General features: G+C 59.8%; 33 protein-coding genes and 1 pseudogene (1 of these 34 running past the window's edge). 23 read left to right on the plus strand and 11 right to left on the minus strand.

Annotation, left to right across the window (positions count from 1 at the left end):
* The 3 genes in view from IPP88_17605 to IPP88_17615 are tightly spaced (each overlapping or abutting the next) and all read left to right on the plus strand, a layout consistent with a single transcriptional unit that may run on beyond the window.
* On the plus strand, nt 1–643 hold the 3' portion of the coding sequence (locus tag IPP88_17605) for a TIGR04222 domain-containing membrane protein (protein MBL0124460.1). It extends 221 nt beyond the left edge of the window; the window shows 643 of its 864 coding nt (coding positions 222–864); its start codon lies beyond the left edge, outside the window; it ends in the stop codon at nt 641–643.
* Nucleotides 636–1,550, plus strand: a complete 915-nt coding sequence (locus IPP88_17610; protein MBL0124461.1) for a DUF692 domain-containing protein — start codon at nt 636–638, stop codon at nt 1,548–1,550. The genes IPP88_17605 and IPP88_17610 overlap by 8 nt, the downstream gene beginning before the upstream one ends.
* A complete protein-coding gene (locus IPP88_17615; protein MBL0124462.1) occupies nt 1,547–1,810 on the plus strand; it encodes a hypothetical protein in 264 nt (87 codons plus the stop codon). Before IPP88_17610 ends, IPP88_17615 begins: the two co-directional genes overlap by 4 nt.
* A gap of 70 nt (nt 1,811–1,880) precedes the next feature.
* Here IPP88_17615 and IPP88_17620 read toward each other — a convergent pair whose 3' ends face one another.
* From IPP88_17620 to IPP88_17645, 6 genes are all read right to left on the minus strand, one after another.
* A complete protein-coding gene (locus IPP88_17620) occupies nt 1,881–3,311 on the minus strand; it encodes an efflux transporter outer membrane subunit (GenBank protein ID MBL0124463.1) in 1,431 nt (476 codons plus the stop codon).
* On the minus strand, nt 3,311–6,442 hold the full coding sequence (locus tag IPP88_17625; protein ID MBL0124464.1) for a multidrug efflux RND transporter permease subunit: 3,132 nt from the start codon (nt 6,440–6,442) through the stop codon (nt 3,311–3,313). The genes IPP88_17620 and IPP88_17625 overlap by 1 nt, the downstream gene beginning before the upstream one ends.
* Before the next feature lie 30 nt (nt 6,443–6,472).
* Entirely contained in the window at nt 6,473–7,414 is a 942-nt protein-coding gene (locus tag IPP88_17630; GenBank protein MBL0124465.1) for a hypothetical protein, read from the minus strand.
* A gap of 135 nt (nt 7,415–7,549) precedes the next feature.
* Nucleotides 7,550–10,681 (minus strand): MdtB/MuxB family multidrug efflux RND transporter permease subunit, encoded by a 3,132-nt coding sequence (locus tag IPP88_17635; GenBank protein MBL0124466.1) that lies wholly within the window; start codon nt 10,679–10,681, stop codon nt 7,550–7,552.
* Between the two features lie 8 nt (nt 10,682–10,689).
* Nucleotides 10,690–12,123 carry an MdtA/MuxA family multidrug efflux RND transporter periplasmic adaptor subunit gene (locus tag IPP88_17640; protein ID MBL0124467.1) on the minus strand — a complete coding sequence of 478 codons (1,434 nt, stop codon included), beginning with the start codon at nt 12,121–12,123 and terminating at the stop codon, nt 10,690–10,692.
* A gap of 657 nt (nt 12,124–12,780) precedes the next feature.
* Nucleotides 12,781–13,548, minus strand: coding sequence for an alpha/beta hydrolase (locus tag IPP88_17645; protein MBL0124468.1), 768 nt, complete (start codon nt 13,546–13,548; stop codon nt 12,781–12,783).
* 211 nt (nt 13,549–13,759) lie between these two features.
* On the opposite strand from IPP88_17645, the gene IPP88_17650 reads away from it, so the two are divergent.
* The 10 genes and pseudogenes from IPP88_17650 to IPP88_17695 all read left to right on the plus strand — a co-directional run bounded on the left by IPP88_17650 (nt 13,760) and on the right by IPP88_17695 (nt 25,080).
* Nucleotides 13,760–14,584 (plus strand): FadR family transcriptional regulator, encoded by an 825-nt coding sequence (locus IPP88_17650; GenBank protein MBL0124469.1) that lies wholly within the window; start codon nt 13,760–13,762, stop codon nt 14,582–14,584.
* Nucleotides 14,585–14,649: 65 nt separating this feature from the next.
* Complete coding sequence (locus IPP88_17655) at nt 14,650–16,056, plus strand: FAD-binding protein (protein MBL0124470.1); 1,407 nt, start codon at nt 14,650–14,652, stop codon at nt 16,054–16,056.
* Nucleotides 16,057–16,118: 62 nt separating this feature from the next.
* The gene (locus IPP88_17660) at nt 16,119–17,288 is read left to right on the plus strand and encodes a TonB-dependent receptor plug domain-containing protein (protein MBL0124471.1); all 1,170 of its coding nucleotides are present in this window, start codon (nt 16,119–16,121) and stop codon (nt 17,286–17,288) included.
* Nucleotides 17,183–18,382: a TonB-dependent receptor gene (locus tag IPP88_17665; protein ID MBL0124472.1), complete on the plus strand. Its 1,200-nt coding sequence runs from the start codon at nt 17,183–17,185 to the stop codon at nt 18,380–18,382. The genes IPP88_17660 and IPP88_17665 overlap by 106 nt, the downstream gene beginning before the upstream one ends.
* Before the next feature lie 7 nt (nt 18,383–18,389).
* A complete protein-coding gene (locus IPP88_17670; GenBank protein MBL0124473.1) occupies nt 18,390–19,436 on the plus strand; it encodes an alpha/beta fold hydrolase in 1,047 nt (348 codons plus the stop codon).
* Nucleotides 19,433–20,368, plus strand: coding sequence for an alpha/beta hydrolase (locus IPP88_17675; GenBank protein MBL0124474.1), 936 nt, complete (start codon nt 19,433–19,435; stop codon nt 20,366–20,368). The genes IPP88_17670 and IPP88_17675 overlap by 4 nt, the downstream gene beginning before the upstream one ends.
* Nucleotides 20,365–21,318, plus strand: a pseudogene (locus IPP88_17680) (alpha/beta hydrolase). Before IPP88_17675 ends, IPP88_17680 begins: the two are co-directional and overlap by 4 nt.
* Nucleotides 21,319–21,387: 69 nt before the next feature.
* Nucleotides 21,388–22,251 carry an esterase family protein gene (locus IPP88_17685; GenBank protein ID MBL0124475.1) on the plus strand — a complete coding sequence of 288 codons (864 nt, stop codon included), beginning with the start codon at nt 21,388–21,390 and terminating at the stop codon, nt 22,249–22,251.
* Between the two features lie 75 nt (nt 22,252–22,326).
* On the plus strand, nt 22,327–23,667 hold the full coding sequence (locus IPP88_17690; GenBank protein ID MBL0124476.1) for an MFS transporter: 1,341 nt from the start codon (nt 22,327–22,329) through the stop codon (nt 23,665–23,667).
* Nucleotides 23,668–23,673: 6 nt separating this feature from the next.
* Nucleotides 23,674–25,080 (plus strand): mannitol dehydrogenase family protein, encoded by a 1,407-nt coding sequence (locus tag IPP88_17695; GenBank protein ID MBL0124477.1) that lies wholly within the window; start codon nt 23,674–23,676, stop codon nt 25,078–25,080.
* Here the strand turns inward: IPP88_17695 and IPP88_17700 are convergent.
* The 5 genes from IPP88_17700 to IPP88_17720 form a co-directional block, all read right to left on the minus strand.
* Nucleotides 25,009–25,557 (minus strand): hypothetical protein, encoded by a 549-nt coding sequence (locus IPP88_17700; GenBank protein MBL0124478.1) that lies wholly within the window; start codon nt 25,555–25,557, stop codon nt 25,009–25,011. The two genes, IPP88_17695 and IPP88_17700, sit on opposite strands and share 72 nt — an antisense overlap.
* Before the next feature lie 430 nt (nt 25,558–25,987).
* The gene (locus tag IPP88_17705; GenBank protein MBL0124479.1) at nt 25,988–26,746 is read right to left on the minus strand and encodes a hypothetical protein; all 759 of its coding nucleotides are present in this window, start codon (nt 26,744–26,746) and stop codon (nt 25,988–25,990) included.
* Nucleotides 26,747–26,973: 227 nt separating this feature from the next.
* On the minus strand, nt 26,974–28,377 hold the full coding sequence (locus tag IPP88_17710; GenBank protein MBL0124480.1) for an efflux transporter outer membrane subunit: 1,404 nt from the start codon (nt 28,375–28,377) through the stop codon (nt 26,974–26,976).
* A gap of 13 nt (nt 28,378–28,390) precedes the next feature.
* A complete protein-coding gene (locus IPP88_17715; protein MBL0124481.1) occupies nt 28,391–31,642 on the minus strand; it encodes a multidrug efflux RND transporter permease subunit in 3,252 nt (1,083 codons plus the stop codon).
* A gap of 16 nt (nt 31,643–31,658) precedes the next feature.
* Complete coding sequence (locus tag IPP88_17720; GenBank protein ID MBL0124482.1) at nt 31,659–32,933, minus strand: efflux RND transporter periplasmic adaptor subunit; 1,275 nt, start codon at nt 32,931–32,933, stop codon at nt 31,659–31,661.
* A gap of 291 nt (nt 32,934–33,224) precedes the next feature.
* Between IPP88_17720 and IPP88_17725 the strand changes: the two genes are divergently transcribed.
* The 10 genes from IPP88_17725 to IPP88_17770 form a co-directional block, all read left to right on the plus strand.
* Nucleotides 33,225–33,878 (plus strand): TetR family transcriptional regulator, encoded by a 654-nt coding sequence (locus IPP88_17725; protein MBL0124483.1) that lies wholly within the window; start codon nt 33,225–33,227, stop codon nt 33,876–33,878.
* Nucleotides 33,879–34,517: 639 nt separating this feature from the next.
* Nucleotides 34,518–37,985: an outer membrane lipoprotein-sorting protein gene (locus tag IPP88_17730; protein ID MBL0124484.1), complete on the plus strand. Its 3,468-nt coding sequence runs from the start codon at nt 34,518–34,520 to the stop codon at nt 37,983–37,985.
* Nucleotides 37,924–39,135 (plus strand): hypothetical protein, encoded by a 1,212-nt coding sequence (locus IPP88_17735; GenBank protein MBL0124485.1) that lies wholly within the window; start codon nt 37,924–37,926, stop codon nt 39,133–39,135. Before IPP88_17730 ends, IPP88_17735 begins: the two co-directional genes overlap by 62 nt.
* Nucleotides 39,123–40,151, plus strand: coding sequence for an alpha/beta fold hydrolase (locus IPP88_17740; protein ID MBL0124486.1), 1,029 nt, complete (start codon nt 39,123–39,125; stop codon nt 40,149–40,151). The genes IPP88_17735 and IPP88_17740 overlap by 13 nt, the downstream gene beginning before the upstream one ends.
* A gap of 84 nt (nt 40,152–40,235) precedes the next feature.
* Nucleotides 40,236–40,793 carry a sigma-70 family RNA polymerase sigma factor gene (locus IPP88_17745; GenBank protein ID MBL0124487.1) on the plus strand — a complete coding sequence of 186 codons (558 nt, stop codon included), beginning with the start codon at nt 40,236–40,238 and terminating at the stop codon, nt 40,791–40,793.
* A 59-nt stretch (nt 40,794–40,852) separates the two neighbouring features.
* Nucleotides 40,853–41,575: a serine/threonine protein kinase gene (locus IPP88_17750; protein MBL0124488.1), complete on the plus strand. Its 723-nt coding sequence runs from the start codon at nt 40,853–40,855 to the stop codon at nt 41,573–41,575.
* Nucleotides 41,512–43,044: a protein kinase gene (locus IPP88_17755; GenBank protein ID MBL0124489.1), complete on the plus strand. Its 1,533-nt coding sequence runs from the start codon at nt 41,512–41,514 to the stop codon at nt 43,042–43,044. Before IPP88_17750 ends, IPP88_17755 begins: the two co-directional genes overlap by 64 nt.
* 22 nt (nt 43,045–43,066) lie before the next feature.
* Nucleotides 43,067–43,291, plus strand: coding sequence for a hypothetical protein (locus tag IPP88_17760; protein MBL0124490.1), 225 nt, complete (start codon nt 43,067–43,069; stop codon nt 43,289–43,291).
* 19 nt (nt 43,292–43,310) lie between these two features.
* A complete protein-coding gene (locus IPP88_17765) occupies nt 43,311–43,784 on the plus strand; it encodes a hypothetical protein (protein MBL0124491.1) in 474 nt (157 codons plus the stop codon).
* A 69-nt stretch (nt 43,785–43,853) separates the two neighbouring features.
* A partial coding sequence (locus tag IPP88_17770) for a TetR family transcriptional regulator (protein ID MBL0124492.1) occupies nt 43,854–44,055 on the plus strand: 202 nt, incomplete at its 3' end.

Consider the following 44,055-nt stretch of genomic DNA (forward strand, 5'->3'; position numbering starts at 1 on the left):
CACAGCCGTGGGCGAAACGTTGACCACCAAAGATGGCAATGCTGTTGGCGTCGTACAGCGTCCGATCGAGAAAGCGATCCTGCAACGCTACCGGACGCCGGGCGAAGGCCACGACATCTTCAAGGATTCCGCCGCGAAGAGTGCCTGCGCAAGTTACGACAGGGTTCTCAAGAACCAGCGCATGATCGCTGATGGCGGCACCTATGCGAAGCGGTTTGTCCCCGTCGCAGTCGCGCTTGGCGTGCTGATCACGGTCACATGGACCAAAGTCACCATCGCATTTTCACAGGGCCGCCATAACGTCGGCTTCCTGATCGCGCTCACAATCCTGTTCACCATCATCGCCATGGTCGTGTGGTTCCGGCGCCGCACGGCGCTCGGTGACGCGATGCTCACGGACCTGCGTTCACTGTTCGCCCGCCTGAAAGGCCGCGCAAAGTCCATGCGCGCCGGCGGTCAGACCAACGAAGCCGCGCTGCTGGCGGCGGTGTTCGGTTTATCCGCCTTGCCCGCAGCAAATTTTCCGTTCATGGAAAAACTCTACCCCGCCAAATCGAGCGACGGCAGCGGCTGCAGTTCTTCGTCGTGCAGCAGCGGTAGCAGCTGCGGCGGTGGTTGTGGTGGTGGAGGCTGCGGTGGGTAAAACAGGAAACGCCGTCCAATGCGCAGACCGCGTCGGCATCGGCTGGCGTGGCGAATTGGCGGCGGGAATCTTTACTAATATCGACCGCATTGATCTGCTGGAAATCATCGCCGATGATCATTTTCGTGCCACACCGCGCGAACTGCGTGCTTTGCGTACGCTTGCCACGCAAACGCCCATCACGCTGCATGGCGTATCGATGGGTCTCGCGGGCAGCGAACCGACGGAAACACGGCGAATGGAAAGCATGGCGCGCCTCGTCGATGCCCTGCAACCTGAATCATGGTCGGAACACCTCGCCTTCGTGCGCGGTGGCGGCATCGAGATCGGCCACTTGGCGGCACCGCCTCGCACCGAACAAAACGTGCAAGCCGCCATTGCCAACATCGAACGCGCCACACAAATTGTCGGTTCCGCTCCGCACATGGAGAACATCGCCACGCTGATCGATCCCCCCGCGAGCACAATGGATGAAGCAACGTGGGTGTCGGCCATTATTGCCGGCAGTCGCGCGGGGTTGTTGCTGGACCTGCATAACCTCTATGCCAATGCGCTGAATTTCGGAATGGACCCGGCAGAATTGTTGCTGCGATTTCCGCTGCAGCAAGTGCGGGCGGTGCATCTGAGCGGTGGCAAATGGATCCCGGAACCGGCAATGGACAATGTTGCCGGGGAGCGTGGAAAGACGCGAATGCGATTGCTTGACGATCACGTCCACGATGTGCCGGATGCCGTGTTTGAGCTACTCGCACGGCTGGCCCAGCATGCGCCGCGGCAACTCGATGTCATTATCGAACGTGACGGCGAGTATCCGGACTTTACCTGCCTGCTCACGCAACTGGATGCCGCACGTGATGCCCTGCGGCGTGGCCGGCAACAATCCATGGCCATGCGGAAGGCCGCATGAGTTCGGCTGCGATCGAAGCGTATCTCGCGAAGCTCTATACGGACAGCGCCGCGCGCGAAGCCTTTCTGGTGAATCCCGAGAGTGCTGCCCGCGATGCCGGTCTCAGTGCTGCTGACGCAGAATCGCTACGCACAATCGATAAAGCGGGTCTGCGGATGGCTGCGGCGAGCTACGCACATAAGCGCGCGCAGCATCGGCGTCCGAAGAAGAAGCTGCACGAATATTTTTGGTCGTGGTGGAAACGCCGATCAGCGCGATAACAAACTCAAGCACTGGCGCGGCTTTCGCAGCATTTTCGTCTTGAAATGCCCGCCAAATGGCGATCTACGTCTATTTCCCCTGCGTCAGCTCCGCCACACTCCAACCGCCACCCAGCGCCCGGATCAACCCCACTGCGGCGGCCAATCTCCGCCCCAGCAGGCTTACCGCGGTACGCTCGTTGGACAATAGCGACGCCTGCACGGTGACAACGTTCAGGTAGCTCACGGTCCCGGCCTTGTACTGGTTGAGGGTAAGGGCCACCGATTCGCGGGCGGCGCGCACGGCATCGTCCTGCACAATGGATTCCTGTTCGAGGATACGAAGTGCCGACAGGTTGTCCTCGACTTCCTGGAATCCCTCCAGCACCGTCTCGCGATAGTTGGCGACGGCTTGATCCCAGGATGCGACGGCCTGGTCGACCGCGGACGAGCGCTTGCCGAAATCAAGTAAGGTCAGCGCAAGCTGCGGACCCAGCGACCAGAAGCGATTCGGCGCACTGATCCAGTCGGCGAGTGTCGGACTGGCATAGCCACCCGATGCGGACAACGATAACGCGGGGAACCACGCCGATTTCGCCACGCCGATCTGCGCGTTGGCGGCCATGACACGCCGCTCCGCACCGGCGATATCGGGACGACGTTCAAGCAGGGTTGAGGGCATGCCAGCCGGCATCACCGGCATCTTCAGCGTGAATTGCTCGCGCGGTAACGAGAACCCGCCCGGCGCTTTGCCGATCAATACGGCGATGGAATGTTCAAGCTGCGCGCGCTGAACACCGAGATCGATGGCTTGCGCGATGGTGCTTTTCAATTGCGCCTCGGCCTGGATCACATCGGACTTTGCCGCCACGCCGACGTTGTAGCGGTTCTTCGTCAGCTCCAGCGATCTTTCGTAGGCGGCGACGGTATCGTCAAACAACTGTTTTTGCTGATCACTCACGCGCAACTGGAAATAGCTGATCGCCAGCTCGGATTGCAGCGAGAGGCGCACCGCTTCCAAATCCGCCGCGCTCGCCTCCGCCGATGCATTACCCGATTCCAGCTGGCGGCGGATGCGGCCCCAAACATCGAGTTCCCACGCGACATTGGCGGTCAGGCTGTGATTGGTCGCGGTACTGCTATTGCCACCCGACCGCGCGGACGCGGCACTGCTGCGCGTGGAACTGGCGCCAGCCGAAATCGTCGGGAAGAATCCCGTGCGGGCCGACTGTGCAAAAGCGGTTGCCTGCCGGTATCTGGCTTCGGCGGCTTTCAGGTTCTGATTGGAAACATCGACCTGTTCGGCCAATGTGTTCAGCTGGTTGTCGGCAAATACCTGCCACCACTTGCCGCGTATCAGTTCGTCTTTCGGCTCAGCCTGTTTCCAGTCGCCCTGTTCCTTGTAGGCGGTCGGCACGTCCATCGCAGGACGCTGGTAATCGGGGCCGATGGCGCAGGCGCTCATGATTGCCGATGCAACGATTATTGTCATCACGCTTCGCTTGTTGCACTTCAACTTCATCAAGCCTCCAAAGTAATCGCGTCAGTTTGCCCCGCGCCCTTGCGTCGAAATTTGCGCTGGCACCAGAAACTGAAACGATCAAGATACAGGTACACCACCGGCGTCGTGTAAAGCGTCAGCAACTGGCTCAGGATCAATCCGCCGAGTATCGAAATGCCCAGCGGTTTCCTCAGCTCCGCGCCATCGCCGAAACCAATCGCCAGCGGCACGGCGCCCAGCAACGCAGCCATGGTCGTCATCATGATGGGCCGGAACCTGAGCATGCAGGCTTCAAAGATCGCATCGCGCGCGGACAGGCCGCGCTTGCGCTCTGCATCGATGGCGAAGTCAATCATCAAAATGGCATTCTTCTTGACGATACCGATCAACAGGATGATGCCGATGAGTGCAATGATCGACAGCTCAGTGCCGGTCGCCCACAACGCCAGCAGCGCGCCCACGCCCGCTGACGGCAACGTGGAAATGATGGTAAGCGGATGAATGTAACTTTCGTAAAGCATGCCCAGTACCACGTAAACCGTGAGCAGCGCCGCAAGGATCAGCCACGGCTGATTCTCAAGGCCTTGCTGGAATATCTTCGCGGTTCCCTGATTGGTGCCGGTAATCGTGTTCGGTACGCCGATGCGCGCCATCGTGTCGCGGATTTTCTGGATCGCGGTCGATAGCGCCACGCCATCGGTCAGATTGAACGACAGCGTGGTAGCGGCGAATTGTCCCTGATGATTGATCGACAGCGCCGCCGTGGTCGGCTCGTAGCGGGCGAACGCCGATAGCGGCACCTGCCCACGCGTGGAAGACAGCACGTAAATGCCGTTGAGCGCTTCGGGACTTTGCCAGTACTGGGGTGCGGCCTCCATCACAACCCGGTACTGGTTGCTGGCGGAATAAATGGTTGAGACCTGCGCCTGGCCGAAAGCAAGGTAGAGCGCGCTGTCGATGTTTGCCGTGGTCACACCCATGCGCGACGCCGTCGCGCGGTCAATGACCAGACTCATTTGCAAGCCCTTCACCTGCTGATCGGTGTTTACGTCGGTCATCTCAGTCGCATCCATCAGTGCGTTCTGCAGCAGCGGCGCCCATTTGCGCAATTCATTCACGTCGTCGCCCTGCAAGGTGAATTGATAGGACGCGTTCGACGACCGGCCGCCGGCACGAAAATCCTGCGCCGGGACGAGGAACAGATTCGCCCCGGCAACCTTGGCCAGTTTCAGGCGCAGCCGCGCGGCGATTTGTTCGGCCGATGCGCTGCGCTCTTTCAGCGGCTTCAGCGACATGAACATGCGCCCGCTGTTACGCTGCCCGCCGCCGGTGAATGCCGCCACATTAACCACGTCGGGATCAGTCAGGACGATATCGACAAACTCAACCACTTTGCTGCGCATGGCCTGGAACGAAATACTCTGGTCGGCCTGGATGTTGCCAAATATGCGGCCAGTATCCTGCTGCGGCAGGAAGCCTTTCGGCAAGGCAACATACAAATAAATATTGAGCCCGACCGCAGCGACCAGCGTCAGGAATACGAGGAAAGGAAACCGCAGCGCCCACCGCAGGCTCTTCTCGTAGCCGAGATGAATTCGCGCGCCTGCCGCGGTCACCAGATTCGTGCCCCAGCGCGTGAATCTACCCGGCGGCCGGGCAACATTCGGCGCGGGCGGATTGCGCAGCAATCTCGCACACATCATCGGAGTAGTAGTCAGCGATACCACCAGCGATACCAGGATCGCGATCGACAGTGTGACCGCAAACTCTCGGAAATAGCGGCCGATGATGCCGCCCATCAACAGGATCGGGATGAAAACCGCGATCAACGACAGGCTCATCGACACCACCGTGAAGCTCACTTCGCGCGCGCCTCTTAACGCTGCCTCGAATGGTGGCACACCTTTTTCCAGATGCCGCGAGACGTTTTCCAACACCACGATGGCATCGTCGACAACGAACCCGGTAGCGATGGTGAGCGCCATCAGCGACAGGTTATCGAGGCTGTAGCCGACCAGATACATGAATGAAAACGTGCCGATCAACGACACCGGTACCGCCACGGCGGGAATCAGCGCCGCGCGCCAATTGCGAAGGAACAGAAACACCACCATGATCACCAGCGCCACCGCGATCAGCATGGTGCGCTCGGCTTCGCGCAAACTGGCGCGGATGGTGGTGGTGCGCTCCATTACCAGGTTCATGTCGATGGAGGCAGGGATCGATGCCTGCAGCGTCGGCACCAGCGCCAGCACCCGATCGACCGTCTCGATGATGTTTGCATTGGGTTGCGCGGTGACGACTACGACGACCGACGGCTTGCCATTGGCAAAACCGGCGTTGCGCAGGTCCTGCACCGAATCGACGACCTCGGCAACATCACCGAGTCGCACGGGCGCATTATTGCGGTAGGCGACAATGATGGGCAAATAGTCGGCGGCTTTCTTTGCCTGGTCGTTGGCATATATCTGCCAGCTTTTCTCACCGTCCTCGACAATGCCTTTGGGCCGGTTGACGTTATTGGCCTGGATGGCGGCGCGCACTTCGTTGAAGCCGATTCCGTATTTGTTGAGCGTGGTCGGATTCAATTCCACGCGCACCGCGGGCGACGAACTACCGCCGACCGATACCTGACCTACACCACTCACCTGCGCGATCTTCTGCGCGACAATGGTGTTGGCGATGTCATAGACCTGCCCCGGTGAATAGGCATCCGAGGTCAACGCAAAAATCATCGCCGGGGCGTCGGCGGGATTCACTTTGCGATAGGTCGGATTGTTGGGCAGGCTGGTCGGAAGTTCGGTACGCGCCGCCTGAATCGCCGCCTGCACATCGCGCGCCGCACCATCGATGCTGCGGTTCAATTCGAACTGCATCACGATGTTGGTGCTACCCAGCGATGAATTCGACGTGATCTCCGTGATACCCGCGATGCGGCCCATCGCACGCTCCAGCGGCGTCGCCACCGTCGCGGCCATCACCTCCGGGCTGGCACCCGGAAGGGATGCCGACACCGAGATGGTGGGAATATCCACTTGCGGCAGCGGCGCCACCGGCAGCAGCTTGAACGCGAGCGCGCCCGCCAGCGTGACACCGAGTGTCAGCAGTGTGGTGGCCACTGGCCGGCGGATAAATGGCTCGGAAATATTCATGCGGGATTGAATAGTCTGGATTGGGCGCGCTTATTTCACGTTATAACCGCGGCCCTCAAGACAGGCAGCGGCGGCACGCATGAAATCCGCACGTCTCCCCGGGTTGACCGCAGGCTGGGATGGCTCGTATCCCGTCTGTCCGATCGCCCAGCGATCGCACTCGATGCGGTCGAAGGTGATCTGCGTGGACGTCTGGTTGCTCTTCGGGTAAATGATCAATGATTCGATCGGCGCGGCATTGGACGGTTGCTGGTAGCTTGGCGTAGGCACGACTTTCGGCGAAGGCGCGGGTTGAGGCGCAGGCGGCGGAGGCGCAGCCGACGCGGGTGGTGCGACAGGTGGTGATGCAGGCACGGTAACAGGTGTCGACACGCCGGCGATCAATGGTTGCTGCGGTTCTTCAACAACAATTTTGTCCGCGGGGGGCGGCGCCACTACCCGAAAACCGCCGGGCACCCGAATGTAGTAAACCTCGTCAGCATAATAGTAGGGCTCGCGACCCAGCCACACGGTCGAATAGCCGAATGGCAGCAATGGAATCACAATGCCTAAAGGCGGTGCGACCACGACGTAGCGCGGGCCGCGCGCGCGGAACCAGACGCCGGCATGGTGGAAATAGCGAACGCCGCCATGCGTGATGCCAACATGGCCTGGCGGCAAGGTCCCCACCACATACCCGCGCCGCGGATAGTAGCGGTCATGTTGATATTTACTGTCGAGTTGCCAGTGTGGCGACGTATATCGTGGCGTGGCGGGCTGCTTCGCCTTGGACGGGGTTGCAGGCGACTTTGCCTTTGGTGGCGGCGTGGCGGGCGATGAAGAGCGTGCCGCGGCCTGGGATGGCGCGCGCGCCGCCGGCGCCTTCGATTCCTTTGATTCGGCCAGCGCCGTGGTCACGCATGAAGCCGCCAGCAACGCTGCAGCTGTTGCCTGTGCGGCCCTGAATGAAATGCTGCAAGAATGGCTTTTCATGAAAGATTCCTTTCGATTGTCCTGAGTCGGCGCTCGCCAGACACTGCCGGTCGGATCGTCGCGCGTGTAGCTCCAAATCCAGCTCAACCAGGATTGTTATCCCGAGCTGGGCTTGGCATTCCTGCTCCCTATTCGCTATTCCCTACGCCCAATTCCCTGTTCCCCTTCAACCACTGATACGGATTGCTCCGAATGCTGCGGCGAATCGAACCGCCGCGCCAGCCGATCAAACGCCAGATAAATTACCGGCGTGGTAAACAGCGTCAACACCTGCGACACAATCAACCCACCGACCATCGTGATCCCCAGCGGGTAACGCAGTTCCGAACCCACGCCCGTCCCCAGCATCAGCGGCAGCGCGGCCAGCAATGCCGCCATCGTCGTCATCAGGATCGGCCGAAAACGCAGCAAGCACGCCTCGAAGATAGCTTCGCGCGCGGGCTTGCCGTGCTTGCGCTCGGCTTCGAGCGCGAAGTCGATCATCATGATGGCATTTTTCTTGACGATGCCGATGAGCAGGATGATGCCGATGATGGCAATGATACCGAGCTCAGTCCGCGACACCATCAGCGCCAGCAGCGCACCGACTCCTGCCGACGGCAGCGTGGATAGAATCGTAATCGGGTGGATGTAGCTTTCGTACAGTACGCCAAGCACGATGTACATGGTGACGATGGCGGCCAGGATCAGCAGCAGCGTATTGGTGAGCGAGGCGCGGAACGCCAGCGCCGCTCCCTGGAAGCCGGTACGCACGCTGGCGGGCATGCCCAATTCCTTCTCGGCGGCCTCAATGGCTTTCACCGCATCGCCCAACGCATTGCCGGCTTTCAGGTTGAAGGAAATGGTGGTTGCGGGAAATTGTCCGATGTGATTGATCGCCAGCGACGCATTTTTTTCCGTGACGGTGGCGATCGCCGAAATCGGCACCTGCTGCCCGGATGATGCGGTGACATAGATATCGTTCAACGCCGCCGGACCACGCTTGTATTCGGGCTTCACTTCCAGCACCACGCGGTACTGGCTCGCCTGCGTGAAGATGGTCGAGATCAGCCGCTGGCCGAAGGCGTTGTAAAGCGCGTTGTCGATGGCCGCCGTGGTCACGCCGAGGCGTGCCGCCGTGTCGCGATCGATGTTCACGTAGGCCTGCAAGCCCTGGTCCTGCAAATCGGAAGCGACGTCGGTCAATTGAGGAAGCGACCCAAGTTTTTCTACCAGCTTATGCGTCCACTCGGACAATACGTCGGCATTGGCGCTCTCAAGCGTGAACTGATACTGCGTGCGGCTGATGCGGTCTTCAATCGTCAAGTCCTGCACCGGTTGCATGTAAAGCGCAATGCCTTCCAGTTTCGCGAGGCGCGGCTTGAGACGTTCGATCACGTCGGAGGCCGTGAGTGGTCGCTGGGCATGCGGCTTCAGATTGATCAGTACGCGTCCATTGTTGAGCGTGGTGTTGCTGCCGTCCACGCCGATGAACGACGATACGCTTTGCACGGCCGGGTCTTCCAGAACAGCCTGCGCCAACCTGCGCTGGCGTTCCGCCATGCTTTCAAACGAAACAGACTGCGGCGCCTCAGAAATTCCCTGGATGACGCCGGTATCCTGTATCGGGAAGAAACCTTTTGAGACGAATATGTAGAGCAGCACCGTTAGCGCCAGCGTGCCGATCGCCACCCATAGCGTCGCCGTCTGACGGTCCAGCACCCAGGTCAGAATCTTGCCGTAACGGGCGATGATGGCATCGAACCATTCGCCGGTCACACGATAGAAGCGGCCCTGTTTTTCCGGCGGGGTGTGCTTCAACAACCGTGCGCACATCATCGGCGTCAGGGTCAGCGACACCACCGCGGAAATCAGGATGGATACGGCCAGCGTGATGGCGAATTCGCGAAACAGGCGGCCGACCACGTCGCCCATGAACAGCAGCGGGATGAGCACCGCGATCAGCGAGAACGTCAACGAAATAATGGTGAAGCCGATCTGCTCGGAACCCTTCAGAGCCGCTTCCATCGGACTGTCACCTTCCTCGATGTAGCGCGAAATATTTTCAATCATGACGATTGCGTCATCCACCACGAAACCGGTCGCAATCGTCAACGCCATCAGTGAGAGATTGTTGATGGAAAAATCCGCCAGATACATGACCGCGAATGTGCCGATCAGCGAAAGCGGCACCGCCACGCTGGGAATGATGGTGGCCGAGAAATTGCGCAGGAACAGGAAGATCACCATTACCACTAGCGCGACAGCAAGCAGCAGTTCGAATTGCACATCCTTCACCGACGCGCGAATGGTGACGGTACGGTCGGTCAACACCATTACATCGATTGATGCCGGCAACGCCGCGGTCAGGTTCGGCAGCAATTGTTTGACGCGATCAACTACCTCAATCACGTTGGCGCCTGGTTGGCGCTGGATATTGAGAATGATCGCGGGTGTGTCATTCATCCACGCGGCCAGCTTCACGTTCTCGGCGTCTTCGATGACGTCGGCGACATCGGTGAGATAGATGGGCGCGCCATTTTTGTAAGCGATGACGATGGCGCGGTATTCGGCTACCGAGCGAAGCTGATCGTTGGCGTCAATGGTGTAGGCGCGCACCGGGCCGTCAAAGCTGCCCTTGGCCTGGTTGACGTTGGCGGCCGCAATGGCGGTGCGCACGTCTTCAAGATTGATACCGGTGGCCGCGAGCGCCTTGGGGTTGGCCTGTATGCGCACGGCGGGCCGCTGCCCGCCCGACAGCGTCACCAGCCCCACGCCCTGTAATTGCGAAACCTTCTGCGCGATCCGCGTATCAACAAGGTTCTGCACCGCCGGCATCTGCATCGTTTTAGAGGTGATGCCAAGCGTAAGAATCGGCGCATCGGCCGGGTTGACCTTGCTGTAGATCGGCGGCGCGGGCAGGTCAGTCGGTAGCAAATTGCTGCCGGCATTGATGGCGGCCTGCACTTGCTGCTCCGCGACATCAAGGGACAGTGTCAATTCAAACTGCAGCGTGATCACCGAGGCGCCACCCGAACTGGTCGAGGACATCTGCTTCAAGCCCGGCATCTGGCCGAACTGCCGTTCCAGCGGCGCGGTGATGCCCGACGTCACCACATCCGGGCTGGCGCCCGGATACATGGTGACTATTTGAATCGTCGGGTAATCGACTTCAGGCAGCGCCGACAGCGGCAATTGGCGATAGCCGAGAAAACCCGCAAGCAGAATCGCCACCATCAGCAACGAAGTGGCAACCGGACGAAGTATAAACAGGCGTGAAGGATTCATCGCGACAATTACTGGTTTTGCTGACGTTGCTCCTGCCGTTTCTTCCTGAACTCCGCCTTCTGCTCGTCGGTCATGCCTTCGAAGCGTTTGCGCATTTCCGCTTTTTGCTCATCGGTCATATCGCGAAATCCGCCTCCACCTTTCGGCGCATCGGGCGTCGCCTTAGTTGCCGCGGCGGGTGCTTTGGTGTCGACGCTTGCAGTTGCGGGCGCCTTCGAATCAACTGGCTTGCCTTCGGGCGCTTTGGTGTCAGCAGCCTTCTGTGCAGGCGCGGACCCGGGCGCACCCTCAGCCGGCTTTCCACCGCCCTTGCCACCCCACTGACCGCGCTTGCCTGGGTCGCCTGGCCCACGCTGGCGCGGCACAAACGGCACGGTCACTTCAACTTTCGCGCCTTCGCGTAGACGGTCAATGCCGTCCGTCACCACCACCTCGCCGGGCGCAATGCCCGATTCGATGGCGACATTGTCATTCTCCGTCGGCCCCATTTTCACGACGCGTAATGTGGTGGTCTTGTCTTCCTTTACCACGTAGACAATGGTGCCTTGCGCGCCGCGCTGGATGGCCGCGAGCGGGATGACCGTCGCCCCTTTGCGCGTATCGACGACCATCTTCACGTTCACGAACTGGTTGGGAAACAGCAGCCCGTCAGGATTCGGAAACTGTGCTTTCAGTTTGATGGTTCCCGTGGTCGTATCGATCTGATTGTCGGTACTGATCAGGAAGCCGGTGGCGAGCTTGTTTTTCTGCTCGCGATCCCAGGCATCGACGGCCAGTTTTTCACCGGCCTTCAACTGCTTGAGCACGCGCTGCAAATTATCCTGCGGGATGGTGAACACAACGGTAATCGGATCGATCTGCGTAATCACCACCAACCCGGTGGCGTCACTCGAACGAATCATGTTGCCAGGATCCACCTGCCGTAAACCGAGGCGCCCGGGAATCGGCGCGGACACTTTGGTGTAGCCCAATTGCAGCCGCGCATTGTCCACCTGCGCCTGATCGACCTTGACGGTGCCCTCGAACTGGCGCACCAGCGATTCCTGCGCGTCGAGCTGCTGTTTGGCGATCGAGTCCTGCGCGAGCAGGGTGCGATAGCGTTCGAGATCCAGCCGCGCATTGTTAAGCTGCGCCTGATCGCGCGCCAATTGGCCTTCGACTTGCGACAACGCTACCTGTAGCGGCTTCGGATCGATTAGCGCGAGCACATCACCAGCGCGCACGATTTGCCCTTCACGAAACAGCACATCCTGCAGCAAGCCATCGACCCGCGCCTTCACGGTCGCCACCTTGAGTGCCGCGACGGTGCCCAAAGCGGTCTGCACCAGATTTATGTCAGCCACTCGCGCGGGAACCGCGATCACCGGCTGTACGCGATTGGGATCAAATGCACCGAAGCGGCCGCCACCACCGCCTCCCTTGCCAGGAGCGCCACCTCCCATCGCTGGTACGTCCGCAGGTCCCGCCTTGGCGGCGGCCGCCTTGGAAGCGCCATCGCTAGAACGTGCCGAATAATAGTTGGCGTAATAGTAATAACCGCCCCCGCCGATCAAAGCTACTAACACGGCCGGGATGAGCCTATTTCGCACCCAAGCGGGGAGGCGCTGCCATTGCGATGAGGAGTCTAGTTGTTGTTGTTTTTGCATGGGAAGATGTGCGAAGGAGATTAAGAAAATGAACGGCGGTGCGGGGCTTGTTGTGGTTGGTGCCCGCGCGATTGGGGAAAGAAATCAGAATTCACTGAACGGCAGAGGACTGTTTCGGGTTGGATATCTTATCCTGTGCCGGGAATTTCCTGCATACATAACGCTGGACAAATGCCTGTCTGCTCACTCTGCCAGCGTTTGACCAGCCTCGGACACGTGAGTTTGTAAGTTATTGTAATCAGGCTGGCAAGCATTGTCGCCCATGCCGATCATTTACACAGGATGCACGCGCCGTCGACGTTGCCGCACCAGATTCAATAGCCACGATTTATCGAACTGGTCGACGGCACGCGTCGTCATCTTTCCGTCGTCAATGAACGCCGCGTCGAATGGCGCAAGTATCGAGCAGGCACCTTAATGCTGGTCGTGCCTGCAAAGCCGCCATGCGCAACTTCAGCCGGCAAACACTCGTTCGGCAAACGTATTTACGAGCCTGGCAAACTCGGTGCTGCGCAGAATGCTGACACCATGTTCGCAGTTTTCAAAGCGATGACTGGTCGCCTGCTGAGCCACGCTGAGAAAACCGGCCTCCTGCCGGACCATCCCCTTGTCGCAGGATCCGTTGACGACCAGCAGCGGTTGCTCGATGGCCGCAAACTTCCGTCGGAAGTCTATCCCGCGCAATGCGTGGACAGCCTGCTCGAACACGCCAAAACTGATACCTGCATCGACCATGGCGTGCACATCGTTTTCCGGCATGCCCATCTGGTTTATCAGCTTCGGAATCGTCCAGCCAATCAACCTGCGTTCACCGAACAGCGCGATAAGTGTTTTGAATGTGACAATCTTGAAGTAGTAAGGCAGCAACGCCATGCCCATCAGGTTTGCACTGCATCCCCCCAACACCATGCCTTTGAGTTGCTCGCGCGGCACAGAATTCGCCGACGCCATCGCGGTGTAACCCCCAAGTGAATCGCCGACAAGAATGACCGGGGCCGGCGCAACCGAATGCACTGCAGCCACCACAGTATCCACCGCGCCGTCGAGCGTGAAGCGTTCGTCACGCCGCGTGCCGTGGCCCGGCAAATCCGGCGTGAGCACGTGAAGGCGCGGGTCGAGATGCCTCCGTACGGCATCCCACATGTGACCGTTGCAGGTTGCACCATGTATCAGAATCAGGACAGGCGCTTCGATTTCAGGAGTGTCGGCGGGTTTCGACATGGTTTTCTCCGGCAGATAAATCCAATACCTATCATACAGGATTGAATTGTCTAGTAATGGTATTTACGATCCGAAAACAGAAATTCGCAGACATTAGCCTTCAATTTCTTAATTTAGTCGCCCGAAGCGCGGCTTCTCGGTGACAAAAATACCACAAAACGAGATTGAACACATTAAACATGTTTGACAGGTTAGCGATGCTGTACTAGAGTTGGTCGAACTGACAAGCAAGAAAGCCACAGGATTGAGCTCAATTACCACCCTGTCATCACTGGAACGCCCTACCTTATCAGCGCAAGTTGCACGGCATCTGCTGGCTTTGGTGACCAAGGAGCAATTGCGGCCTGGTGACGCCGTTCCTAGCGAAATTCAGATCGGCCTGGACTTGCAGGTCAGTCGCGGCAGCGTGCGCGAAGCCTATCGAACCCTTGCGGCTTTGGGAATCCTGGAGATTGAAGGCGGCCGCAAACCGCGGCTGCGCCCTATCGATCCAGGCGTATTGACCCACGTATTCGACTACGCGCTAAACACAGCCCAGGTCAGCCTCGCGCATGTACTGGAGACGCGTCGCGCCATTGAGCTGCAAACCGCACAGTTAGCCGCGCTGTACGCAACCGATGCGCAACGCGCGACGCTGCGCGAGCTGGTCGCCCAGATGCGTGCGGCGGGCGCCGACCACTCGCGCCGGGTTGCCAGCGACATGGCCATACACACCGTCATCGCCGAGGCAAGCGGCAATCCCCTGAACAGCCTGCTGCTTGGCGCCCTGCGCTCGCCGGTAGAGGCATCAGCGCGCATGCATCTTGACGACAGCCGCAGCGAAAGCGAACTGACTCGCGTCATCGATGCGCACGACGCGGTGGTCGAACGGATTTGCGCAGGCGACCCGGTGGGTGCTGCTTCGGCGATGTCGTACCACTTCGATCTCTCGCTGGTCCATGTCAAGCGTCAGGAAATGCAAGTGCGCGGGGCGAATGCGGGTAACGGCGCGGATAGTGCGCCTTCCGTCCGCAGCCCGGTTCAAATGGATACATGAATGATGCGAAGAAGATGCGCGCAAGAATTGTTTGCCCCTAAGCGCCAGTCAACCGGTCACGGCCAATGACTGCTCGCCAGCCCTTCTCTACGCCGCCTGGCGCGGTCAATCAGGCGATTGCCTTCCTGCAAACGCGCTTCGCCGACCGTGTCAACGTCTCGCGCGCGGTGCGCGAGCATCATGCGCGCGGCGAAGGCATCTCGATCAGCCTGCCGCCCGACGCGGTGGTGTGGCCGATCAATAAAGAAGAAGTTTGTGAAATCCTCGCGCGCTGCAACGAACTGGGCGTGCCAGTCATTGCCTACGGCGTCGGCAGTTCGCTTGAGGGGCATGTCAGCGCGCCACACGGCGGCATTTGTCTCGACCTTTCGCGTATGGACGCGGTGCTGGGCGTCCATGCAGAAGACGGCGACTGCGTGGTGCAACCTGGCGTCACCCGTGAGGATCTGAACAAGTATCTCAAAGGCACCGGCTTGTTCTTTCCCGTCGATCCGGGCGCCAATGCCTCGATCGGCGGCATGGTCTCCACGCGCGCGTCGGGAACCACCACCATGCGCTACGGTTCGATGGCGCATAACGTGATGGCGCTGGAAGTGGCACTTGCCGATGGCCGCCTGGTGCGGCTCGGCACGCGCGCGCGCAAATCCTCGGCCGGCTTCGATCTTGTGCATCTGATGATCGGCGCGGAGGGCACGCTCGGCGTAATCACCGAAATCACGCTGCGATTGCATCCGCTGCCGACCCACGTCGCGGCGGCGACGTGCGCGTTTCCCACCTTGAAAGACGCGGTCGAAGCGGTGACCGACATGTGCAACAGCGGCGTGCCGTTTGCACGCATCGAGTTTCTCGATGAACACCAGATCCGCGCCTGCAACCGTCACTCGCAGCTCGGCCTCGCCGAATTGCCGACGCTGTTCATCGAATTCCACGGCACCGAATTGGCAGTCAACGAGCAGACTGGTGTCGCACAGGAAGTCGCGATTGACCACGGCGGCATCGACTTCACATGGGCCACTCAGGCCGAGGACCGCGCCAAACTCTGGCGCGCGCGGCACCTCGCCTACTTTGCCGCGCTTGCCATGCGGCCCGGCTGCGTGAATGTGGTCGCTGATGTCTGCGTGCCGATGTCGGCCCTGGCGGAGTGCGTCGCACGCACCCGCGAGGACATCGACCGCGAGGGACTGGTGGCGCCGATTCTGGGCCATGTCGGCGACGGCAATTTTCACGTGATTTTCATGCCGATGCCCGACCAGCCGGCCGAACATCAGGCGGTTGAGCGCGTGTACAGCGCGATGATCACGCGCGCCCACGCGGCGGGCGGCACCTGCACCGGTGAACACGGTATCGGCATGGGCAAGAAGTCAAAGTTACTGGCGGAATGCGGCCCCGACGTCATCGCCCTCATGCAAGACATCAAGCGGGTTTGGGACCCGAAATCCATTCTCAATCCCGGAAAGATTTTTGGACCGTAATGCCGTGGCACAAGGTTGGCGATACCAGCGCAGTTTTCAAAACAGCAATGAGGAGAAATCAAATGAACACATCTATTACCCCACGCTTCACACGCAACACCATGGCACGGGCGGTCGCGAGTGCGCTGCTGTGTTCGGCCGCACCACTCGTTCAGGCACAAACCGCCGCATCGACGCCGAGCAACACGGAACTGCAAACGGTGGACAAGGTCGTGGTCAGTGCACAAAAACGCGAGCAAGCCGCGATCGACGTGCCGGCCTCGGTATCGACCGTCAGCGCCGATCGCCTGGCGCGCAGCGGCGCTGTTCGACTCGAGGATTACGCGGCGCAGATGCCGGGCCTGTCGGTCTCCGTCGTCTCCCGTGGCTTCACATCGGTGGTATTGCGCGGCATCAGCACCGGCATTTCGCAAGCCACGCCCGCAACCGCGTTCTATATCGACGAGGCGCCGATTGGCTCGATCACCGCCTATGCGACCGGCAGCACGCTCACGCTCGACCTTGACCCTTATGACTTGCGCCGCATCGAGGTACTGAAAGGCCCTCAAGGCACGCTCTATGGCGCCGGCGCCGTCGGCGGCCTGCTGCGCTATGTGGCAGAGCCTGCGGACACGAAACGTTTCGGTGGCAGCATCGCCTTTGGCGCCAACAAAGTGTCCCATGGTGGCGATGGCCATGAAGCGCGCGCATCAATCAATATCCCGCTTGCCGAGAATAGCGCCGGTTTGCGCATCAGCGCATTCGAGCGGGAAGATGCAGGCTACATCGACAACCCCGCCAAAAACCAGAGCGAAATCAACAAAGCCACCACGCGCGGCGGACGCGTGGCGCTCGATTGGAAAATCAACAAGGACTGGGGATTCCAAGTCTGGGGAATGACACGCAGCTTTCGCGCCGACGGCCTCGGTGTGCAGGACCTGACCGGACCGAATTTGACGCCCGTAACAGTGGAATTGGTCCACGCCGCCGCCACACCCGAAAAGCAGTCGACCAATTTCGACGTGTTCAACGCGACCTCAAAGGCCAGGCGGGTGATTTCAATATTGTCGCCTCAAGCACATACCAAAAGATCGACTCGAGCGTTATCGTCGATCAGACCCGCTCCCTGGGCGCGCTATTCTCGGCGGTGCTGCGCATTCCAGGCATCGGCGCGCAGACCCATCAGGTTATCAATACCGAACGCTGGTCGCAGGAATTGCGGGCGCGCAATTCTGCATTGGGCGACAAACTGAGCTACGAGGTGGGATTATTTCTGAACAAGGAAGACAGCACCAACCGCCTGCTGCAGGAAGACCTGTTTATCGCCGCCACAAACGCGCCACTGCCTTTGGGAAAACCCTTGTTCAACGCAATGTTGGGAGTTGAATACAAGGAGTACTCGGTGTTCGGCAACACGACCTACAGCCTCACGCCACAATTCGATGTCACTGCCGGTCTGCGCCACTCGAAGGACGAGCAGCATTTCTCGCAAAATTATCAGGCCTCGTTGGCAGTGGCCGCCCCGGTGGTCTTTGAACAGGATGTCTCGAACAAGAAGACAACATATCTGTTGAGCGGCATTTACAAGCCTGACAACAACACGGCCATCTATGGCCGTATCGCCACCGGCTATCGTGCGGGTGGGCCCAGCGCATTGCCGGCCAATCTGGGTCAGGCATTCTTCAATCCGGATTCGCTGACCAGTTTCGAACTGGGATTCAAGTCTGCATTCGCGGGAGGCTTGGCATCGGTCGAGGCGGCGGTTTTCACTACAGACTGGAAAGACATTCAAGTCCAGAAAGCCACCGTTGCCAATGGCACAACCTACCAGCATTTTGTCAACGCGGGCACAGCCAGGAGCCGCGGTGCCGAGGCGACGCTGCTCGTGTATCCGACCAAGGGCCTCACGCTTCGTGCGACCACCGCATTCACCGATTCGAAGCTGACCGAGGATGCGCCGGTGGTCAAGGGTCTGAACGGCGACCGCATGCCCTTTGTGCCGAGGGTGAGCGGGTCGGTCACAGCCGACTACCGCTTCCCGTTGGGGAACGGCTGGCAGGCCTGGGTGGGCGGATCGGTCGGCCGGATCGGCGAACGGCGCTCAAATTTCAGCCAGCAGCTCAACGCCACCAGCGTTCCGGCCTATACCACGGTCGGCCTTAATACCGGTGTCGATGTCGGCAACCTGCGCGTGACGGTCTCCGGCAAAAACGTGACCGACGTGCGCGGCCTCAACTACATCAATACGATTGGCCTGGCATCCGCCGCCAATCCCGTCGCCTATCCCTATGCCGCCGGCGTCATTCAACCGCGCACGATCGGCGTCGATCTGAGCTGGCAATTCTAGAAAAAAGGTGACGCTTCAAACTCACATCGCGCGCGACTTCCGCCTCGAAAGCGGGGCGGGGCTCGCCGAGGCGGTGACGGCATATCGAACGCTGGGACAGCTCAACGCAGAGGGTACCAATGCGGTATTGATTCTGCACGGCTACACCACTGGCCCCGCCATGCTTGACGCGGGCGCCAATGTGGCGGAGGGTTCATGGAGCGATTTAGTCGGTCCCGGCAAGGCAATCGACAGCAATCGCTATTTCGTGGTCTGCCCGAACATGCTGGGCTCAAGCTACGGCTCGACAGGGCCGGGCAGCATCGACCCCGCAACGAAAGAGCCGTATGGCATCGATTTTCCCGCCATTACGCTGAAGGACATTGTCGCGCTGCAGAAGCGTTTGCTCGATAACCTCGGCGTCACGCGGCTCGCCGCGGTCGCCGGCCCGTCGCTCGGCGGTTATCAGTCATTACAGTGGGCAGTGAGTTATCCCGCGTTCGTCGAACGCGTGGTCGCGGCGGTCAGCGCGCCGTTCAATCCTCCCTCTGCGGTTCAATCCACGCCGCTGAGAGCGCAGCTCGCACTCGAGCCGGCGTGGAACAGCGGCCACCCTGCGCCGGGCGCGATGCGCGATTGGCTGGCGCGCCTGCGTGTGGCCACGCTGACGCGTTACGGGGTCGACGCCGATCTCGCGCCGCGATTTCCTGATCAAACTGCGCGCGCGGCAGAAATACAGCGCCTCGCGATGGACTGGGCGGCAGTTTTCGACGCGTGTTCGCTGCTCACCCTCGCGCATGCCGCCGAGAACTTCGATTTGCGCGCGCGACTCAGCGAAATCCGCGCGCCGTTATTAATGGTGATGTCACGCAGCGACAGTGTGTTCTCGCCGCAACTCGCGCGCGAATTTGCACCCTTGCTGTCGGCGGCGGGTGTGCGCTGGTCCTATTTCGAACTCGACAGCAACAAAGGCCATTTCGCCTCCGGCGCGGACGCGCATCTCTGGTCGGACACATTGCGGGAATTTCTTTCGACTGCGCCGATGGACTGGGTACCACAAGGGATGACAACATGAGTTTGCCCGGGCGCATTGGGCGCGGAATTCTGATCTTTCTCAGCGCCCTGATCGCTGCGGTGCTGGTCGCGGGCGTCGGCTTTATTGGCGCAGGAGAATGGAAGTACCGCAATGCTGCGAGCGCGCCTTTGGGCGGCGTGACCATCATACCGGCCACGAACCCGACAAGCACAAGCGCCGGCACGATGCCGGTGCTGATCCTATTGCATGGCGCGGGCCTGAGCGGACGCATGTGGGATCCTGTGCGCCGCGGACTCGACACACGCTACCGTGTCATCGCGCTCGACCTGCCGGGCCATGGCGTGCGGCGCGAGGAGAAATTCACGCTTCAAGGCACGGCGGCGGTGGTCGCGGCAGCGGCACAATCGGTAGCGCCCGCGCCGGTGATACTGATTGGCGATTCGCTCGGCGGTTATTCCGCCATCGCCGCGGCAGCGTCCATCCCGAAGTCGCAACTGCGCGGCCTGGTGATTGCCGGGGCGGCTGCGAATTTCGAAAACGCCGACTACCTCCGATACATGCGCGATGTGACGATCATCGGTATCCTCGCCACCTTCATCGACGAAACCGAATTCCTTTCGAAACGGCTTTACAAGTTTGGCGTCTCTGAGGAAGACGCGCGCGCGATGACCGCCGGCGGCCTGAGCGCGCGCGCCGTGCCCGCCGCCGTTCGCGCGATGATCGGCGTCGACTTCCGCGAAAAGCTGGCAGCCATGACCGTGCCGGTGTTATTTGTCAATGGCTCGCTGGACACACGCAAGCGCCTGCAGGAAGCGGAGTTTCTTGCGGCCGCGAAGAACGGGCGCGTTCATATCATCGAGAACTGCGAGCACGGCGTGAGCATGCGCCGCAGTGCCGAATTCGCGCAGATCGTGAATGAGTTCGCAGCGCGCGCTTTCGCGTCAACACCTCCTGAAGCCGTCAGGCAATGAACACCCGCCACCTGCTTGACCCGGAACTCGCCGTTGTCGTCGATCAACTGCCCGAGTCCCCGGTCACACGCGAAACGCTTGACGCGTGCCGCGCCAGCGTCGCTGCCGCCGTTGACTTGATCAAGGCGGCAACACCTGCGTATCCGAATATCGAAGTCACCGAGTCAAGAATTCCCGGGCCAGCCGCCGCACTCGATGTGCGTGTGCTGGTCTATCGCCCGCTCGGCCCGCACATTGCGCTTCCCGCACTACTCTGGATCCATGGCGGCGGCTACGTGGCGGGAAATCCTGAATGGGATGATTGGGCCGTCAAGACCATCGTCGATGACACCGGTTGCGTCGTGGTGTCGGTTGACTACCGTCTTGCCCCGGAAACGCCGCACCCCGGTCCGGTAGAGGACTGCTATGCCGCGCTGAAATGGCTGCATGGGCATGCAGGCGAACTCGGTGTCGACACGTCGCGCATCGGCATCGCGGGACTCAGCGCGGGCGGCGGCCTGTGCGCGGCGCTCGCATTGCTTGTGCGGGATCGCGGCGAAATCGCGCTCTGTTTCCAAGCGCCGTTGCAGCCGATGCTCGACGACCGCAGTGCGCTCGAATCGTATTCGCATCCGACCGTGGGCGAATTTATCTGGAAAAAAGACTACAACCATTTTGGCTGGACCGCATTGCTCGGGCACGAACCCGGCCGCGATGGCATTTCGCATCATGCGGCGGCGGCGCGGGCCGAGGATTTGAGCGGCTTGCCGCCCACCTTTGTCGCGATCGGCGCGCTGGATCTTTTCCTCGAGGAATCGATCGAGTATGCGCGCCGGCTGACGCGCGCCGGCGTGCCAACCGAATTGCATGTGTACCCCGGCGCCTGCCATGGTTTCAATTTGCTGGCGCCTGCGGCGCGGGTTTCACAGGACTTTCAACGCGACTTCATCGCCGCGTTGCGGCGTGGACTGCGAATCGATGCGGCGCCGGCTGCTCCCGACCCCGTTGCAAACACCGCGTTGATGGATCAGCTCGCAGCGATGCTGCCCGGCCTGCCCGCGCAGGATCGTGCCCGGTTTGCGATGAGCCTCAGCGTCCCCGAGCCATATGTGCCGGGCGCTGATTCGCTGCCGCAACCGGACGTGCCGCGTGGCACGCTAAGCGCGCACCAATGCGCACCGGGCGCCATTTATCCCGGCGTGGCGCATGACTACACGCTCTATGTGCCGGCCCAGTACGATGACACCCGGCCGGCTGCAATGATGGTATTCCAGGACGGCGCGCGCTATCTCGGCCCGGAACTGAATGCGGCAACGGTGCTTGATAACCTGATCCATGCCGGCGTGATGCCACCGACCGTCGCCGTGTTTGTTCAGCCCGGCGCCAGCGGGCCCGGCCTGCCGATCTACGGCGGACAGGACAACCGCAGCATCGAATACGACTCATTGGGTGATGCGTATGCGCATTTTCTCCTCGACGAACTTTTGCCTGAAGCGACTAAGGGCCTCAACATCAGCAACACACCCAGTTTGCGCGCGATCTGTGGCCTCAGTTCGGGCGGCATTTGCGCGTTCAATGTCGCCTGGGAACGGCCCGACGCCTTCGGCAAGGTCGTCAGCCATTGCGGCAGTTTCGTGAACATTCGCGGCGGGCATGAACTCGCTCCCGCCATCCGTCGTGCGCCACCCAAATCACTGCGCATCTTTTTGCAAACCGGCAAGAATGATCTCAACATCATTTTCGGCCATTGGGTCAATGCCAATCGCGAGTTGGCTGCAGCACTCGAATACGGCGGCTACGATCACCGTCTCGTGGTTGGCGAAGGCGGGCATTCGCTGAAGCACGGCGGAGCCATTTTTCCCGACACGCTGCGCTGGCTGTGGCGCGACTGGCGCACCGCCTGATGTATCGGGCTCAAAGGACCTTCGTCACTCCGCTGCCGTGGCAGACGCATCCGCAAACCTCCCAGAGGAACTCACATGAAATCTGAATTGACGATCACGACCGCCCCCGTGGCACCCGAAATGGCACGCGCGGTCGCACAGGATGGCGCGCACAGCGATGCACCCAGCGACGGCTATCGCACCTACGTCCTGATCGCCCTGTCGGTGGTCGGATTCATGTGCGCCGTCGACAAAGTGGTCATTTCAATGTTCATGGAGCCGATCAAGAAGGAATTCGGTTTGAGCGACACCGAACTCGGCTTGTTAACCGGCGTGGCCTTCGCGGTGCTCGGCGCCATCGCTTCGGTGCCGCTGGCGCGCTGGGCCGATCGCGGCAGCCGAAAATGGATCATCGGCGGCAGCTTCGCGGCCTGGACGGTCATGACCGCGGCGTCGGGCATGGCGATGAACTTTGTGCAGTTGCTGGCCGCGCGCGTCGGCGTCGGTATCGGCGAAGCCGGTTGCATCCCGGCCACCCATTCGATGCTGGGTGACTACTACCCGCGCGAACTGCGGCCCCGCGCCCTGGCCGCGCACAGCGCTGGCACCTACCTCGGACTGCTGGGCGGCATGTTCGGCGGCGGCATACTCGTGCAGACAGTCGGTTGGCGCGCCGGCTTTATCTGGCTCGGATTGGCGGGGCTGGTGATGGCGGCGATCTTTCACTTCACTGTCCGCGAACCGGCGCGCACCGTCGCCTTGCCGCTGGCCGGCGCCGCACCCGGTGAGAGCCTGATTTCGCAGCTGGGCGACCTGCGCGCGTTCGGATTCCTGATCGTTGCATTCGCCACCACGTCCCTGGCGGGCTCGTCGATCATGGTCTGGCTGCCCAGCTATTTCACGCGTGCGTTCGCGCTTTCGCCGATGCAAATCGGCCTCGGCCTCGGAATGTGCATTGGCCTCGCCACTGCGTTCGGTTCCATCATCGGCGGCCAGCTCGCCGTTAAATATGCGCATCATTCCAGATCCTGGGGCGCGGGTTACTCCGCCATCGTCACCATCGCCGTGATGCCGTTCTATCTCGGCAGCTTTCATGCGCCTCATCCGATGCTCGCGTTCGCCATGTTGTTCATGGCATTCCTGATTGCCGGCTCCATCCTCGGCCCGGTATTCTCGACGCTGCAGGATCTCGTCGCGCCGAACGCGCGTGCAACGGCGCTGGCGGTCGTTGCGATGGCCGGCGTGCTGATCGGCCAAGGTTGCGGTCCGCTGCTGGTCGGCGTGATCAGTGACGCTCTGCACATCGAAGGGTCGAACGCGGAAGGCCTGCGCATGGCGATGACCATGGTGGCGCTGGTGAATTTCCTGACCATCGTCGCGTTCTGGATGCTGAAGCGGCGCATTGACTTACTGTCGACTCGCGCCGCCGCAGCGTAGCGTGGCATGCCCGCGACCCAGGTCATTCTTCATCTCGGCATAGGTTCTTTCCACCGCGCGCACCAGGCCGTCTACCTGCAGAGGCTGATCGATGCGGGTGACGTGTCCTGGACGCTGGCCGGCGGCAACACCCGCCCCGACATGGCCGATACCGTTGCCGCCTTGCAAGCGCAGGGTGGCGCGTACACGCTTGAAACCGTGACGCCGGCAGGTGAACGGCGATATGAAACAATCCGCGCGATCAAGACCATCGTGCCCTACGCCCCCGGTCTCGCGGGACTGATTCGCATTGGCGCCGACCCGGCGACGCGCATCATTTCGTTTACCGTGACCGAAGCCGGCTACTACCTGGATGCCAACGATAAACTGGATTTTTCCTTTGCCGATCTCGCCGGCGACATGGCGCGCGCGCGCGATGGCCTCGCCGGCGGCACCACCGCAGTTACCATTTACGCCGCGTTGACCGCGATCCTGCGCAAGCGGCGCCGCAATAACGCCGGCAAAGTCACGCTGTTGAACTGCGACAACCTGCGCCATAACGGCGACCGTTTTCGTGGCGGTTTCATGCAGTTTCTCGAACAGGTAGGCGACGCCGGATTGCGCAATTGGGTTGTCGCGAATACCAGCAGCCCCAACGCGATGGTCGATCGCATTACGCCGCGGCCTGCATCCGATCTGCGCGAACGCGTACGCGACGCAACCGGTTGGGACGATGGCGCGCCGGTGATGGCGGAGAGTTACATCCAATGGGTCATTGAAGACGATTTTTGCAATGGGCGCCCGGCGTGGGAAAAAGTCGGCGTGCAAATGGTTGCTTCGGTCGCGCCGTATGAAGAAGCCAAGATCAGGATTCTCAATGGCAGCCACAGTTGCATTGGGTGGGCGGGAACTCTTGCCGGTTACGGGTTCATTCACGAGGGCGCGCGCGATGATCGCATTCGCCGCTTCGCCCACGAGTACATCACCGCCGATGTCATCCCCTGTCTGCGACCCAGCCCAATCGATCTTGAAACCTATCGCGACCTGGTGCTCGAAAGATTCGGCAACGCAGCACTGGCCGACACCAACCAGCGCGTCGCGATGGATAGTTTTTCGAAGTTGCCGGGATTCATCGTGCCGACTATTCGCGAGCGATTGGCGCGAAATGAGTCGATTGCCGCCATCGCCATGCTGCCGGCGTTATTTCTCGCATTCCTGCAGCGCTGGCATCGCGGCGATTTGCCGACGCCGTACCAGGACCAGGCGATGGACGCCGCCGCCGCGCATGCAATATGTGCAGCCGCCGATCCGATCGGCGCCTTTTGTCATGATCGCGTTCTCTGGGGTGCGTTGGCCGGTGATTCACGACTGATCGATGCTATGCGATCCGCCAGCGAAAAAGTGGCGGTCTTCGTCCGACAGTCCCAGCCGTGAAGGTTTTCCGCATTTTGACCCGCAGGCAATATGTATCCTGAAGACTCGCTGGGGAGGGCGAGCGATGCGCGTGTCGCAGGTGTGCCGCATGCCATCGACCCGCGCCTTCACGGTCGCCACCTTGAGTGCCGCGACAGTGCCCAAAGCGGTCTGCACCAGATTTATGTCAGCCACTCGCGCGGGAACCGCGATCACCGGCTGTACGCGATTGGGATCAAATGCACCGAAGCGGCCGCCACCACCGCCTCCCTTGCCATGAGCGCCGCCTCCCATGGCTGGTACGTCCGCAGGTCCCGCCTTGGCGGCTGCTGTTTTGGATGCGCCGTCTAAGGCTGGTACGGAGTAGTAGTTGACGTAATAGTAGTACGCGCCCCCACCGATCAGGGCAACCAACGCCACCGGGATAAGTCCTTTGCGTACCCAGCCGGGCAGGCGTTGCCATTGCGATGAAGCGAGCGATTGTTGTGTTTTTTGCATAATGAGATGCGCGAAGGAAATTCGGAAGTGAACGGCGGCGGGTGGTTTGTTGTTGGCTGCATCCGCGCGATTGGCGCGAGAAACCGGGATTCATTGAGCTGCCGGGATTTTTTTGCTGGGCTATCTTATCGCTTACATGCGAATTCCTGTGTACGTCGCCGCACAAACGCTAGTTTGCGGACAAGTCGGGGTTTGACCAGCCGCGACCTACCGAGTTTGTAAGCGTTTGTAATATTGCCACGGAGGATTCTAGCCGCAGGGAAGCGGGTGGCTATGACGATTTACTATCCCGCCGGTCAAATACACAAACTCTAGCGCTGGCGCGGCTTCCGGCGGCTTTTTGCTCTGCAACTCCCGCCAGCGCTAGAGTTTCGCAATTGCTTCAAATCTCTGCAATTTTGAAGTTCCATATTGTTTCGCCCCACAACCGCTATCGATCGGGCACGGCAGTGGAGTTCAATATATCCAAGGGAATGGCAAAATTCCTGCGCGTGTCTGATTGAAATTCAGCCATCAGAATCGTGGATCCGTCTGGCAATGAAGTCACTTCGGCCAACTTTTCATCTGGCACATTCACCAGCAATCCGTCCAACGTCATGCCGTGCTTCTCAAGGCTTACGCGAGCAATTTGCACCCATCGTAAATTGGCTTCAGCATGTTGTCGTCCGGACGATCCCGGCGTGGTACGCCTGAATTCTGCCTGCATATGATTGTCGCGAGCGTCCAAATAGGCACGGAAATCTTGCGCTAGCTGCTTGTCGACGGCAGGCGTGCCCATGCGATCTGGCGCGCCCATGGACAACTGGTCGTTACCGACAGTACGAAGTAGTGCCAAAACCCGGCCACCTATCTTTGAAACGTATTGGCTGGCCACTTGCAAGGTTACGCGGCGCGCAAACAACACCAATATCTCACTGGTTGGAGGCAATAATAATGATGCATCGTTGGACGTTTGCGGCACAATTCCAGCTTGCGATGATTCTCCGCGGGGGCGAATAGCGAGCCTGAGCTGGCGCTCTCGTTCGAACGCTTGATTGCCTGCCTGGATCCGCTCGCGAAGAGAGGATCGATACGCAGCCTGAGTCGCCTCGTATTTTGATACTTTGTCAAGCGGCGGTCCTATATCCGCTCTCGCGTGATGCGAGAAAACCGTCGCACTGAGGAGAACACTCGCACATAGCATTTTCATTGCATTCCAGCCTTTGACGAGACTAATTGACGCCAATCGAAACCGCGATCAGTTCATGCACTGGAACAATCGTAACGACATTTTCGATGTTGCATCACATGAGTCACGAAATTGCTAGTGGGAATAATGAAGTCGAAAGGCCAAGGGGCAATCGGCGGTTTGCCCGTGATCGCCAACTACTATTCGACACTCAGCATCGCAAGGTTTTCCTCCGACCGAACTACTGATCAACCGCCCAATGCCTTATACAAATCCGCGACCGCCGCCCTCAAACCACGCTCAGCCTCAATACGATTAAGTTCCGCCAGCAGCAGGCCACGCTCGGCATCAATCACATCCAGCTGGCTCGCTACGCCATTTTCATAGCGCAGCTTGGCGAGGTTCCACGACTTGCCGAGCGAGCTTACGCGCCGCGTTTCGATTTCGAATACTTCGCGCGCGGCGGTTTGCGCCTGGATGGCATCCTGGACTTCGCGGAACGCATTCGCAATCGCGCTCCGGTATTGCGCGAGCGCCTGTTCATTGCGTGCTTCCGCGACATCCACTTGACGGCCAACGCGCCCCGCGCCCCACAACGGCTGCGTGAGGTTGCCGGCAAAATTCCAGATTCGTGCGGGGCCGCTGAACAAATCGCCCAGCGCGCTGCTTTCGCCGCCGAACAATCCGGTCAGGCCAATCGACGGGAAATAAGCCGCACGTGCAACGCCGATGCGCGCATTGGCCGCAACCAGTTTCTGTTCGGCTTCGATCAGGTCCGGGCGCCGCAACAGCAGCTCCGACGGCAGACCCGCCGGCGCAACGATGCTGGTGCCGGGCATCGCCGTGCCCGGCGGCGCGGACACACGATCGACCTTGCCCGACATGATTTCGCGCGGTGAACGCCCGAGCAGCACTTTGAGTGCCCGCTCCTGATTGCCACGCTGGCTCTGCAATGGCGGCAGTTGCGCGCGCCCGGCATCGACTTCCGCCGAGCGCTGCTGATAGTCAAATTCTGAAATAACGCCGGCGTCGAAACGCTTTTTCTGCATATCGAGTGCCTCCTGTCCGCGTCTGATGCCGAGCTCGATCGCGGCAGTGCGCGCATCGAGTGACTGCAGGTTGAAATAACCCTGCACCACCTGTGTGGCCATGGACAGGCGCAACGCATCGCGATTGGCTTCCACCGACAATAGGTCGGCGCGAGCCGCTTCCGAGCCGCGCCGATATTTGCCCCAGAAATCGATCTCATAGGAGACGTTCAGGGTCGCGCGGTTGGTCGTGGTTTGCACCGGCTGGCCTGGTCCTGAATTGTTGCTGGCCTCGGAATTTCGATTGCGGGTGCGCGAAGCGGTCGCGTAGGCGGATGGCAATTGATCAGAAACGGCGAGCCCCAATTGCGCTTGCGCTTCTGTTACCCGTGCCGCCGCCGCGGACAAATCCAGGTTGTTCTTCAATGCCTCATCCATGATGAGGTTCAACACTGGGGCGTTAAACGTCTTCCACCAGTTGCTCGACGATGCGGCAATGGTGGCGCCCGCCGGCGCCACGGCGTGGCTCGAAGGCAAATCCATTTTCGGACGCTGGTAATCCGGGCCGACGGTGCAACCGGCCAGCAACGCTCCGATTGTGATCGCGATGAGTGTGGGTTTCATGGTCATTTTCATCTTAGCGTTGATCCGCCGGCAGTGAATGATGTCCCGGCGCGGGTACCACCTTGCGCGTGGCCAGTGCATGTGCGTGCGATGCCTCGGTACGAATATCTTCCTCGCTTCGCGATTCATTCAGTTTTCGGTCGGTAATCACCTTGTAGAACAGCGGCACAAAGAAGATCGCCAGAAAAGTCGCCGCCAGCATGCCGCCCATGACACCGGTTCCCACCGAATGCCGTGCGCCCGCGCCGGCCCCGGACGAAAACGCCAGTGGCGCGACACCGAGGATGAATGCCAGCGACGTCATGAGAATCGGCCTGAACCGCAGCCGCGCCGCTTCCATGGCCGCCGCCGCCGCACTCATGCCCTCCTGCGATTTGTACACCGCGAATTCCACGATCAGGATCGCGTTCTTCGCCGCCAGTCCCAGCAGCGTCACCAACCCGATCTGGAAATAGACATCGTTGGTTAGCGGCGCGCTGCCGAAGAACATGCGCGCATATCCGCCCAGCCATACCGCGACCAGCGAACCAAAGATACCGAACGGCATTGCCAGCAGCACCGACAGCGGCAGCGACCATTTCTCGTATTGCGCGGCAAGAATCAGAAACGCCATGACGGCGGCGAGCATCAACGCCAAGCCGGACGTACCGGACGCACGCTTTTCCTGAAACGACGAACCGGTCCAGTCGAAGGTCATATCGGACGGCAATACTTGCGCGGCGATTTTTTCCATTTCGGCGATCGCTTCACCCGAGGATCTACCCGGCGCGGCCTGGCCCATCAGTTTCACGGCAGGCAGATTGTTGTAACGGTCCAGTGTATCCGGGCCGGCAGAGTGTTCGATGTTGGCGAACGCGGAGACCGGCACCATCGCGCCACGATCGCTGCGGACGAATATGCGGCCAATGTCATCGGGACGCTTTCGGTACTGGCTGTCGGCCGACATCAGCACCTGCCAGGTGCGGCCGTACTTGTTGAAGTCGTTCACGTAGTACGTACCCAGCGTGGCAGCAAGCGTGTTGAACGCCGCATCCAGCGGGATGCCCAGCGCCTTGGCTTTTTCGCGATCCACATTGACCTTGAGTTGCGGTGACGCCGGACGCCACAGCGTCTGCACGCCGGCCAGCACCTTGCTCTGCGATGCTGCCCCCTGGATGCCGTACATGGCCTGCACCAGTTTTTCCGCCCCGCCCTCGCCTTTGTTCTGGATGTAGACTTCGAAGCCCGCGGTATTGCCAAGACCGAAGATCGGCGGCGGCGCGAAGGCCAGCACCATTGCCTCCTTGATGCCGCCGGTCTTCATGAAGAACTCTCCGACTAACGCCTGTACGGGAACGCTGCGCTCGTCCCAATGCTTCTGCGTGACAAAAATGGTCGCCGCGCTATTGCGGTAACCGCCGCCCAGCATATCGAAGCCGGTGAATGCCACCACGTCCGTGTTGTTCGGATTTGACTTGATTGCCGCGACCACTTCGGCCACGACTTTGTCGGTGCGATCGAGCGACGCGCCGTCCGGCAGGAACACGGCAGCGATGTAAAAGCCCTGATCTTCATCCGGCACCAGTGAGCCCGGCGTGGCTTTCCACAGACCTGCCGTGATCAGCACCATGCCGACGAACAGAATCACACCGAGCGTGCCGCGCTTGATCATCCACAGCACGCCGTGGGTGTAGCGTTTGGTGACGCGCGCGAACCAGCCGTTGAACCATGTGAAGAATTTTCCGGTCGGCCTGCTCGTGAGTTGTCCGTCCAGGCGATGCGCTTTCTTCAGCACGACCACGCACAGTGCCGGCGTCAGCGTCAATGCGACGATGCCGGAGATCACCACGGCAATCGAGATCGTCACCGCAAACTGCCGGTAAAGCTCGCCAGTCAGGCCGCCCAGGAACGCGATCGGGATGAACACCGATACCAGCACCAGCACAATGGCAATCACCGGTCCGGTGACTTCCTTCATGGCCTTGATCGCCGCGACGCGAACTTCCAGGCCTTCCTCGTGAATGATGCGTTCGATGTTTTCCAGCACGACGATGGCATCGTCGACCACGATGCCGATGGCGAGCACCATGCCGAACAGCGTGAGCGTATTGATCGAATAGCCAAGCAAATACAGGCCGGCAAAGGTACCAATCAGCGACACCGGCACGGCGGCAAAGGGAATCAGCGTGGCACGCCAGTTCTGGAGGAAAAGGAATACCACCAGGAACACCAGCGCCATCGCTTCCGCAAGCGTCTTCAATACTTCACGAATCGACACCTCGACAAAACGCGTGGTGTCGTACGGGACGGAATAGGCAAGCCCTTCCGGAAAACGTGTGGCCGCGGTGGCCAGTGTGGTCTTCACGTCTTTCGCCACGTCGAGCGCATTGGCGCCCGGCTGCAGGAAGATTCCCACCAGCGTGGCGGGCTTGCCGTTGATGCGGCCGATGAAATCGTAATCCTTCGAACCCAGCTCGACGCGCGCGATATTCTTCAATCGCAGCGTATTGCCATCGGGATTGGAGCGGACGATGATGTTCTCGAACTCCTCCACCGTGGCGAGGCGGCCCCGGGTGGTGACGGTGTACACCATGTCCTGTCCGCCACCATTCGGCGCCTGGCCGATCTTGCCGGCGGCAAACTGCGCGTTCTGTTCATTAAGCGCGCGCGCCACTTCATCCACGGTCACTTTCAGCTGCGTCATGCGATCCGGCTTCAGCCAGATGCGCATGGCGTAGTCCTTGGCGCCGAAGATCTGCACGCTGGTCGTGCCGGGCAGCCGCTTCAGGGTATCGAGCACATTCAGGGTGACGTAGTTGGACGTGTATAAATCATTGAAGCGGCCGTCAGGCGAATAGAACGCGACCACCTGAAGGAACGCCGACGAACCCTTCTCCACCGTCACGCCCTGGCGCCTGACTTCCTGTGGCAGCTTGGCTTCCACTTGTTTGACGCGGTTGTTGATGCTTTGCGCCGCCTTGTCGACGTCGGTGCCAATCTCGAAGGTCACCTGGATGGTGACGAAGCCGTTCGACGACGACGTGGAAGACATGTACATCAGGCCTTCCAGACCTGTCAGGGCATTTTCGATCGGCGCGGCAACGGTCTGCTCGACCACTTCGGCCGACGCGCCCGGATAGATGGCGGTGACCTGTACGACGGGTGGAGAAATCTCCGGATACTGCGCAATAGGCAGGGCACGCATCGCCGCCAGTCCCGCAATCACGATGAAAATCGAGATCACGAAGGCAAAGATGGGCCGGTCAATAAAGAAGCGGGAGAACATGGGAGGGACCTCTCGCTTACTTCTTGGATTCAGAAGCACTTGGGGCTGCGCCCTTGCCTTGCGCTGGCGCGGCTTGCGCCGCAGCAGCCTTGGCGGCTTCTTCAATGGTCATGGGTTGAACAGGTTGACCTGGCGCAAAGATGCGTGCCATGCCATCGATGATGACCTGATCACCCGCCTTCAGGCCCTGGCGGATGATCCACGCGTTTGCGTTGTTGCCATTGAGCGTCACCCATTCACCTGGGACGACTGGCCGCGACTCAGCGGCGGGCTTGCCGTCCGCACCCTTGCCAACCACGTAGACATATTTACCCATCGGACCATCGAGCACCGCGCGTTGTGGTACGGCAATCGCCCCGGGCCGCGAGGCGCCCGTGAGTACGACGCGCACGAATTGTCCCGGCGCCAACAAGCCGTCACCATTCGGAAATACCGCGCGCGCCGCATAAGCACCGGTATTCGCATCGGCTTTATAATCGCTGAAGTTCAATTTACCGACCGGCTTCAGCGGCTGGCCTTCGGAAGTCTTCAGCTTCACCACATAACCGGACGCGGGCAGCTTCAGTGATCCGGCAGCGAGCTCGTTCTGCGTGGCGCTGCGATCGCTGTCGGCAATCGCGAAGTTGACATGCATGGGATCGGTCTGCGCGAGCGTGGCGAGCAGGCTGTCGCCCGCCGCATTGGCGAGTGCGCCTTCCACTTTCAGGGCGCGGCCGACCACGCCGGATATCGGCGCGCGGATATCGGTGTATCCAAGATCCACACGCGCCGCCTGCAACTGCGCCTGCGCCTGCTTGAGTTGGGCGCGCGTCACGTCGAGCGACGAGGCCGCCGTGTCCCATTCCTTCTGGCTGATCGCCTTCGCCTCCACCAGCGGTTTCAGGCGAGTGTATTCGCGCTCGGCGAATTTCCAGTTGGCGTCTGCCGTGGCGACGCCGGCCTCTGCCTGCGCGGCCACCGCGGCATATGTCGCCGCATCAAGCTTGAACAGCGGCTGGCCGGCTTTCACGGCCGTGCCTTCTTCATATAGACGTTTTTCGACGATGCCGTTCACGCGGGCGCGAATTTCGACTTCGCGCGAGCCATTGGTCTGGCCGACGAATTCACGCTCGACCGGAATCTCACGCGCGGCGATCACCTCATACGTGACCATCGCCGGCGGCATGCCGTGAAAGCCGCCGGGTGCACCGCCTTTGTCGCAGGCGGCGAGCGTGGCCAAAAGCGCCAGCGCCGTCGCGGACAACGAGGGACGCAATGGGGAATGCGATGACGAGAAAAGTCGGGCATGCATGGAATGTTCCTTTCGCTCGGGGCGAGCGTTACGCTTTGCGGCGCAGATAGCCGTAATGCCCCTTGATTGTTTTTGATGGCGAGAATTCCGGGAAGGTCGTATACTACATACATTCACGGATGTATGTAAAGCGGATTTTTGTGACCGGGGTTGATCATCGTCAAAAATGTCCGGATGAATAGTAGGGATACTCAAACCGCAGTCGGATATTTGTCGGCGCGCAAATGTATCCGCGCTGCATGACATAAACAAGCGCCGCAAACGCGCATGCCGCATCATCGGAGTTGTTGCATGGCCCGCAGAACGAAGGAAGAAGCGCAGGAGACCCGCAATCGATTGCTTGATACGGCGGAACACGTCTTCAATGAGCGCGGCGTTTCGCGCACGTCGCTGGCGGAGATTGCCGAAACGGCGGGGCTCACGCGCGGCGCCATCTATTGGCACTTCAAGAACAAGCTCGATCTGTTCGATGCCATGATGGAACGCGTCACGCTGCCGATGGAGCAAGTCACCGAAGAATTCGCCGACGCGAGCCTTGCCGATCCGGTCGGCTACATTCGCAATCAGTCGGTCGCCATCCTCAAGAACATCGACAAGAACCCGCGGATTCAGCGCGTGTTCGAAATCATGAGCCACAAGTGCGAATACGTCGATGAGATGGCGCCACTGAAAGTACGCCACCTCGAAGGCCGCAGCGACTGCGTGTCGCACATCGAGCAAGGCTTTCGCAATGCGATCAAGAAAGGGCAACTGCCGAAGACCGTTAAACCGCGCCTCGCTGCGATCGGCCTGCATGCCTTGATTGATGGACTTATCATGAATTGGCTGCTTGACCCGAAATATTTTTCGCTTGCGCGCGATGCGGAGAAGATGATTGATTGTTTCTTGCGGGGGTTGGGCAGTGCGCCGGCAGCCGTTGCGAAGAAGAAGGCGCGTGCCACCTAAGGTGTGCTAACTCTAGCGCCGGAGCGGCTTTCCGGACTATTTCGGCCTGCAATGCCCGCCAGTGCTTGTGTTTGCCTTTCCGCACACATAATCATGCTGCAATCATGGTTGCTCTGAGGTTCGCCAACGGGAGATTGCAAACAATTCTCTTGCGATGCGCCACTTGGGCAAACTACAGGCCCACCACGCATACAAAGTCGATGGCACCACAAATCGGTGATCGCAGTTTCAACTCGACCCAGTTCACTCGCGCGCGCACGTCAGTTCCAATTCGTGCCAACCGACTTCAAACCCCTGGTTTGTTTCGCTTTCCTCGCCGCATTGTCATCCGCGCTCAGCATTGCGCGAAATGAGCATCCAATAGCCAGGTGGGGATAGAAAAGTTGGTCATGTCACATCAGATTTGCATTCCACCACGACCGCAGGTGGTCCATTCGACGCCAAATGATATGAGCCTTTTCGCGCGCCGACCGCCGTGCCTGAATAGGTTTGCGGCCACAAATGTCCGGTTTTGGCGAACCAATACGCTAAACAGGTTAGGAGGGTCTATTTGCTGCGTTGGCATGGACTCTCGTTCGCCACCGCAAACCGAGGTCGCCACCACGTGTGCCTGGCAAAATCCACAACCGGAGTTCGTCGATGGAAAAATTCATCACCTTTGTAGTGAACCGGCGCCGTTGGGTACTGGCCGGGATCGTTATGGTTACCTTGCTGTTTTGCTTGCAGTTGCGCCAGTTGCAGGTCGTGATCGATACCGCAAAACTGTTGCCGCCAGATCACCCCAACGTCGTGGGCACGGTCAGCGCCGAAAAACTGTTCGGCTCGCGCCATGTCGTTGTCGTTGGTATTAGTGCAAAGGACGGTACATCCGCATACTCACCGACAATTCTGAACGCGGTGGTCGCATTGACCACGTCGATGGCAGATACGCCCGGGGTAAAACGGCACACGCTATTGTCGGCCAGTGCCGGGCGTGCCAAAGCAATTTCCGGCTCAACGTCCGAATTGACGGTGGAGCCAATGCTTGGTGTAAGTGTCGCGGTTGTGACGGCCGAGGATGCTGAGCGCTTCCGCGTCAATGTCGCCACAAATCCGGTTTACCAGAACGGCCTGATCTCGCGCGATGGGCAACTTGCCAGCGTGTCGTTTTCAATTGCTTCGGGCGCCAAGGGATTCCGCGAATCGATGGACAAAATCCACGCGGCAATCGGCAAGCAGGCCGCCGCCAACCCCGGATTGCACTACGCGGTTGCCGGCGCGCCGGCGCTGTTCGCTGAAGTCGAGCGACTGTCCGCGCGCATGGCGTTTCTTTTTCCCATCGCGGTATTGCTCATCGGACTCATCCATTTCGAAGCCTTCCGCACCTGGCAAGGGCTGGTCCTGCCGCTGGTGACGGCACTGCTCGCCGTAGCGTGGGGCTTGGGAATCATGAGTGGACTGGGAATTGAGATGGACGCTTTCAACGCGGTCACGCCGATTCTCATTCTCGCCGTCGCAGCGGGACATGCCGTGCAGATTCTGAAGCGCTATTACGAGGAATTTGAGCGGATTTCACGGATGCACCCAACCTGGGACCCGGCTGCGGCAAATCGCGCCGCTGTTATCGAATCCCTCGCAAAAATTGGCCCGGTAATGTTGACGGCTGGCGGCGTTGCGGCGGCCGGCCTGTTTTCGCTCGTCACCTTTGAAATCGCCACCATTCGCACATTTGGCATTTTTACGGGCCTGGGCATCGTTAGCGCACTGATTATCGAATTGACATTTATCCCTGCGTTGCGTGCCTGCCTCAAGCCACCGAAATACGTCGAGTCTCCAGCCGGCGATGTGCGCACAGACCAAACAACCGCCGCCAGGTCACGCACCTGGGACCGTTTCGCCGGCGTCGTTTCTGCCGCGGTACTGCGCCACCGCATCGCGGTTCTCGCCGGATTCGGCATGCTCGCGGCCGCGTCCTCGTTCGGACTTCTGCATCTCAATCAGGAAAATTCAACCAAGAGCTACTTTGGCAAACGTGTGCAGGCTAGGATGGACGACGCCCTTCTGAATGAAAAGCTCGCCGGAACGAATACGCTGTTCGTCGTTTTTAGCGCCGCCAGTGAAGATCGAATGAAAGACCCACAAGTGCTGCGGGTCATTGCGGACACGCAGGCGTACATCCAGGGTCTCCCGGATGTCGGTAAAACAATTTCAATCGTTGATTTCCTGAAGCAAATGAATCAATCGATGAATGGTGGTGCGGCATCCGCGTACACGCTGCCATTGTCGCAAGCAGTGATTTCTCAATATTTGCTGCTTTACAGCCTCAGCGGCGAACCCGGCGATTTCGATGCTTATATTGACTACGGCTACAAGAACGCAAACCTGCTTGTGTGGATGAAAAACGATACGAGCCGGTATGCCAACGCGATCCTCAAAGACGTACGGGCATTCGTTGAGCCACGTTTGCCACCAGGTATTACCCTAACCATTGGCGGAAGCGCGCCACAGGCCGCTGCCATTTCGGAAACGCTGGTCGCGGGCAAGTTAAAGAATGTCACCCAAATCATCATCGTGGTTTTTGTCGCGGGCTTATTGGTGTTCCGCTCGCTGCTCGCCGCAGTCTACATTGTCGTGCCGCTGCTGGTGACCGTATTGGTTAACTTCGGCGTCATGGGATTGACCGGCATTCCCCTGAACACCCCCAATTCGGTCGCATCCGCGTTGGCCATCGGGATCGGGGCGGACTACTCGATTTACCTGATGTTTCGCATACGCGAAGAATTTGTCCGTCTCGGCGACCTGGACGCCGCGCTGCGCGAAACATTTCGCACCGCCGGACTGGCGATTGTTTACGTGGCCAGTGCGATCATCGGCGGCTATTCCGTACTGCTGCTGTCGGTCAATTTCTACATTCATATCTGGTTTGGCCTGCTAATTGTCCTTTCCATGATCGTCAGCGCCATTTCTGCGCTGGTGCTGGTGCCGGCGCTGATCAAGATCTGGCCACCCCGTCATTTGCAAGCCACCGTGCCCACGCCGCTGCTAACGCCGGCCGCCTCGGGGCGCATGGCCATGTTGGCGCTTGGTGTGGTGTCACTAACCCTATCCGGCGCAGTAGCGATACCGGAAGCCAGGGCACAAACACAAGGACTTGGATTTGGGCTTGGCCAGGGGCAGGTCCAGACGCCACCCAATGGGGAGCAACTTTCGGCCGACGTCATCATGGAGCGAAGCTATCAATCGAGCCGTCTCGCGGGTTCAACATCGGAGGCGACGTTTCGTCTGGTGAACGCAAATGGTCACGAGCGCATTCGTAAAACATTTGGTGCAACCAGGCTTGGCATTGACGGCATTGGAAGTCAGCGCGTCATTCGCTTCCTGTCGCCATCAGACGTGCGAAATACCACCACGTTGCTGGTGGAGAGGGCAGGCGAGGATGAAGTGTCGGTGTATTTGCCCGCACTGAAAAAAACCCGCCGGCTCTCGCGCAACAACAAGAAGGCCAGCTTCGTCGGCACCGACCTTTCTTACGGCGACATGATGGGGCATCGGCCAGGTGACTGGATCCACAATCTCCTGCGTTCTGAAAAAATCGACGGCGCAAGTACTTATGTCGTCGAGTCGCGTCCCAGGACGCCGCTCATCGCTGAAGAAACCGGATACAGCCGCCGCACGAGCTGGATCGCGGCAGAAACTTACGTCCCGCTCAAAGTGGAATATTTCGATTCCGCGAACGTACTGCTGAAAACCATTCTATACGCTGACATTGAGCAGGTTGATGATCGTGACGCGGGCAAATCGCATAAGCACCAAGCTATGCGGATCGACGTCAAAAATGCACAGACAAATCATCAAACCTTCATAAAGTTCGAACGCTTTCGAGCGAGCTCAAGCGTAAACGAATCGTACTTCTCACGCGTTACCTGGAGAAAGAGGAGTGACCCGCGATACAGTGCAATCGCGCTGGTTTCAACGCCGCCATACCGTTGCGAGCTGCATGTTCCCGGCTGCCTTGGCTTTCATTGCGCCGCTGGCAGTTTGCGCGGAAAGCGCCGGCGCCCCGGATGTGCCAACACCATTTGGCGAGTGTCGAATTGGCACCTGGAGCGGTACGCGCAATCTGGATGACGACGACGCACGGCTGAAAGTCACCTGCCTCGCGCAATGGCGCATCCCGCTCGGCGAATATTTCCGCGGCAATATAAGTGGGCGCGCGGGATTTGCGGATGCGTCGCACGGTCCAGCCGACAGCGATGCGCACGGCGCCGGCAATATGGCGTCTCGCGTACGCGAAAGCTATATCGAATATGAGCGGGGATTCTTGCGCATCCGGGCTGGCCGGCAAAACATTGCATGGGGCCGGTCGGATCGCTTCAACCCGACGGACAATTTGTCGCCGCGCGATTTCACGTTCTTGTCGCAGGAAGATGACGAGCAGCGAAACGGCATCGCCGCACTGTCAATTGACGCAAAGGTGAATGGCGAATGGTCATTGTCCGGTATTTACGTTCCCCGCTTTACGCCACACGTGATGCCAAACGGTTTGCTTCCGAGCACAATAATCTTTGAACATCGTCCCGCCAAACACGAAGTTGCGCTCAAACTGGATCGCGCGGGCAAGGACGTGGACTGGTCGCTCAGCTTCTATCGCGGCTTTGACCGCTTTGCGCGCTTTCGCGCGATGTCGCCCTTTTCACCGCCGTTTGCGCCGCCGTTTGCGCCACTCGTCATTCCGACGATCAGCGCGCGGTTTGACCCGCAACAAACCCTGGGCGCGGATATCGCATTCAATGCCGGCAAATTTGCTTTCCGCGCCGAGGCGGCGGCATCGCGCTACTCGTCACCCAACGAGCCCTCGCGAACCGTCAATCGCGCGGTGGCCGGTGTTGATCGCGGCTTCTTTGAGACCGGCAATATCAACGTGCAACTATTTTCAATCCATCGGGCCAACTACGTGCGCGCGACGGCGCAGCCCATCGACATTCAACGGCTCATCGACGGTCTTGACCGTTTGAATAGCGAATTTGGCCGGTTCGAAACCGGCGCCACCCTACGCGTCTCCAATCGATTCCTGAACGATCGGTTGCGGGTGGAGCTGGGCGCTATTTACGATTTTTCCGGCCATGGCTCCATTCTGCGACCGCGCCTCGCCTATAGCTTCTCGGATGCGATCCGGCTTTCTGCCGGAGCCGATTACTTCCACGGCGCGGATCAATCCTATTTCGGCGCGCGAGTAAAAAATAATCTTGCCTATCTGGAGTTCGCATGGATATTTTAGTGAAGGAGTCATCGCACATTCCGTTGCCTTCTTCCGCGTTTCGGGCGGCCGCGAAGAATATGCCGAGTGCTGTCGGAATGGGCAAAAGCGATGCGGGCGACGATGCACTTCTCGCGACGCTCACAGCGGCTCGCGGCGATCACATTGAGTTTGCCAAACTCCCCGCCCTGGAGCGGCGCGGCTTTGCGATCCTGAAGCATGCGCTACGCGCGGTTGCGGTTTTCTCACCCGGTCTTGCCGCGCACCTGAGCTTGAAGATCATGCGGATGCCGCCAAAGGCGCGTCCCAAGCCGAGACATCGCGCGCTGGTTGCATCCGCGGCGCGCTTCGAATTGAACATTAATGGCTTGCCGGCGCATGGATACGCATGGGGCGCGGGACCCGCGGTTATCTTCTGCCATGGCTGGTGCGCCGACGCCAGTTGGTTCGCGCCCTATGTGGTTGAACTAAATCAACGTGGCTTTCAAGTAGTCGCATTTGACGCACCGGGACACGGCCTTACCGCGCGCGGTCCTACCGATATGTTTGGTTTTGCTGCGTGCATCGGTGGCGCCAGCAATTGGGTGATGGCGCAAGGTGGTCAGGTGCAGGCCGTCGTCGGGCACTCTGTCGGCGGTGTTGCGGCCGCGCTGGCCATGCGCGATTGGAACATTCCCTGTGACAGGCTTGCACTGATCAGCGCATTCACCGATTGCAACTGGGTTGCCGACGCGTTCATCAGAATGACCGGGCTATCACGCGATATCGGCGAACGCATGCGTAAACAATACGCGAGCCTCAGCCGTGAGCCGTTCGCGTTAAAGCGCACCTCGGTCGTGGACATGATCCGGCACGCGCCCGCGCATGTCTTTCTGGCCCATGATAGAGACGATGCCGATGTGCCGTTCTGGCACAGCCTCGTCTTGCTGGAAGGTTGTCGCCGTGCACATTTCTATCACACTCGCGGTTGTGGGCATCGGCGCGTGCTGCGCGACGCCGGTCTCGTCAATGCGCTGGTCCGGTTCGTCAGCAGTTGAGTGGATGCGATTATGCCCGCACCTCGCCTCTGATGAAAAATTCACGCCAAATGCCGTTCGTTGCCCAGCGGCTATACTCTTGCGATGGGAGATATTACAGAGTTGATTCGCGCTTCAAACGATGGCGACCAGGACGCACTTGGCAGCCTTTTTCAATTGCTCTATGCCGATCTTCGCGTTATCGCGCATCGCCGTATGCAGACTAACGGCTCGGTCACATCCCTGGATACAACCTCGCTTTTGCATGAGTCATATCTGCGATTGGTCAGTGGCGGAAAGCTTCAACTTAACGACCGCAAGCATTTCTTCGCTTACGCGGCCACGACCATGCGCAATATCGTCGTCGATTTCGTGCGTGAACGGCGCAGCGAAAAGCGCGGTAGCGACATCCTGATTGTCACCCTGAACACAACCATTGCGGAATCGGCAAGTGCCGAAAGTGACGAAGTCCTTCGCGTTCAGGAGGCGCTTGAGGTACTGGGCCAGCTCGACGAGCGTTTGGTCAGAGTCGTCGAATTGCGTTATTTCTGTGGATTAAGCGAGACGGAGATCGCGGATGTGCTTGAGCTGAACGAGCGGACGGTGCGCCGTGATTGGGAAAAAGCGAAGTTACTTCTCGCGAGTGTGCTGCAAGAGAAATGAGACGGGTGCACTAGTCACGAAACATTGGTTTTTCAGCGCTCATTAAGGAACGACTCAGTATGGCCGTCGCACTTCAGGATTTGCCGACCCTTTCGCGTCTCCTTGACGATGGCTGGGAGCTCAGCGCCGCCGAACGCAAGCTTTGGCTGGCGACATTGCCGCCCGAACACCAGCGTTTCAGCCAAACGCTTGACGAAATGCTGTCGCGACAAGCTGGCGTGGAAACGGATGTGTTCGTCAAGCCGCTGAACCATGCGGCAGCCGATTTTTTCGGCAGCAGTGATCGCGCCGCGCCCAGCGCGCCTGCCTGGTCCGAAGGCAGCGATGTCGGTGGCTACCGCCTGATTCGCGAAATTGGTCTCGGCGGCATGGGTGCGGTGTGGCTGGCCGAGCCGAGTGACGGTGTATTGAAACGACAAGTGGCGTTGAAAATGCCACTGTTTGCGATCCACAACAAGGCACTCGCGGAGCGGTTTGATCGCGAGCGCGACATTCTGGCGAGCCTTACGCATCCCAATATCGCCCGCCTGTACGATGCGGGCGCCACCCAAAGCGGTCAGCCCTTCCTCGCGCTTGAGTATGTTGAGGGGTTATCCATTACGCAACATTGTGTTGAGCGGAAGCTGACGATTCCGGCGCGCATCCGGCTGTTTATGCAGGTGCTCGCCGCCGTTCAGCACGCCCACAGCAACCTCGTACTCCACCGTGATCTCAAGCCATCGAACGTATTGGTCACCGTGGACGGGCAAGTCAAACTGCTCGATTTCGGTATTGCGAATTAATCGGCGGCACCGATGTTGCCTCCGAGAAATCCGCGCTCACGCAATTCGGCGGGCAAGCGCTGACCCCCGATTACGCGAGCCCCGAGCAGGTTCGCGGCGAGGCGATCAGCACCGCAAGTGACGTGTACAGCCTGGGTGTTATCGCCTACGAAATGCTGACGGACACGAAACCTTATCAATTAAAACGCCAGCCTTCGACAACCCTCGGGGAGGCCGTTGCGACGGTCAATATCAAGGCCGCCAGTGCAGCCGTCGCAGACCCGAAGGTGAAAACGCAGCTCAAAGGCGATATTGACGCCATTCTGAACAAGGCATTGAAGAAAGAGGTTGTTGAACGATATCTGACCGTCGACGCCCTTGCCGACGACATCGAGCGACACCTCGCCAATCTGCCCGTCCAGGCGCAGCCGGATGCCGTGGGCTATCGATTGCGTAAATTTGCCAGCCGGAACAAGCTCGCCGTGATCGCCGCGAGCGTCACGAGTTTTTCGCTCGTCGCGGGCCTCTCGGGTGCGATTTGGCAAGCTCGCGTAGCGCGCATTGAAGCCGCGCGTGCCGAACAAGTCAAACAGTTCATCGCCTCGATCTTCACCGAAGCGGTACCGCGTCAGGGCGTGGGCGGCGCAGTGACCGCAACTGATTTACTCTCGGCCGCCGCAGTGCGGATAGAGAAACAACTTGCGGATAGTCCGCGGGTGGCCGCCGAACTGGGTGTGTTGATTGGCGAAAGTTTTTCCGCCCTCGGTGAACCCGCGAAAGGCGAGGCCACGCTAAAAGCTGCCGTCGCGCGCGCCGAACGCGAATACGGGCGACAGCACCGTCTGACGATACATGGAAAGTGGCTGCTTGTGGAAAGCACCAATAACCAGGATCTTGCCGCGTCCGAGCGCTTACTCGCCGAAGTTGTTCCCGATGCCTTGTCCGGCTTGCCTGCAACCGCAAAAGATGCGGTAGAAGCGTTAGCGCAACAATCATTCTTACTCGCCAAGCGCAATAAAGCAGAAGAGTCGTATGCCGCATTGGAGCAGTCGATTGCCGTTGGCGAAAAGTATTTGGGCCCGCAACACGAATCAACCCTCAGTTCACTCGGGCTTCTATCCAACACCTATGCCCGCTTTGGCGATGTGGAACGTCAATGGACATCGGCAAGTGAAGCGATGCGCCGCGCCACGCTTGCCTTTGGCCATTCGCGGCCGCATGTGACGCTGGCGGAGGTCGAGCGGTGGTACGCCGATGCGCTAACCGCAAAAGGGCGCCCAGGTGACGCAGTGCTGATATTGAAACGCGTTTTGCACGACCAGCGTGCGCTCGATGGCGCCGAAACGGTACGCGTACGCCACGCCATGTCCCGGCTGGCGCGCGCACTGGACCGTGTCGGCGGCGTGGAGCGCGTTGGCATTGACGCGTGGGGTTTACGCCATGGAGGCCGGGCGGGACCCGATCGAATCAGAAGACCCGGGCCGAAATAGGGATGCACCTGGTTTTTCCACGTTGGCCAATGCGCGGTTGGGCGATGAGGCGCTGCGCCTGGACGAGCGGATGATCGGTGTGGATCAGCGTCTGGGCATCAAGCTCGGAATAGGCTTTTTCGAGCGACTATCGCGCACGCGCGAATATTCCACTACCGTGGCGATCAATAAGGCGATACAGTTAGCCGAGAAACGGCGGCGCAAACCGGCGACAAGCGTGCCGCATTTCAAACGCACTACTGGGTGAACGCGCGTTCAGCTCACGGATGCAGCGTCGATCAGGCGAAGGCCTCGCGTTCGCACAGCGCGCCATGGCAATCAATGAAAAAAACCGGCTGCCTCAATATTTGGAGGCCGCTGTCAACGCTGCACTTGCCAATGCGTGGCTGGATCAGAACGACTATGTAAGGGCCGAAAAACTATTGATTCACGCCGGTGCTTTGTACGATCAGGCGCAGGTGCAACCCTCGGTTCGCACCGCCGACTACATCGTTGCCTTGGCGCGTGTGCATCTACGGACAGGTCGCGCGGTCAGGCCAAACAATTGCTGCTACCGCTCGTGGTTGTTTGGCAGAAGCGGTCAATACCAATGGTGGTGGCATGGTGAGTCACTTTACTGGCTCTCCCGCGCGGAAGCGAAGCTTGGAGAAACACAGGGCGCACAAACCCACCGTGTCGACGCGGTGCGGATGTTGCAGAAGTCGACGCTCCCGGCGTTGCGATGGCTTGCGCTGAGCTAGTCAACTGTGCGGACATCGCTAACCGCCCCCGGCCGGGGTGTTTGACCCAAGAACCCGCGAATCCAGCGCGTGTTCGAGATCATGAGTCACAAATGCGAATACGTCGACGAGATGGCGCCGCTGAAAGTGCGCCACCTCGAAAGCCGCAGCGACTGCGTGTCGCACATCGAGCAGGGCTTTCGCAACGCGATCAAAGAAGGGCAACTGCCGAAGACCTTCAAACCGCGCCTGGCCGCGATCGGCCTGCACTGCCTTGATCGATGGTCTGATC

This window comes from Betaproteobacteria bacterium, from assembly GCA_016720925.1.
GTDB lineage: Bacteria > Pseudomonadota > Gammaproteobacteria > Burkholderiales > Usitatibacteraceae > UKL13-2.

Bases quoted from the DNA above. Each gene is read 5' to 3' on its own strand.
- IPP88_17615 (MBL0124462.1), top strand. From the start codon at position 1,547: ATGAGTTCGGCTGCGATCGAAGCGTATCTCGCGAAGCTCTATACGGAC.
- IPP88_17620 (MBL0124463.1), bottom strand. From the start codon at position 3,311: ATGAAGTTGAAGTGCAACAAGCGAAGCGTGATGACAATAATCGTTGCA.
- IPP88_17625 (MBL0124464.1), bottom strand. From the start codon at position 6,442: ATGAATATTTCCGAGCCATTTATCCGCCGGCCAGTGGCCACCACACTG.
- IPP88_17630 (MBL0124465.1), bottom strand. From the start codon at position 7,414: ATGAAAAGCCATTCTTGCAGCATTTCATTCAGGGCCGCACAGGCAACA.
- IPP88_17635 (MBL0124466.1), bottom strand. From the start codon at position 10,681: ATGAATCCTTCACGCCTGTTTATACTTCGTCCGGTTGCCACTTCGTTG.
- IPP88_17640 (MBL0124467.1), bottom strand. From the start codon at position 12,123: ATGGGAGGTGGCGCTCCTGGCAAGGGAGGCGGTGGTGGCGGCCGCTTC.
- IPP88_17645 (MBL0124468.1), bottom strand. From the start codon at position 13,548: ATGTCGAAACCCGCCGACACTCCTGAAATCGAAGCGCCTGTCCTGATT.
- IPP88_17655 (MBL0124470.1), top strand. From the start codon at position 14,650: ATGACTGCTCGCCAGCCCTTCTCTACGCCGCCTGGCGCGGTCAATCAG.
- IPP88_17660 (MBL0124471.1), top strand. From the start codon at position 16,119: ATGAACACATCTATTACCCCACGCTTCACACGCAACACCATGGCACGG.
- IPP88_17675 (MBL0124474.1), top strand. From the start codon at position 19,433: ATGAGTTTGCCCGGGCGCATTGGGCGCGGAATTCTGATCTTTCTCAGC.
- IPP88_17685 (MBL0124475.1), top strand. From the start codon at position 21,388: ATGCTGCCCGGCCTGCCCGCGCAGGATCGTGCCCGGTTTGCGATGAGC.
- IPP88_17690 (MBL0124476.1), top strand. From the start codon at position 22,327: ATGAAATCTGAATTGACGATCACGACCGCCCCCGTGGCACCCGAAATG.
- IPP88_17695 (MBL0124477.1), top strand. From the start codon at position 23,674: ATGCCCGCGACCCAGGTCATTCTTCATCTCGGCATAGGTTCTTTCCAC.
- IPP88_17700 (MBL0124478.1), bottom strand. From the start codon at position 25,557: ATGCAAAAAACACAACAATCGCTCGCTTCATCGCAATGGCAACGCCTG.
- IPP88_17705 (MBL0124479.1), bottom strand. From the start codon at position 26,746: ATGAAAATGCTATGTGCGAGTGTTCTCCTCAGTGCGACGGTTTTCTCG.
- IPP88_17710 (MBL0124480.1), bottom strand. From the start codon at position 28,377: ATGAAACCCACACTCATCGCGATCACAATCGGAGCGTTGCTGGCCGGT.
- IPP88_17715 (MBL0124481.1), bottom strand. From the start codon at position 31,642: ATGTTCTCCCGCTTCTTTATTGACCGGCCCATCTTTGCCTTCGTGATC.
- IPP88_17720 (MBL0124482.1), bottom strand. From the start codon at position 32,933: ATGCATGCCCGACTTTTCTCGTCATCGCATTCCCCATTGCGTCCCTCG.
- IPP88_17725 (MBL0124483.1), top strand. From the start codon at position 33,225: ATGGCCCGCAGAACGAAGGAAGAAGCGCAGGAGACCCGCAATCGATTG.
- IPP88_17730 (MBL0124484.1), top strand. From the start codon at position 34,518: ATGGAAAAATTCATCACCTTTGTAGTGAACCGGCGCCGTTGGGTACTG.
- IPP88_17740 (MBL0124486.1), top strand. From the start codon at position 39,123: ATGGATATTTTAGTGAAGGAGTCATCGCACATTCCGTTGCCTTCTTCC.
- IPP88_17745 (MBL0124487.1), top strand. From the start codon at position 40,236: ATGGGAGATATTACAGAGTTGATTCGCGCTTCAAACGATGGCGACCAG.
- IPP88_17750 (MBL0124488.1), top strand. From the start codon at position 40,853: ATGGCCGTCGCACTTCAGGATTTGCCGACCCTTTCGCGTCTCCTTGAC.
- IPP88_17765 (MBL0124491.1), top strand. From the start codon at position 43,311: ATGCAGCGTCGATCAGGCGAAGGCCTCGCGTTCGCACAGCGCGCCATG.